55 protein-coding genes and 1 riboswitch are annotated in these 57,239 nt (G+C 42.6%); of the genes, 23 read left to right on the top strand and 32 right to left on the bottom strand.

The genetic code is table 11. The features are described from left to right. Positions 1-356 precede the first annotated feature (356 nt). On the bottom strand, positions 357-1,043 hold the full coding sequence (locus tag AB8P51_RS08945; protein ID WP_369748488.1) for a DUF4294 domain-containing protein: 687 nt from the start codon (positions 1,041-1,043) through the stop codon (positions 357-359). 107 nt (positions 1,044-1,150) lie between these two features. On the opposite strand from AB8P51_RS08945, the gene AB8P51_RS08950 reads away from it, so the two are divergent. Together AB8P51_RS08950 and AB8P51_RS08955 are read left to right on the top strand one after the other, a co-directional pair. Next, complete coding sequence (locus tag AB8P51_RS08950; RefSeq protein WP_369748489.1) at positions 1,151-2,239, top strand: M42 family metallopeptidase; 1,089 nt, start codon at positions 1,151-1,153, stop codon at positions 2,237-2,239. 56 nt (positions 2,240-2,295) lie between these two features. Beyond that, entirely contained in the window at positions 2,296-2,844 is a 549-nt protein-coding gene (locus tag AB8P51_RS08955; protein WP_369748490.1) for an NUDIX domain-containing protein, read from the top strand. On the opposite strand, the gene hisS is transcribed toward AB8P51_RS08955, so the two are convergent. The 6 genes from hisS to rpsF form a co-directional block, all read right to left on the bottom strand. Next, positions 2,839-4,215 carry a histidine--tRNA ligase gene (gene hisS / locus AB8P51_RS08960; protein WP_369748491.1) on the bottom strand — a complete coding sequence of 459 codons (1,377 nt, stop codon included), beginning with the start codon at positions 4,213-4,215 and terminating at the stop codon, positions 2,839-2,841. The two genes, AB8P51_RS08955 and hisS, sit on opposite strands and share 6 nt — an antisense overlap. Before the next feature lie 28 nt (positions 4,216-4,243). Beyond that, entirely contained in the window at positions 4,244-4,714 is a 471-nt protein-coding gene (locus tag AB8P51_RS08965) for a DUF6495 family protein (RefSeq protein WP_369748492.1), read from the bottom strand. 47 nt (positions 4,715-4,761) lie between these two features. Continuing rightward, positions 4,762-7,938, bottom strand: coding sequence for a carboxypeptidase regulatory-like domain-containing protein (locus tag AB8P51_RS08970; protein ID WP_369748493.1), 3,177 nt, complete (start codon positions 7,936-7,938; stop codon positions 4,762-4,764). Between the two features lie 92 nt (positions 7,939-8,030). Beyond that, complete coding sequence (gene rplI, locus AB8P51_RS08975) at positions 8,031-8,483, bottom strand: 50S ribosomal protein L9 (RefSeq protein ID WP_369748494.1); 453 nt, start codon at positions 8,481-8,483, stop codon at positions 8,031-8,033. A 13-nt stretch (positions 8,484-8,496) separates the two neighbouring features. Beyond that, positions 8,497-8,793 (bottom strand): 30S ribosomal protein S18, encoded by a 297-nt coding sequence (rpsR, locus tag AB8P51_RS08980; protein ID WP_129604536.1) that lies wholly within the window; start codon positions 8,791-8,793, stop codon positions 8,497-8,499. 4 nt (positions 8,794-8,797) lie between these two features. Further along, entirely contained in the window at positions 8,798-9,136 is a 339-nt protein-coding gene (gene rpsF, locus AB8P51_RS08985) for a 30S ribosomal protein S6 (protein WP_369748495.1), read from the bottom strand. Positions 9,137-9,369: 233 nt separating this feature from the next. Here rpsF and AB8P51_RS08990 point away from each other — a divergent pair, with 233 nt between their 5' ends. Then, entirely contained in the window at positions 9,370-10,062 is a 693-nt protein-coding gene (locus AB8P51_RS08990) for a LytTR family DNA-binding domain-containing protein (RefSeq protein ID WP_129604542.1), read from the top strand. On the opposite strand, the gene priA is transcribed toward AB8P51_RS08990, so the two are convergent. From priA to nadC, 3 genes are all read right to left on the bottom strand, one after another. Further along, complete coding sequence (gene priA / locus AB8P51_RS08995; RefSeq protein WP_369748496.1) at positions 10,063-12,519, bottom strand: primosomal protein N'; 2,457 nt, start codon at positions 12,517-12,519, stop codon at positions 10,063-10,065. It lies immediately after the preceding gene. A 318-nt stretch (positions 12,520-12,837) separates the two neighbouring features. Continuing rightward, complete coding sequence (locus tag AB8P51_RS09000) at positions 12,838-13,815, bottom strand: YihY/virulence factor BrkB family protein (RefSeq protein WP_369748497.1); 978 nt, start codon at positions 13,813-13,815, stop codon at positions 12,838-12,840. Beyond that, on the bottom strand, positions 13,816-14,673 hold the full coding sequence (gene nadC, locus AB8P51_RS09005) for a carboxylating nicotinate-nucleotide diphosphorylase (RefSeq protein WP_369748498.1): 858 nt from the start codon (positions 14,671-14,673) through the stop codon (positions 13,816-13,818). Positions 14,674-14,755: 82 nt separating this feature from the next. Here nadC and rlmH point away from each other — a divergent pair, with 82 nt between their 5' ends. After that, positions 14,756-15,229 (top strand): 23S rRNA (pseudouridine(1915)-N(3))-methyltransferase RlmH, encoded by a 474-nt coding sequence (gene rlmH, locus AB8P51_RS09010; protein ID WP_369748499.1) that lies wholly within the window; start codon positions 14,756-14,758, stop codon positions 15,227-15,229. On the opposite strand, the gene serA is transcribed toward rlmH, so the two are convergent. Next, a complete protein-coding gene (gene serA, locus AB8P51_RS09015) occupies positions 15,223-17,115 on the bottom strand; it encodes a phosphoglycerate dehydrogenase (protein ID WP_369748500.1) in 1,893 nt (630 codons plus the stop codon). The genes rlmH and serA overlap by 7 nt on opposite strands. Before the next feature lie 182 nt (positions 17,116-17,297). Here serA and AB8P51_RS09020 point away from each other — a divergent pair, with 182 nt between their 5' ends. Continuing rightward, positions 17,298-19,256: a glycoside hydrolase family 3 N-terminal domain-containing protein gene (locus tag AB8P51_RS09020; protein WP_369748501.1), complete on the top strand. Its 1,959-nt coding sequence runs from the start codon at positions 17,298-17,300 to the stop codon at positions 19,254-19,256. Here AB8P51_RS09020 and AB8P51_RS09025 read toward each other — a convergent pair. From AB8P51_RS09025 to AB8P51_RS09035, 3 genes are all read right to left on the bottom strand, one after another. Continuing rightward, positions 19,253-19,960, bottom strand: coding sequence for a DUF3307 domain-containing protein (locus tag AB8P51_RS09025; RefSeq protein ID WP_369748502.1), 708 nt, complete (start codon positions 19,958-19,960; stop codon positions 19,253-19,255). The genes AB8P51_RS09020 and AB8P51_RS09025 overlap by 4 nt on opposite strands. Continuing rightward, the gene (locus AB8P51_RS09030; RefSeq protein ID WP_369748503.1) at positions 19,957-20,568 is read right to left on the bottom strand and encodes a SatD family protein; all 612 of its coding nucleotides are present in this window, start codon (positions 20,566-20,568) and stop codon (positions 19,957-19,959) included. Before AB8P51_RS09030 ends, AB8P51_RS09025 begins: the two co-directional genes overlap by 4 nt. A gap of 109 nt (positions 20,569-20,677) precedes the next feature. Further along, positions 20,678-21,130: an isoprenylcysteine carboxylmethyltransferase family protein gene (locus AB8P51_RS09035; RefSeq protein WP_369748504.1), complete on the bottom strand. Its 453-nt coding sequence runs from the start codon at positions 21,128-21,130 to the stop codon at positions 20,678-20,680. Between the two features lie 75 nt (positions 21,131-21,205). Here AB8P51_RS09035 and AB8P51_RS09040 point away from each other — a divergent pair, with 75 nt between their 5' ends. The 4 genes from AB8P51_RS09040 to AB8P51_RS09055 all read left to right on the top strand — a co-directional run bounded on the left by AB8P51_RS09040 (position 21,206) and on the right by AB8P51_RS09055 (position 26,434). Then, entirely contained in the window at positions 21,206-21,784 is a 579-nt protein-coding gene (locus AB8P51_RS09040; protein ID WP_369748505.1) for a non-canonical purine NTP diphosphatase, read from the top strand. Positions 21,785-21,964: 180 nt separating this feature from the next. Continuing rightward, positions 21,965-23,731, top strand: a complete 1,767-nt coding sequence (locus AB8P51_RS09045; protein ID WP_369748506.1) for a DEAD/DEAH box helicase — start codon at positions 21,965-21,967, stop codon at positions 23,729-23,731. A 110-nt stretch (positions 23,732-23,841) separates the two neighbouring features. Continuing rightward, positions 23,842-24,582, top strand: a complete 741-nt coding sequence (locus tag AB8P51_RS09050) for a carboxypeptidase-like regulatory domain-containing protein (protein ID WP_369749144.1) — start codon at positions 23,842-23,844, stop codon at positions 24,580-24,582. A 163-nt stretch (positions 24,583-24,745) separates the two neighbouring features. Further along, positions 24,746-26,434, top strand: coding sequence for an alpha-amylase family glycosyl hydrolase (locus AB8P51_RS09055; RefSeq protein WP_369748507.1), 1,689 nt, complete (start codon positions 24,746-24,748; stop codon positions 26,432-26,434). Positions 26,435-26,536: 102 nt separating this feature from the next. On the opposite strand, the gene AB8P51_RS09060 is transcribed toward AB8P51_RS09055, so the two are convergent. The 3 genes from AB8P51_RS09060 to AB8P51_RS09070 are packed head-to-tail and all read right to left on the bottom strand — an operon-like array spanning position 26,537 to position 28,155. Beyond that, positions 26,537-26,917 carry a VOC family protein gene (locus AB8P51_RS09060; protein ID WP_369748509.1) on the bottom strand — a complete coding sequence of 127 codons (381 nt, stop codon included), beginning with the start codon at positions 26,915-26,917 and terminating at the stop codon, positions 26,537-26,539. A gap of 9 nt (positions 26,918-26,926) precedes the next feature. Next, entirely contained in the window at positions 26,927-27,454 is a 528-nt protein-coding gene (locus AB8P51_RS09065) for an SRPBCC family protein (RefSeq protein WP_369748510.1), read from the bottom strand. Positions 27,455-27,498: 44 nt separating this feature from the next. Beyond that, a complete protein-coding gene (locus tag AB8P51_RS09070; protein WP_369748511.1) occupies positions 27,499-28,155 on the bottom strand; it encodes a TrmH family RNA methyltransferase in 657 nt (218 codons plus the stop codon). Positions 28,156-28,199: 44 nt separating this feature from the next. Here AB8P51_RS09070 and AB8P51_RS09075 point away from each other — a divergent pair, with 44 nt between their 5' ends. Together AB8P51_RS09075 and purB are read left to right on the top strand one after the other, a co-directional pair. After that, positions 28,200-28,886 carry an NAD-dependent deacylase gene (locus AB8P51_RS09075; RefSeq protein WP_369748512.1) on the top strand — a complete coding sequence of 229 codons (687 nt, stop codon included), beginning with the start codon at positions 28,200-28,202 and terminating at the stop codon, positions 28,884-28,886. Between the two features lie 85 nt (positions 28,887-28,971). After that, positions 28,972-30,330: an adenylosuccinate lyase gene (gene purB / locus AB8P51_RS09080; protein ID WP_369748513.1), complete on the top strand. Its 1,359-nt coding sequence runs from the start codon at positions 28,972-28,974 to the stop codon at positions 30,328-30,330. A gap of 67 nt (positions 30,331-30,397) precedes the next feature. Here purB and AB8P51_RS09085 read toward each other — a convergent pair whose 3' ends face one another. The 4 genes from AB8P51_RS09085 to AB8P51_RS09100 form a co-directional block, all read right to left on the bottom strand. Beyond that, the gene (locus AB8P51_RS09085) at positions 30,398-30,937 is read right to left on the bottom strand and encodes a DUF4252 domain-containing protein (protein WP_369748514.1); all 540 of its coding nucleotides are present in this window, start codon (positions 30,935-30,937) and stop codon (positions 30,398-30,400) included. A gap of 73 nt (positions 30,938-31,010) precedes the next feature. Further along, positions 31,011-31,559 carry a DUF4252 domain-containing protein gene (locus AB8P51_RS09090; RefSeq protein WP_369748515.1) on the bottom strand — a complete coding sequence of 183 codons (549 nt, stop codon included), beginning with the start codon at positions 31,557-31,559 and terminating at the stop codon, positions 31,011-31,013. Between the two features lie 11 nt (positions 31,560-31,570). Beyond that, complete coding sequence (locus AB8P51_RS09095) at positions 31,571-31,990, bottom strand: hypothetical protein (protein WP_369748516.1); 420 nt, start codon at positions 31,988-31,990, stop codon at positions 31,571-31,573. Beyond that, positions 31,977-32,486, bottom strand: coding sequence for an RNA polymerase sigma factor (locus AB8P51_RS09100; RefSeq protein WP_369749145.1), 510 nt, complete (start codon positions 32,484-32,486; stop codon positions 31,977-31,979). The genes AB8P51_RS09095 and AB8P51_RS09100 overlap by 14 nt, the downstream gene beginning before the upstream one ends. A 222-nt stretch (positions 32,487-32,708) precedes the next feature. Between AB8P51_RS09100 and AB8P51_RS09105 the strand changes: the two genes are divergently transcribed. After that, complete coding sequence (locus AB8P51_RS09105) at positions 32,709-34,163, top strand: S41 family peptidase (protein WP_369748517.1); 1,455 nt, start codon at positions 32,709-32,711, stop codon at positions 34,161-34,163. Between the two features lie 24 nt (positions 34,164-34,187). On the opposite strand, the gene AB8P51_RS09110 is transcribed toward AB8P51_RS09105, so the two are convergent. Next, positions 34,188-36,053, bottom strand: coding sequence for a TonB-dependent receptor plug domain-containing protein (locus AB8P51_RS09110; RefSeq protein ID WP_369748518.1), 1,866 nt, complete (start codon positions 36,051-36,053; stop codon positions 34,188-34,190). A 68-nt stretch (positions 36,054-36,121) separates the two neighbouring features. Beyond that, positions 36,122-36,332, bottom strand: a riboswitch (cobalamin riboswitch). A gap of 69 nt (positions 36,333-36,401) precedes the next feature. On the opposite strand from AB8P51_RS09110, the gene AB8P51_RS09115 reads away from it, so the two are divergent. The 4 genes from AB8P51_RS09115 (at position 36,402) to rmuC (ending at position 40,863) form a co-directional block, all read left to right on the top strand. Continuing rightward, positions 36,402-37,553 (top strand): ABC transporter substrate-binding protein, encoded by a 1,152-nt coding sequence (locus AB8P51_RS09115; RefSeq protein ID WP_369748519.1) that lies wholly within the window; start codon positions 36,402-36,404, stop codon positions 37,551-37,553. After that, positions 37,554-38,573 carry a FecCD family ABC transporter permease gene (locus tag AB8P51_RS09120; protein ID WP_369748520.1) on the top strand — a complete coding sequence of 340 codons (1,020 nt, stop codon included), beginning with the start codon at positions 37,554-37,556 and terminating at the stop codon, positions 38,571-38,573. 93 nt (positions 38,574-38,666) lie between these two features. Beyond that, the gene (locus tag AB8P51_RS09125) at positions 38,667-39,449 is read left to right on the top strand and encodes an ABC transporter ATP-binding protein (protein WP_369748521.1); all 783 of its coding nucleotides are present in this window, start codon (positions 38,667-38,669) and stop codon (positions 39,447-39,449) included. 61 nt (positions 39,450-39,510) lie between these two features. Next, positions 39,511-40,863 carry a DNA recombination protein RmuC gene (gene rmuC, locus AB8P51_RS09130; RefSeq protein ID WP_369748522.1) on the top strand — a complete coding sequence of 451 codons (1,353 nt, stop codon included), beginning with the start codon at positions 39,511-39,513 and terminating at the stop codon, positions 40,861-40,863. Here rmuC and pgl read toward each other — a convergent pair. Next, positions 40,847-41,578, bottom strand: a complete 732-nt coding sequence (gene pgl, locus AB8P51_RS09135; protein WP_369748523.1) for a 6-phosphogluconolactonase — start codon at positions 41,576-41,578, stop codon at positions 40,847-40,849. The genes rmuC and pgl overlap by 17 nt on opposite strands. 5 nt (positions 41,579-41,583) lie before the next feature. Continuing rightward, positions 41,584-43,116 carry a glucose-6-phosphate dehydrogenase gene (zwf, locus tag AB8P51_RS09140; protein ID WP_369748524.1) on the bottom strand — a complete coding sequence of 511 codons (1,533 nt, stop codon included), beginning with the start codon at positions 43,114-43,116 and terminating at the stop codon, positions 41,584-41,586. Positions 43,117-43,293: 177 nt separating this feature from the next. Here zwf and gndA point away from each other — a divergent pair, with 177 nt between their 5' ends. Further along, the gene (gndA, locus tag AB8P51_RS09145; RefSeq protein ID WP_369748525.1) at positions 43,294-44,706 is read left to right on the top strand and encodes an NADP-dependent phosphogluconate dehydrogenase; all 1,413 of its coding nucleotides are present in this window, start codon (positions 43,294-43,296) and stop codon (positions 44,704-44,706) included. 10 nt (positions 44,707-44,716) lie between these two features. Here the strand turns inward: gndA and AB8P51_RS09150 are convergent, their stop codons facing one another. Then, positions 44,717-45,574, bottom strand: a complete 858-nt coding sequence (locus tag AB8P51_RS09150; RefSeq protein WP_369748526.1) for a DUF5777 family beta-barrel protein — start codon at positions 45,572-45,574, stop codon at positions 44,717-44,719. A 206-nt stretch (positions 45,575-45,780) separates the two neighbouring features. Here AB8P51_RS09150 and AB8P51_RS09155 point away from each other — a divergent pair, with 206 nt between their 5' ends. Together AB8P51_RS09155 and AB8P51_RS09160 are read left to right on the top strand one after the other, a co-directional pair. Beyond that, entirely contained in the window at positions 45,781-46,149 is a 369-nt protein-coding gene (locus AB8P51_RS09155; protein WP_369748527.1) for a hypothetical protein, read from the top strand. Positions 46,150-46,193: 44 nt separating this feature from the next. Beyond that, positions 46,194-46,697, top strand: a complete 504-nt coding sequence (locus AB8P51_RS09160) for a YceI family protein (protein ID WP_369749146.1) — start codon at positions 46,194-46,196, stop codon at positions 46,695-46,697. A 31-nt stretch (positions 46,698-46,728) separates the two neighbouring features. Here the strand turns inward: AB8P51_RS09160 and carB are convergent, their stop codons facing one another. Continuing rightward, complete coding sequence (gene carB, locus AB8P51_RS09165) at positions 46,729-49,581, bottom strand: carbamoyl-phosphate synthase large subunit (protein WP_369748528.1); 2,853 nt, start codon at positions 49,579-49,581, stop codon at positions 46,729-46,731. A 100-nt stretch (positions 49,582-49,681) separates the two neighbouring features. Beyond that, positions 49,682-49,840, bottom strand: a complete 159-nt coding sequence (gene rpmH / locus AB8P51_RS09170; protein ID WP_369748529.1) for a 50S ribosomal protein L34 — start codon at positions 49,838-49,840, stop codon at positions 49,682-49,684. 154 nt (positions 49,841-49,994) lie between these two features. Between rpmH and AB8P51_RS09175 the strand changes: the two genes are divergently transcribed. Both AB8P51_RS09175 and AB8P51_RS09180 read left to right on the top strand, forming a co-directional pair. Further along, a complete protein-coding gene (locus AB8P51_RS09175) occupies positions 49,995-50,882 on the top strand; it encodes a DUF6263 family protein (RefSeq protein WP_369748530.1) in 888 nt (295 codons plus the stop codon). Between the two features lie 4 nt (positions 50,883-50,886). Then, positions 50,887-51,402 carry a DUF2892 domain-containing protein gene (locus AB8P51_RS09180; RefSeq protein ID WP_369748531.1) on the top strand — a complete coding sequence of 172 codons (516 nt, stop codon included), beginning with the start codon at positions 50,887-50,889 and terminating at the stop codon, positions 51,400-51,402. A gap of 38 nt (positions 51,403-51,440) precedes the next feature. On the opposite strand, the gene AB8P51_RS09185 is transcribed toward AB8P51_RS09180, so the two are convergent. Continuing rightward, a complete protein-coding gene (locus tag AB8P51_RS09185) occupies positions 51,441-52,400 on the bottom strand; it encodes a lytic transglycosylase domain-containing protein (RefSeq protein ID WP_369748532.1) in 960 nt (319 codons plus the stop codon). 45 nt (positions 52,401-52,445) lie between these two features. Beyond that, entirely contained in the window at positions 52,446-53,108 is a 663-nt protein-coding gene (locus AB8P51_RS09190; protein ID WP_369748533.1) for an alpha/beta hydrolase, read from the bottom strand. A 176-nt stretch (positions 53,109-53,284) separates the two neighbouring features. Here AB8P51_RS09190 and AB8P51_RS09195 point away from each other — a divergent pair, with 176 nt between their 5' ends. Then, a complete protein-coding gene (locus AB8P51_RS09195) occupies positions 53,285-53,578 on the top strand; it encodes a GNAT family N-acetyltransferase (protein WP_369748534.1) in 294 nt (97 codons plus the stop codon). A 31-nt stretch (positions 53,579-53,609) separates the two neighbouring features. Here the strand turns inward: AB8P51_RS09195 and mtaB are convergent, their stop codons facing one another. From mtaB to AB8P51_RS09210, 3 genes are all read right to left on the bottom strand, one after another. Continuing rightward, positions 53,610-54,938 (bottom strand): tRNA (N(6)-L-threonylcarbamoyladenosine(37)-C(2))-methylthiotransferase MtaB, encoded by a 1,329-nt coding sequence (mtaB, locus tag AB8P51_RS09200; protein ID WP_369748535.1) that lies wholly within the window; start codon positions 54,936-54,938, stop codon positions 53,610-53,612. Between the two features lie 84 nt (positions 54,939-55,022). Further along, entirely contained in the window at positions 55,023-56,198 is a 1,176-nt protein-coding gene (locus tag AB8P51_RS09205; RefSeq protein ID WP_369748536.1) for a GlmU family protein, read from the bottom strand. Between the two features lie 110 nt (positions 56,199-56,308). After that, complete coding sequence (locus AB8P51_RS09210; RefSeq protein WP_369748537.1) at positions 56,309-56,560, bottom strand: type B 50S ribosomal protein L31; 252 nt, start codon at positions 56,558-56,560, stop codon at positions 56,309-56,311. Between the two features lie 163 nt (positions 56,561-56,723). Here AB8P51_RS09210 and AB8P51_RS09215 point away from each other — a divergent pair, with 163 nt between their 5' ends. Continuing rightward, the gene (locus AB8P51_RS09215; protein WP_369748538.1) at positions 56,724-57,230 is read left to right on the top strand and encodes a DUF4199 domain-containing protein; all 507 of its coding nucleotides are present in this window, start codon (positions 56,724-56,726) and stop codon (positions 57,228-57,230) included. The last annotated feature ends 9 nt before the right edge of the window (positions 57,231-57,239 follow it).

The following is a 57,239-nucleotide window of genomic DNA, read 5'->3' on the forward strand; positions in this document are numbered from 1 at the left end:
ACGCTACCACAAATCCGCAGAGTCATCCCGCCCCAAAACGGTTCTCATGTTTCATTTAAATCTAATGATCTTAAATCCGCTAAAACCTACAAAGTCGATCCGAAAACCAACCCTTCAGCTTTAACAAATTCGCTGTCTACCAATATATCAATGAACTTTTGTATTCCTTTTTTCACCCAACGATCCCTCGTTAAGCGGGTGCAAATATAGAGCCATTTTTTTAATTAAAAATAATTTTCTAAATATTTTTAAGAAAATAATTCCGCTCCGGAAATAATGCCCTCAGAACTAGGAATTTGCAGTATTTCCCAGCAAAAAAGGCTTATAAAGATAATAGAAGTTCATGGATTCCGCAACTATTTTTTTTGTTTTTGTTGCTGGCTCCATTTGTTTGTCAACGAAGCGTAATCATAGTCGAGAACCGACTCTTGCCTCTGTAGTGTTTTGTCTGCAAAGGCCCTTTGTAAAATGTCTTCTATAAGGTAGTCTTCATGTACTGTTTGCGGACTGAATTCTTCCTTGATACTTATCTTAAACATCTTGGCGGTGGTGTTATACCAAAAAGCTCTCCACCCATTGCGCAATTCCTTCACCAGATCAAAAGCCGTCTTCCCGGTCTGCCTGTAAATTAGTTTAACAAGAATCTGACCCTCTGTCCGCGTTAGTTTTTTTAATTCCTCAGAAAACTCCTCCTCAATATACTTCTGTACCTTCCTGGTATACTTCTTCCTTTTCCTATTCTTTGTAATACGCTCAAGGCTGTCATTTAAATTTACCAGTCTTTCTGAAGCTAATTTGGCATAAGGGTAAACCTTTAATGTCTTTCTTTTTAGAATATAATATCGGAGCTTATCCTCATAAGATTCAAACTCCAACTTTCCGAAAATAAATACTTCATCCAGGGCAATAGAAGCCTGAAAGAGAGAGTCACCTTCAATAATAATCAGCTTCTCCTGCAATGAATCCAATGGCTGGTCTTCTATCTGTGCCTGCAAGGGGCTCAGACAGCCAAGAAATAAGCCAATAAATATTCGATTCCACATAAATTGTAATCCTCAATAATTATTCACCAAAATTAATCATAAAGAAGATTCCGGGTTATTAATTAAACGTGAATATTGCTAAGTTTGTATTCAAATTAAATTCTTAGATGAGCGACTCAAAAATTCTTACAAAAAAATCCATTGATTTCTTCGAAAAATATCTCAATAATGCCTCCCCCACCGGTTATGAATGGGAAGGTCAAAAGCTCTGGATGAATTACATAAAGCCCTATGTGGACACGTTCATCACAGACACTTACGGAACTGCTGTAGGCGTCATAAATCCAGAAGCTCCTTACAAGGTTGTTATCGAAGGACATTCTGATGAGATTTCCTGGTATGTTAATTACATCACTGACGACGGACTGATCTATGTGATCAGAAACGGCGGAAGTGATCATCAGATCGCTCCTTCTAAATGGGTCAATATTCATACCAAAAAAGGAATCGTCAAAGGAGTCTTTGGCTGGCCTGCAATTCACACCCGTGACAAAAGCAAGGAGAAGCCCCCTCAATTAGACAATATCTTTATTGACATTGGTGCGAAGGACAAGAAAGAAGTGCTTAAACTAGGAGTCCATGTGGGTTGCGTGATCACCTATCCCGACCAATTCCACATCTTAAATAAAAACCGCTTTGTCTGCAGGGCCATTGACAACAGGGCCGGGGGCTTTATGATTGCAGAAGTTGCCCGATTGCTCCACCAAAATAAAATAAAGCTGCCCTTTGGACTGTATATTACAAATTCCGTGCAGGAGGAGATCGGTCTGAGGGGGGCCGAAATGATTACACAAACCATCAGGCCCAATGCTGCCATTGTTACAGATGTTTGTCATGATACAACTACCCCGATGATCGACAAAAAAACCCAGGGGCATACCGAACTGGGTGCCGGACCCGTAATCTCCTACGCCCCGGCAGTACAGAATAAATTGAGGGAACGCATTATTGAAACAGCAGAGTCTAAGAAGATTCCTTTTCAACGTATGGCGTCCTCCAGATCAACAGGCACAGACACCGATGCTTTTGCCTATAGCAACGGAGGTGTTGCCTCTGCCCTGATCTCATTGCCGCTTAGGTATATGCATACCACCGTAGAAACGGTTCACAAGGATGATGTGGAAAACGTGATCCGTCTCATTTACGAAACGCTGTTAACTATAAAACCGGGAGAGACCTTTAGTTATTTCGATTGAGAAAACACTAAGTTAACTACCGCATTTAGTTTCTGTTTTAAATAAAAGCATCAACAATGGATGAATGGGTAGACGTTCTGGATTCTGATGGCCGATACACCGGCCAGAAGATCTTGAAATCTGAAGCTCACGAAAAAGGGCTATTCCACCCAACAGTCCATATCTGGTTCTTTTCTGAAAAGGGCGATGTCTTATTGCAACAAAGGGCGGAAATCAAAAAAACATTTCCGCTTTTCTGGGATGTTTCCGTAGCAGGACACGTCTCTGCTGGCGAGACGATTGAGAAATCGGCCATCAGGGAGGTTAAGGAGGAGATCGGACTCTACATCACAGACAAGGAGCTGGTCCCGGTGGGTGTATTTAAATCGATCCAGCAACACCACTCCAATCTTCTCGATTGTGAGTTTCACCACACTTTTATTTGTCTACTGATTCCTCCTCTCGAGGCACTAGTGAAGCAAATGGAGGAAGTTGAAGCCCTGCAACTCATGCCATTGAAAGTCTGGGAAAAAGACCTTTTTTCTGCTACCCCTACTCTATCTTATGTGCCTCACGAAGAAGCGTATTACAAAGAAGTAATTAGCGCAATAAAAAAACGTTTATAGGGAGTCGGCAAATTGCTGCAGGTCTTTCCAGGAATACGTCTGCTGTGAACCTCTGGTCATATCTTTTACGACTATCGATTGTTGCTCCAGCTCATCCTTCCCCAATAAAACCACATAAGGGATATTTCTGTTGTTAGCGTATTTGAGCTGCTTCTGAAGTTTGGTATCTGTAGGATACAGGTCAGTCTTTATCCCATTCTTTCTCAGGACTCTCAAAAGGGGAAGAGCCGCCAGTGCCTCCTGAATTCCGAAATTCGCAAACAAAACCTGCACAGATTGATCTATGGTTTCGGGAAAAAGTCCGAGTTCCTCCATCACCAGATAAATCCGGTCGAGGCCAAAGGAGATACCTACTCCGCTTAGATCCTTCAGGCCAAATATTCCTGTAAGGTCATCGTATCTTCCTCCCCCTCCTATGGATCCCATTTGTACACCATCAGGAGCTGCCACTTCAAAGATCGTCCCCGTGTAATAATTTAATCCCCTGGCCAAAGACACATCAACCTCAAGACTTGTATTGACAAGATTTAATTTTTCAATCGAATCGACAATGAATTGAAGATCCGCAATTCCTGCCTTCCCCACGCTTGAGTTTTTCAGAAATTCAGTAAGGAGCTCAAAGGGATTCGCTTCATCCTTTGCCATTGAGAACAAGGGCATGGCTTTCTGTATTGCAGTATCACTGATGCCGTTTGAGGCCATTTCACGTATCACACCTTCCTCCCCGATCTTGTCGAGTTTGTCAAGGGCTACCGTAAAAGGGATCAGTTTATCTGCGGCACCGATCACCTCCGCGATACCACTCAGGATTTTACGATGATTGAGTTTTATTATGATCTTCGGCAACCCCAAGTCTCCGAAGACTGCGTCGTATAATTGTATAAATTCGATTTCCTGTAAAAGGGAACCAGGTCCCACTACATCGGCATCACATTGATAAAACTCACGGAACCTCCCTTTCTGAGGCCGGTCTGCCCTCCAGACAGGTTGTATCTGATATCGCTTAAAGGGGAAATCTATTTCATTTTGATGCATCACCACATAGCGCGCAAAGGGCACCGTAAGGTCGTACCGCAATGCCTTCTCAGAAATCTGTGGTGTCAATTCACTTGCATTTTTGGCTTCATAAACTTCAGGATCTACCTTACGCAGGTAATCCCCTGAGTTGAGGATTTTAAATATGAGTCGGTCTCCTTCATCCCCATACTTCCCCATCAGGGTATCCAGGTTTTCAAAGGAAGGAGTTTCTATAGGCTGAAAGCCAAAAACCCCGAACTGGTTTCGGATTGTTTCAAAGATGTAATTTCTTTTGGCAACTTCTGCCGGTGTAAAATCGCGGGTACCCTTTGGAATGGAAGGTTTTTGTGCCATGTTCTCGTGTAGTTGGGTAAATATCGCCTTATTCTATGATTTTATCAAACCAATTATACAGTTCCCCCTTTGTAATTACCGCACCTTGCTGTATAAGGTCGAATTTATCTGCATTGGGATCGTCAGAATAGGCTTTGGAGGCCACGAGGTAATCCACAAAATCGGATTGCCAGTTTTTTTTAAACCACCCAAACCCTTCGGAGGTAGTAAGATCTACTTTGGGATTCCTCAGCTTCACGGAGATCAGTTTCATTTCCTTGCTGGATAAATGAAACAAGTGCATCTGCTGGGCCGAAATGTTTTCGAGGTATTCCACCTTCGTCAATACGCCTTCCCATACCAGATCACTAAACACATCGATCTCTTCTTCGGCTATATGAGGCCTGTTCGTCTTTATCATCTCCCATTCAGATGCTGTAATAGACTGGGTGGCCAGAAAATTGATAAATTCCTGATGCAATTCTTCCAATTGCTGTTTTGTCAATCGCGTATACTTCATAAAAAAAGCCGCCTTTTTAGGGCGGCCCAAAAATAAGATTTTATTCCTTAGTTAAAAATATAGCGCACCCCCAATTGTGCTCTCCATCGGGAGATCTGACTGGTGATTGCGGCAAAAGTATCTGTCCTGTTGGTATCAAAGGTATAGGTAGGATTATTACTGGAATCTACCGACACTCCGAGTAATTGATCAAAACTCGGGCCTTCCACTACTCCCCAATTGGAATTCAGCAGATTCCCAAAATTCAGGATGTCCAGACTTAACTGAAACTTGTTCTTGTCGGTAATCTTGATATCCTGCAAAATTTTAACGTCCCAGCTGCTCCTCCAGGGAGCAAGTGCTGCATAACGTTCTGCGTATTGCCCTCTTCTTCCACTCAGGTAGTCGTCCTGCTGAATAAATGCCTCAAAAGCTTCGGCCTGACCAGCGCCACTAAAGGTCATAGAGGAAAGTTCTGAACTGGTAGGAATATAGATGAGATCGTTTATGCTCGATCCATCATTATTGATATCCCCTCCATATATATAATTGTATCTGCCACTCTTCGCATATTCGAAAAAGGTTGAAATAGTTGTTCCTGTATTGAATTGTTTTGAGACCACTCCTATGATACGATGATTATCCCCATACCTGGAAAACGAGAGCACATCATTATTGGCATTCCCTACAATGGTGTTCCCGGCAAAGGCATCTCCTGTGATTTCCGCATCGATGGAATTCACTTCTTTGGCATTTAAGAAGCTATATGCCAGCATGGTGTAAAATCCATTATCCCAGTTCTTCTGCCCCTTGATAGAGGCATTCCATATACGGCCTTTATCAGAATTGGTAAAGACATAGGCATTGGTTGGACCTCCGAAAATCTGTGATTTGTCGTCATTGGTATAAACTGCCCTGTTATCCGGACCGTTTAATGTAGCTGAAGGGGTATCTAGTCCCCAATTCTGTACGTGAGCAGCGTTCACATCCTTGGTATAGGACACATCTGCGGTTAAGATAAGTCCGTTATCGAACTTCTTATCTACCCCAACATTCGTCCTCCAAACCTGTGGCCATTGAAAATCCGGATCCACAATCTGATAGAAGAAAAAGTCGACTCCCTGCACCTGATTCCCGAGCCATACAAAGGGAAAACGACCTGTGAAGAGACCGGATCCACCTCTGAGCTGAAGAGAATTATCGTTTTTAACGTCCCAGTTAAATCCAACCCTTGGTGAGACCAGAAAGTTGTTATTTGGTAGGGTTTCTGAATCCAGAAATACTGCTTCCCCGGTTTCCGGGTCGAAGTATTGGATTGAGGGAATATAAGTTCCAGAAGCGCCTCCCTTTCTCTCAATATTTTCAGCAACCTTTTCAGCTGTATCAAAGTAAAGAGGTTTGTCGAACCTAATCCCATAAGTGAGTTTGAAATTTTCTGTTGCATCCCATTCGTCCTGCACATAAAAAGACAACTGGCCCACATTCGTTTCTGCAAGTGACCAACCTCCGGGGTTTCCTGTGCCATTGGCATTAAATGCGCGATCTGCGGCTATAGCATCGTCAAATGCTGATTGCAGAGCTCCTGAACTTGCAAAATTTGGAAAATCCGTAATGGTTGTCGTTGGGAAAAAGACTCCCTGAGCCCCATAAACTCCCAGGTTGAAGGAATTATCAAATTGAAATTTCTCAAAGGAGAAACCTATAGTATAGGTATGGTCTCCTTTAAAAATATTGAGGTTGTTTGTTAGTTGAAATACCTTCTGATCTAATCGGTTGTTAATCGAAAAGGGCTCATGACCGGCGATGATATAGTTTGAACTTCCTGTATCATCGAGTATGACAATACTGGGTGCCGGAGTTGAAAACGGATTCCTGAAATCATCAAAATGGGTATAACCAATCTGTAATTTGTTAGTCGCCTCGTCTGAGAGGGTCGAGTTTAATTCAAGTTGCAATGACTTTATTTTGTTATTGATCTCATAGCCTGCATTTTCAAACTGCAGAGTCTGTGTATTTGGCCCCCTGAAAGTGATTGCATCTCTGTTGGCAGGTTTTCCTTTGGAAGCATCCAGGAAGTTGTAGATGATCGCCAGTCGATTGTTGTCGTTGATGTTCCAGTCGAGTTTAATGATTCCTTTAGTCGACTCCTGATCGAAGTTAAAATCCTGGAATCTGCCCGGGTTATAAAAGAGGTCATTCCCCTGAGCATCCTGGCCGATCACTACCTGCCGAAGCAGGTTATCTACCAGTTGAAAATCGGAAAGGGATACCCGGCTTTCATTTATATCTCCTGTACCTGTATTGGGTACAAAACCATCGGTTCCCAGTTCTGTAAGTTCGTCGCGCTCAAAGTTGACAAAGAAGAACAGTTTATTTTTAACGATCGGCCCGCCTAAGCTGAAGCCGTATTGAGTCTGTTCGAGTCCGGTTTTAAAAACATCGTCTCCATTAATTTTCCCTCCTGTTAGATCGTCATTTCTGAAAAATCCGTAAGCCGTACCATAGAACTCATTTGTACCACTCTTGGTAACGGCATTGACCGAAGCTCCAGTAAATCCGGATTGGGTTACGTCATATGGTGCAGTGGTCACCTGTATCTGATCGATGGCATCGAGAGAAATCGGTTGTGCATTAGTCTGTCCGCCCGGAGTGGCGGCATCAAGACCAAAAGGGTTGTTAAAGATGGCTCCATCCAGTGAAAAGTTATTGTACTGGTCGTTTCGCCCTCCAAATGATAAACCGGATGCCCCGGAAGATGCCTGAGGATCGAGTCTGATAAAGTCACTGGCAGATCTCGAAATGGTGGGCAGCCTGGTAAGTTCCCTCCTGCCTACACTTGTTTCAGCACCTGTACGGTCACTCCCAAAAGTCCCGGTCTGGTCGTAGGTTACAACTACTTCATCCAGTGCCTGGCTTTCGGAGATAAGATTAAATTCAAGGATGGTCGTTTTACCCAGGGTAAGGAAAACATCTGTCTGAATTTGTGATTTATACCCCACATAAGACACAGTAATTTCATAAGGTCCGCCAATCCGAAGGTTGGGAAGGTTATAGCGGCCGTCCTGGTTGCTAATTGCCCCGTACTTGGTTCCGGTAGGGGTATGAACTGCAACAACATTGGCCCCGAAAAGGGGTTGATTATCGCCTTCGAATACGGTTCCCCTGATTGCTGATGTTGTAACCTGCGCCCAGGAAGTGAAAGTCATGGCGATCAAAAGGATGCCACTTAAAAGTAATTTTTTCATGATAAAGAGTTAGTTATAGAAGCGTACAAAATAAACAAAAAAAGAGCTATGAAAAACATAGCTCTTTAGAAAAAATATCTATAAGAATCGCCTTACTTCTGCTCGGCAATCACTTCAAAGTTTAAATCGACCATTACCTCGCGGTGCAGGCGTATTTGAGCCTCGTAAGGCCCGGCTCTTTTGATAGAACCTCCTTTGATCATTATATATTTCTTATCTATCTCATGTCCTTCCTTGGCCAGTGCGTCTGCCAGGTCAGCGTTGGTCACAGAGCCAAATAATTTGTCTCCTGCACCTACCTTTGCCTGAATTTTCACTTCGAGTTGCTTAATTGCCTCAGCAGTTTTGTTAGCTGCGTCCACGGCCTTTTTCTCTTTGTGTGCCTTTTGCCTCAGATTCTCTGCCAATACTTTTTTGGCGGAGGGAGTAGCCATTGTAGCCAATCCTTTTGGGATGAGATAATTTCTGCCGTAACCATTCTTAACAGTTACTACATCGTCTTTGAATCCAAGATTCTGTACGTCTTCCTTTAAAATAAGTTCCATGCTCTCTCCCTTTTTATTTTAATAAATCTCCAACGTACGGCATAAGTGCCAGGTGCCTGGCTCTTTTTACTGCCTGAGCCACCTTTCTCTGATATTTCAGAGAGGTACCGGTTAATCTCCTTGGAAGTAATTTGCCCTGTTCATTAACAAGTTTCATAAGGAAATCTGGATCCTTATAATCGATATACTTTATACCCGACTTTTTAAATCGGCAGTATTTCTTTTGTTTATTGGTTTCGATGTTCAAAGGCGTGAGATATCTGATCTCTCCGTCTTTCTTACCTTTTGCCTGTTGCTGTAATGTTGCCATATCCTTACGCTTTAGCTTTTAATCTAGTTCTTCTTTTTTCAGCCCACTCAATCGCGTGCTTGTCTAATTTTACCGTCAAAAAACGCATAATGCGCTCATCCCTGCGGAATTCCTGCTCATAGGGAGCAATTACTGCACCGGGAGCGGTAAATTCGAACAAATGGTAAAAGCCACTTTTCTTGTGTTGTATGGGATATGCCAGTTTTTTCAGGCCCCAATTTTCCTTTGACACCATTTTGGCATCATTCTTAATTAAGAAATCTTCAAATTTCTTAACTGTTTCCTCTATCTGAACATCAGATAGAACGGGATTTAAAATGAAAACAGTTTCGTAATGATTCATATTGTTATACTATTTTTAGGAGCGCAAAAGTAATAATTCTTCCCTCTAATTACAAGAAATTAAATATTTCTTCGTTATTGGTACTATAATCACTCAAATTGAACTTAACCTATAAACCTAAATTATGCGCATTATCGACATCCTTACTTAATTGAATGTTCACAACTTTTATTGCGTTTGAACTGTTTTTTTATGTACTTTGTCGATGATTTAACCCCACAAATCAACCCTTTATGAAATTAAGAAGTATAGTTGTTGACGATTCATCTATGCAGCGAATGGCAGTTGCAAAGTTGGTGAATAATCATCCGAATTTAGCCCTGGTTGCGGAGTACAGCAACGCTATTGAAGCCAAGAACGGCATCAAGAACAATGAGATCGACCTGATCTTTCTCGATGTAGAAATGCCGATTATCAGCGGTTTTGATCTGTTGGAGTCTCTTGAAAACAGTCCGCAAGTCATCCTAATCACCGGAAAACCTGATTATGCTCTTAAAGCATTTGATTACGATGTAACCGATTATTTGCACAAACCAATTACAATGGCCCGTTTTGATGCTTCTGTTAAAAGGGCAGTGGCCAAATACGAGCAAATGAACCAGGTAGCTGAAGACGAAGAACATATCTTTGTTAAGAGCAACCTGAAAAAACGAAAGGTAATCCTCAATGATATCAAATGGATTGAAGCGCTGGGTGACTACATTAAATTAGTTACCGATGAGGCCAACATCGTTATCCTTTCAACCATGAAGGCTTTCGAAAAGCAATTACCGGCCGAAAAATTCCTCAGAATTCACAAATCCTATATTGTGAACCTGGAGAAGATTGAAAAATTTAACAGTAAGAATGTCGAAGTAAGTGGCCGATCTATTCCACTTAGTCGAAATAAGAAAACAGAACTGGCCGAGGCGTTAAGTAACGTCTGATCAGAAGTAATCTACGTCGTAGATTACCCGCACACTTCTGTACCAGGAGATAGCATTAAAAGAATTTTCAATTCTTTTAATGCTATTTTTTGTTTTAGACAGGGATTGTTCCCGGGGAATCTTAAGCAATAGCTGCTTGATATACTGATTCCTAATCCTTGCTACCGGTGGGAATTCCGGGCCGAGAACCTGCTCGCCAAACACATTCCGCATCGCTTTTCCAAACCAGCTGGCGGCCTCATTTAAAGTATTGTAATCCCTGTGTTTAAAACTGATCTTGATGATCCTGTTCAGAGGAGGATAATGATATTCCCTCCTTTGTTCCATTTGCTCCCTGTACAATTCCAGATAATCTCCTGCTACCACCTGTTGCAATACGTTATGACCGGGATTGTAGGTCTGGATCAGCACCGTACCCCTTTTTTCTGTTCTTCCAGCCCTGCCGGCTACCTGAGTCAGCAACTGAAAGCTGCGTTCATGAGCTCTGAAATCAGGAAAATTTAAAAGGGAATCGGCATTCATGATTCCTACAAGGTTTACATGCCTGAAATCGAGGCCTTTGGTAACCATCTGTGTTCCTACGAGGATATCAAATTCCTGGTTAGCAAAGGCAGTGATAATCTTTTCGTAAGCGTATTTTCCCCGGGTAGTATCCAGGTCCATACGCCCTACTCTCGCTTCCGGAAACATCGCTTCCAGTTCTTTTTCTATCTGTTCGGTTCCAAATCCTTTGGTATCGAGTGTGGAACTACCACAAGCCTTGCATTGGGCTTGCATCAGTTCGTGAAATCCGCAATAATGGCAGCGCAATTGATTTCTGCCCTGGTGATAAGTAAGACTAACATCGCAATTGGGACATTGGGGTGCATGTCCGCAAGTGGTGCACTCCACTATGGGCGCGTATCCCCTGCGGTTTTGAAAAAGGATGACCTGTTCCCCCAGGTTAAGTGTATTTTCTATCTGTTTCTGCAGGGTATCAGAAAAATGCCCTGTCATCTTTTTTCTTCGCGATGCATCACGGATGTCAACTAAATGCACCTCAGGCAGAAGCACACCTCCAAAGCGCTGATCCATTTTTGAATATCCGTATTTACCCGATTTTACATTGTAAAAACTCTCCAGACTCGGGGTTGCCGAACCCAGTAACACCTTCGCCCTATGGAAGCTAGCTAAAACTACAGCGGTATCCCTGGCGTGGTACCTGGGCGCCGGATCGTATTGCTTGAAAGAATTCTCGTGCTCTTCATCCACAACTACAAGGCCAAGTTGGGAAAATGGAAGAAAGAGGGAAGACCTTGCCCCGATTACCACCTGTGCCTTTTCAGCTCCTTTGCGAACATTATTCCATACTTCTACCCTTTCATTCAGGCTGAATTTTGAATGAAAAACCGATACTTTCCCTCCAAAACATTGCTGTAGTCGCAAAATAAGCTGAGTAGTAAGTGCGATTTCCGGAAGAAGGTACAAGACCTGTTTTCCCTCAGAGAGAACAGATTCCATCAGTTTCATGTAAACTTCTGTTTTACCGGAAGAGGTTACGCCGTGCAGAAGTACAACATCTTTCTCCTTGAAAGCTCCCCTGATTTCATCCAGGCTTTTCTTCTGAAAGTCACTTAATTCAGGGGTTTCTAACAAATCGGAATCTCCGTGAAAGGAAATCCTGTCGGTTCTGAACATCTCCTCTTCCAAAATTCCTTTGTCGAGCAAAGTCCTGATTATCCCAGAAGTAGTGCCGCTTTTCTTCTGCAATTCAATAGTGCTCATAGGTTTTTTCGTCTCAGCCTGGACCTGAAACAGGGTGAGGAGGACTTCCCGCTGTTTCGGAGCTCTGCTTAATTCATCGAGTAGGCCAACAAGCGCTTCTTCAGATTTATATTTCGGATGTATCCTTACTGTACGTATCTGCTTGGGTTTATACCGACTGTGAAGCGTTTCCTGTAGGGCGATATAGCCCTTCTCCATCATTCGATTCAATAAGGGCAACACGGTTTTTTTATCCAGAATCTCGCTCACCTCCCTGATCCTGAGGGAACCTTTGTTTTCTAATGCTTCAAGGATCATAAACTCCTGGTTGTCGAGTAGCTGTTCTTCAATATCCCGACTCGTATTTTTCAGAACAAGGGTTTCGCTTTCCAATAAAAATGCCCCCGGGACAGCTGACCTGAATACCTCTCCCAGGGTACACATATAATATTTGGCAATCCACTGCCAGTGCTGCAACTGAAGTTCAGTTACCAGCGGAAGGGTGTCGATAACCTCATGGATATCTTTGGCCTCATAAGCCTGAGGAGGATTGTTGTGAAGGCGATAGACCAGAGCTGTGTATATTTTCGACTTACCAAATGGTACCGCAATTCGCATTCCCTGCTTCAAAGTGGAAGCAATCTCTGCACTGACCCTGTAGGTGAAGAGTTTCTCCAGAGGAATAGGCAACACAACATCGACGTACTGATCCATAGACAAGCTTTAAGAAGATGCTCTTTCGGAGAGCCGGGTTGGATAAGAGAAAATCATGTTGTCCCTTAACTTTAACCGATCTCCTTTTTTGGAATATATCAAGATTTTGCAACGGTATTCCCGGTCGGATGCGTGATCGAAGACAGATCCCTTTCCTAGTTCATTTTTCCCGATTTTTATTTGTCCGTATAAAACAATCATAGACCTAATAGGTTGGTTTATTCTGTTACATCGTCAATAGTTTTTCCAAATTCACGTACAGGCTGGATATTGAGCTCTGACATCAGAGTAGAAAATATAAATGACAGTGTAAGTGTTTTATTCATCATTTGCTTTTGCACTTACATTTTGTCTGAGCCTGTTCAATGTTGCATTCAACTCAAAGCCCAGGAGCAGAATATTTGAATTCAACCAGATATAAACCATTAATATTAAGAGCCCTCCCAGAGCACCGTAGAGTTCATTATAACGCGCAAACTTTTCAATATACACCCCAAATAAATATGAAGTAAGCAGGATGAGTAAGGTAGTCATTAGTGCTCCGTAAGAAAAAAAACGTGCCTGTTTTCCTTCCCTTGTCCCGAAGTAATAAAGAATGGCCGTAGTAAAATATGAAAGGACGGCAAAGAAAAGGATTTTTCCAGCCCGGGCACCAACAAGCTCATTAGGATCCATGGCCACTCCACTCGATTCTGCGGCCCAGACATTTAAGTACTCCAGGGAGTACTCGAAGTAAACGAATGCAATGGCACCTACGATAAGGAGGAGGGACAGAATAATTCCGACCATAAGGGCATAGGCATACTGTTTAAAAAAATTGCGTGTCAGGTTAATATGATAGGAGGTTTCAAAGCCTCCAAAGATTGCACTTACCCCATTGGTCATTAAGAAGATGGAAAGGACAAATGCCGAGGAAAGAAGTCCGCCTTGTTTCTGATCCTTAATCTGGGTATAGATTTCCCCGAAATACTCGCCGGTTGCTGTAGGAAGGAAAGATTCGAGAAATCTGAGGAACTGAGTGTCAAAATCCTGACTTCCAACGCTGACAAGGGGAATCACAAATGGAATAAGGGTAACGAGAAATATGAGAAGTGGAAACAGGGCCATAAATAAGCTGAAAGCAATGGAACTGGCTCTTGTAGAGAGTGCTCCCTCCACAATTCCCCTGATGTACATCTCCATGAGATCGTAAAGGGAAAGACCCTCCAGGCCAATCAGTCTGATCTTTTTAAGCAGTGCAACCAGCCAATTGATCACAGGTATATTTTCCAGTTTTTCCTCAATTTCCTTCGACATCTATACGGCTTTAAGGCTGAGGTCTTTATTACTAACTGAATGTGTTAAGGCTCCCGAAGAAATGTAGTCCACCCCGCATTCCGCGTATTTTCGGATGGTCTGTTCATTGATTCCTCCTGAGGATTCTGTCAGGCATCTGTTACCAATTATTTCTACCGCCTTTCTGGTATCCTCAAAACTGAAATTATCAAGTAAAATGCGGTAAATGCCATCCGATCTAAGTATTTCTTCTACTTCCTTAAGGTTTCTGGCCTCTACAATGATCTTAAGGTCTTTCTGGTGATCCCGTAAATAGGCCTGAGTGAGTTCAATCGCCTTGGTAATTCCCCCTGCAAAATCGATATGATTATCTTTCAGCATGATCATATCGTAGAGTGCAAAGCGATGATTTTCGCCCCCGCCAATCCTTACGGCCCATTTTTCGATGGCCCTGATTCCCGGGGTTGTTTTTCTTGTATCGAGAATTTTAGTCTTTGTCCCTTCAAGCAAAGCCACAAATTTTGCCGTTTTTGTCGCAATGGCACTCATCCGCTGCATGGCGTTTAAAACCAATCGTTCTGCTTTCAGTATGCTTTGAGATGATCCGCTAACATAAAAAACCACATCCCCGTACATAACAGCTTGCCCATCGGGTACTTTTAGTTCTATTTTCAGATCCTTATCAACATAGTTAAATACCTGGCGGGCAAATTCTACGCCAGCGATCACACACTCCTCCTTTACCAGCAACTTTGCCTTTCCCTTTGCATCTGAAGGAATACAGGCCAGCGAACTATGATCACCATCCCCTAAATCTTCCCTGATTCCGTTCTTAATGATCTGTTCTATTTCCTCGGCCAAAGCTTCTTCCGAAATCATATGTTTATTTTAAAGAGCTAAAATTACTAAAAACAAATGCCATCCAAGAATCTGAATCTGTTGAAAATTTTACCTTTGGGTTATGAAAATTAAACTGTTGGTTGTAGGCAAAACAGACGATCGGGATTTGCAATCTCTGATAGAGGATTATCAAAAAAGATTAGCTCACTATATCAGGTTTCAGCTGGAAGTGATCCCCTCACTAAAAGGAACCAAAAATAGATCGATTACAGAACAAAAACAGCTGGAAGGACAGGCTATCCTCGCACGTATTGAACCTTCTGACACCTTATTATTACTTGATGAGAATGGTAGCACCTTCAGTTCTGTTGGCTTTGCGAAGGAATTGCAGAAGTATATGAATGCAGGAATAAGGCAAGTAGTTTTTGTTATTGGCGGACCTTATGGTTTCAGTGAGGAGGTGTACGGAAGGGCAAAAAAGAGAATCAGTCTTTCACGTATGACTTTTTCTCATCAGATGATCCGACTATTTTTCACCGAACAACTATACCGCGCTTTTACAATCTTACGAAACGAGTCTTATCATCATCAATAAAGCACTCTGAACTTGATGGTATGTTCAACCTTTTTCAGGGCTTTGATTACATCTCTGTTGTAATCCTTGTCGAGATCCGTAATTACATATCCCAGGTCATCATTTGTAGAAAGATACTGCCCTGAAATGTTCATTTCATAAGATGCAAGAACCTCATTTATCCTTGCCATTACACCAGGCAGGTTTCTGTGGATATGCAGGAAACGGTGGGCATTATTCTGTTTAGGTAACCGGATGTTGGGGAAATTCAACGCATCTTTCGTATTTCCTGTATTGATATAATCCATGATCTTGTTCGGCACAAAATCCGCAATATTCATCTGGGCCTCCTGGGTACTCCCGCCTATATGAGGGGTAAGGATTACGTTAGGTAATCCTTGTAAAGGAGTTTTAAAAGCGCCATTTTTTCTGGGCTCCTCAGGAAAAACATCAATGGCAGCTCCGGCTAGTTTCTTTTCCTTTAACGCTTTAACAAGGGCAGGAATATCCACGACAAAACCCCTTGAGAGGTTAATGAGATAGGCTCCGTCACGCATCTGGTGTAATTCCCGGTCACCGATGAAATTCTTATTCGCCTTATTATCATCAATATGCAGGGATACCACATCTGATACATTGAGCAGGTCTTCAAGGGTATTACATCTTTTCGCATTCCCCAGGGCCAAACGATCCTCCAAGTCATAATAATATACCCTCATCCCCATGGCTTCCGCCAGGACGGAGAGCTGTTTGCCAATATTTCCATATCCTACGATCCCCAGATTCTTTCCTCTGACTTCAGTGGAATTTGATGCAGTCTTATTCCATTGCCCATTATGGATTTCCACACTTCGGGGGAATATGTTCCGCATCAGCATAATGATCTGCCCTATAGCCATTTCAACTACAGACCGGGTATTGCTGTAAGGTGCATTAAAGACCACTACTCCCTTTTTCAGACAGTAATTGAGGTCGATTTGTGTTGTTCCAATACAAAAGGCCCCGATAACCAGGAGTTTATTGGCAGCATCGAGTACCCTTGGGGTGATTTGGGTCTTAGATCGTATCCCAAGTACATGCACTCCTTTGATCTTCTCGATCAATTCTTCTTCCGTAAGGCCACGATCTATTAACTCCACAGAAAAACCATCTTCCGAAAGATTGTCAAAGGCAACTGGATGTACGTTTTCAAGCAAAAGTATTTTGATCCGGTTTTTGGGATAAGAGAGGTTACGTGGGAGGTCATTTACAAAAAGGAATTCATCCAGATTAGGCGCCACATGATCAGCGTTCGACGCTGCTTTTTCCCTATGTACGTTCTCTGTATAGGCAAAAAATTTGTGAGCGATTCCTGCCTCCCTCATTACATAATCACTATACCCGTCACCAATAACCTGGACTTCCCCTTCGAGGTTCAGTTCTTTTAAACAGGCGATCTTCCCGTTATGGCTGGCCAGCACATTCTCCTCGTCAAATCCGGTTATATTTCCATCCTCGTCAAAAGTGAATGTATTGGCGTAAACCCGGTCTGATGGAATATTGTACTCCTCAACGATAGGGTCTATAAACTCTTTAAAACCACAGGAAATCACATAGATATCCTCAGAATACTTTTCAAAAAATTCCTTGTTGGAAGCAATCGATTTGGAAATCTTTTTTCTAAGCTCTTCCACAAGAGGATCAAGATGTTTTTTATTTGCCTGTAACAGCCTGATTCTCCTTTCCAGGGACTCTGTAAAGGAAATATCCCCGTCGATCCCCAAATTGGTAATGTGTTGAATCTCTTTGATGACCTCATCCCTGTCTTCGCGGTTGCTCAGGGTCATTTCAGCTAAAACATCAAGTGCTTCCACCCGGGTTAACGTACTATCAAAATCAAAAACATACTTCCTCGCCACTGTGATCATATAAAGGTGTTCAAAGATGCAAAAGTAGAAATAATTGAAGATGGAAACATGAAATCGTGTTAAAAGTACGAGATCACTGTTTTAAGGCCTGTAATGATAAAATATTCTCTTATTTTTATGGACTTTGTTGTGAAATATTAATTCTTTCCGGGCGTGACCGATTTGAACAACAGTATGGATTTATGAAAAAAATATTAAAGGCCTTAAAACTGATTTTCCTCTCTCTTGTTGTAATACTCTTACTTGCGTATGGGGTGATCTATTTGAAAATGAAAATGGATTCCAGAGCCAACTTGGCGCTCTTAGGTCCTGAAGCTACCGTACTTAATATAGGAGGTCAGCCGATAAGGGACCTGAATAAAAATGGGCAGGTCGATATCTATGAAAATCCTGAACATACAGTTGAGGAGCGTGTAGAGGATTTGGTAAATCAAATGACCCTGGAAGAGAAGGCGGGCTTGCTTTTTGTGACAATGATTGGCACCACTCCTGACGGTGAGCCCCTGGAAACCCCTGTGTTGTCTTTAGACCCCCTGATTACTATGATGTCTATGTACCTCCCGTCCAATTCGGAATTGATCGTAAAAAAGAAAATAAATAGTGTTAATATCCTGACATCGCCCGATGCCGATGCCCTGGCCAAATACAATAACGAGATTCAAAAGATGGCAGAGAAGACCCGCCTGGGAATACCCATTACCATTGCAACCGATCCGAGACATGGTACGGAAAATAATCCTGGTGCAGCCCTTTACACGCCGGCTTTTTCACAATGGCCTACCTCTCTGGGGCTTGCCGCCACCCGCGATACGGTCCTGGCAAAGAAGTTTGGCGACATTGCCAGACAGGAATACCTGGCAGTAGGTATACGCCTTGCGCTCCATCCGATGGCCGACCTGGCCACTGAACCGCGATGGGCAAGGACCAATGGCACTTTTGGAGAAGACGCCCAGCTGTCAGCGATGATGACCAAAGCTTATATACTCGGATTTCAGGGCGATACGCTTCACCATAGCAGCGTTGCATGTATGACAAAGCATTTTTCGGGCGGAGGCCCACAAAAAGACGGGGAGGATGCTCATTTTCCTTATGGGAAAGAACAGGTGTATCCGGGAGATAATTTTGACTACCATCTTATTCCCTTTACCGAAGGTGCTTTCCCTGCAAATACTGCTCAGATAATGCCGTATTATGGTATTCCGATGGACCAGACCAGTGAAAATGTGGCTTTCGGTTTTAACAAAGATATTATTACAGGTTTGCTGCGTGATTCCCTGAATTTTCAGGGGGTGGTCTGCACCGACTGGAATATTATTACAGATTCCCGGATATCTGAAGGAAGGGCCTGGGGTGTTGAGCACCTGAGTGTAAAAGAACGAGTTAAAAAGGTCATTGATGCAGGCTGTGACCAATTTGGAGGTGAAAGCATCCCTGAAGTAATCGTTGATCTGGTAAAGGAAGGAGGAATAAGTATAGAACGACTCGACACCTCGGTAAAAAGAGTTTTGAGGGATAAATTTACTTTGGGTCTATTTGACGATCCCTATGTGGATGAAAACAAGGCTGTGAAAATTGCAGGCAAGGCAGAGTTCAGGGAACAAGGAAAACTGGCCCAGGCGAAATCGACCATCTTGCTTAAGAATAAAGATCTGTTACCCCTTACCGAAGGCACCAAAATCTACGCCGAAGGGATAAAAGAGACCCATTTTCTGGAAAACTATGGATACCTGGTAAATTCTCCGGAAGATGCTGATGTGATAGTGAAGCGCCTGGCAACTCCGTTTGAACCCAGGTCAGATTCCTTTATTGAGAGCTTTTTTCATCAGGGCAGGTTGTATTTTACTGAGGAAGAATCCGAGGAAATCCTAAACCTCATCACCCAAAAACCTTCCATCACTATTGTCAATCTGGAAAGACCGGCAATCATTACTGAAATTGATGCTTTGAGCAGCGCGGTGATGGCTGAATTTGGAACGAGTGATGAAATCCTCGCACAACTGCTCTTTGGTAAAATGAAACCGCAGGGGAAACTACCTTTCGAATTGCCATCGAGTTGGGAAGCCGTCCTCAAACAGAAAGAAGACGTACCCCGGGACTCTGAAAATCCCTTATATCCCTACGGGTATGGTTTGGAGTACTAAGAAAATCCAAAAGAAAGGTAAATCAGGCCGGTAATGATAGCAAGGCCAAAACTGAGCAGCGTACCGATCAGGATGTATTCTGTCAGCTTCCGGCTATTACTTTCCTTCAGGTCGTTAAATCGAAATACTGATTTAGCAGTAATTAAAAGTCCTATGCCTTCCCACCTTCCGGTAATTATAAATACCAGAACGAAAAGGCGTTCTATCATACCTATATATTTTCCGGCATTAGGCAGCGACTTGTGATCAAGGGAGATCTGCTTGGACATTTTCTCCAGCAAAACATTCATCAGGATAGCCGATGGAAACGTAAGAAAGAAAATTGCAGTCACCAATCCCCAGTCGATGAGTCCTATTAGATAGTCGATTTGCCCAATAATATTACCGTAATAGGCACATCCGAAGAGTATCATGATATGTAAAAACTGGTCGATAAAAAAGGGAACACTTCTATTCTTAAATCGCGGTTCTGAATACAACTTTCCGAGATCGATCACAAAATGTGAAAGGGCGATCACAAGGGCGATGCGCCAATGGGTGTAATTACCAAGTAGCAGCAGTACCAGAACGAAGTGGATCAAAACATGAAAGTACAAATAGTGGGAGCCAATTTTGTGAGCCGACTTATGGATGACCCACTTGGTGGGTTGAAAGAGGAAGTCACCCAGGAGGTGAGCCAGAAGGAGTTTAATAAATAGAATCATCTGATCAATTCTTTAAATGTTTCTTTATAAAATACCAGCAAATCAATAACCAGATCTGTCCGGGCTCTTTTTTGTCGCTGGCTTACGGCAGATTGCTGAATGTTGAAGAATTCAGCCATTTGCTGTTGTGAAGCCCCGGGATTTCTCAGGGTCCATGCAATAGTTTCAGCCGAAACCGTCGTCCATTCATCCATAAAGCTCAGGGCCATGCGGAGCAGCAGGTTACAAACTTCATCCTTTTCTTTCAGGCCGCTGCGGATAGCCAAGGTTTGCTTCCCGGATTTTAACTCCTCCAGTAGCCTGCCAGAATGCAGGTAGGCTGTTCCGTTGGCCTCCGTGATCCTGCCTCCGGAATACGACTCTTCCCCTATTCCAATGGCCACCCTTACATCGAGGTTTTTATGAGATTTTATAACGGATTTTATAAGAATAGCCTCCTCCAGTGCTTCATTGACTGCAGTTTTAAATTGAAATTCATCGCCCCTATAAATATCCCACGCTTCCGGTTGTTGTCCTTTCTCTGACAGGACTTCTTTCAGAGCTGGCAACCAGGCTGCCGAGGAATATTGTCCTGAATTTACAATATCGCCCGTTACAATTGCTATCATATTATTAGTTTAAAAGCTAATATATTAAATTATAAGTATATGTGCTAATATATTAAACTATAAGTAGAATACTTTATTGTAAACCCCTATACAAAAGAAGCGAAGTTTTTTAAAACCAGCGTCTTACTTTTATACAGTACTGAGCGTAATCCTTTCCGAATTTCTCCAGAAGCGCGACCTCTTCACGCTTTATCTGGAATCTGTTCATCACAGAAACAAAACCTGCAGCCAAAAGCGTGTTAAAAGCATTTCCCAGGGCTAAACCCCAGGCCAAAAGAATAAGCAACATGGCCAGGTACATAGGGTTCCTTGAAAAGGAATACAACCCGCCGGTCACAAGTTTATTTGCCTTTGAAGGGTTTATAGGGTCGGCCGTTGTACGAGCTTTGAGGAACTGAAATATGGCTATAAAAGCTATGACCACCCCCAAAGAAGCAAGGACCTTCATCAAAAGGCGCCGGCCAAAGAAATCAAAATAGCCCACAGGAAGGAAAGTAGCCAGGAGGTACATCAGTAAGCCGGTAAGTAAAAAAATGATTGCGGGCGGCAGCTTTATTTTCATAGCGTGAATTCCTTGAGGAATTCAAAATTACTATTTTTGGCCGCATTCTGATCAATCAATAGATATAACTATTCAATGGAATTGGTATTTGCCACCCATAACCTGAACAAAGCAAAGGAAATTCTCCCGGAATTACCCCCCCATATAGAACTCAGGACCTTGAGTGATATAGGCTGTGTTGAAGAAATTTCAGAAACAGCATCCACTCTGGAGGGCAATGCAATTATCAAAGCCTCCTTTGTTCAGAATAAATTTGGACTTTCCTGCTTTGCCGATGACACGGGTCTGGAAGTGGTCGCTCTTAACGGGGCGCCAGGGGTGTATTCTGCACGCTATGCCGGAGAGCCGAAAAATGAAGAAGCCAATATTGCCAAACTTCTGGAGGAGATGAAAGATCAACAAGACAGAAGAGCTCAGTTTACCACGGTAATCGCCCTTTGTCAGGAAAATGAAACCCGGGTATTCCGGGGTGTAGTTAAAGGCCTGATCACCAGATCCCCCAGGGGAACAAATGGATTTGGATATGATCCGATTTTCCAGCCGGAAGGATTCGAGCGGACCTTTGCAGAACTTTCGCTTCAGGAAAAGAATAAGATCAGTCACAGAGCCAGGGCATTAGCCAAATTACTGGAGTCACTCAAAACCCAAAGCTAACTGGCTCATTCCCATTTACTATAATTAAACACATATCGCACTGCGAATCAATAAATAGCAGTACCTTTGCCGCTTAATTATAGCCGCTGGTATAGCATGTGTTGCGCTGAGGATCAAAAAGTTATTTCGATTATCGCTCTATGCAACATCCATATTTGCGATTACGTAAAATAACATACAATGAATTCATTTAAAGCGCTGGGGCTCAACAATGCCCTGCTGCAAGCTATTGAGGATCTCGGATTCGAAACTCCTTCCGAAGTCCAGGAAAAAACGATTCCCATTTTATTAGAAGATGAAGCCGATCTGGTTGCCTTGGCACAGACGGGCACAGGGAAGACTGCTGCCTTTGGTTTTCCTTTAATTCAGAAAATTGAAAGTGAAAGCAGGACCACTCAGGGTGTAATCCTATCCCCGACACGTGAACTCTGTCTTCAGATCACCAATGAAATGCAACTCTATTCCAAATATGTAAAAGGCCTGAATATTGTGGCCATTTACGGGGGTGCGAGTATAACGGACCAGGCCAGGCAAATCAAGAGAGGTGCTCAGATCATAGTAGCAACTCCCGGAAGGATGAAAGATATGATAGGTCGGGGTATGATCGATATCAGTAAGATAGACTATTGTATTCTCGATGAAGCTGATGAGATGCTCAATATGGGCTTTTATGAAGACATTAAGGACATTTTGTCGACCACTCCTAAAGAGAAATCGACCTGGTTGTTTTCAGCAACTATGCCCAAGGAGGTTGCCACCATCGCCAAAAAGTTCATGCATCAGCCCAAGGAAGTTACGGTGGGAGCAAAAAATTCGGGTGTAGACACCGTTCAGCACGAATACTATGTAGTAGGCGGCAGGGATCGATACGAGGCGCTTAAACGCCTTGCGGATGCTAATCCTGGGATTTTCTCGGTAGTATTTTGTAGGACAAAGCGGGATACACAGCGAGTTGCGGAAAAACTCATCGAGGACGGCTACAATGCGGGGGCCCTTCACGGCGATCTGAGTCAGAACCAGCGCGATCTGGTCATGAACTCTTTCAGGAAAAAGCAGATTCAAATGCTGGTAGCGACAGACGTAGCTGCAAGGGGCATTGATGTAGATGATATTTCTCATGTTATCAATTATCAACTTCCCGACGAGATAGAAACGTATACTCATAGAAGCGGAAGAACCGGTAGAGCAGGGAAATCCGGAATTTCTATGGTGATTATCACCAGAAGTGAACTGAGAAAGATCCGAACCATTGAAAATATCATCAAACAGAAATTTGATGCTAAACAGATCCCATCGGGTATGGAGATTTGTGAAATACAATTGTATCATCTTGCCAGCAAAATAAGAGATACCAAAATCAATAATGCCGTTGACAATTATCTTCCCGCAATACACGACGTTCTGGAGGGAATCGATCGAGAAGAGCTGATCAAAAAAATTGTTTCCGTAGAATTTACCCGATTCTATGCTTACTACAGTAAGGTGAAAGACCTCAATAGTAGCGATAGTTCCGGGCAGGGTAAATCCTCTTCCGACTCAAGGGGAGGTGACTTTAGTGACAATGGATCCGTACGTTATTTTATTAATGTAGGGGAAAGGGACGGTTACGACTGGATGTCTTTAAAAGATTTCCTCAGAGATACGCTCAGTATTGGGAAGGATGATGTGTATCGGGTGGATGTGAAGGACAGCTTTTCTTTTTTTAATACGGATGCTGCCTTAACAGATCAGATTCTCAATATCTTCAAGGACTTTAAAGTGGATGGCAGATTCGTAAATGTGGAAGTGTCCAAAAGTCCTGAAGGTGGAGGCCGTAAAGGGAAGGACAAAGGAAGGCGCAGGTTCAAAGACAAAAGAAAAGGTGATTATAAAGATCGCTCCCACAAGAAAAACGGAGGACAGAGAAGCGGGAAAAGAAGAAGTAAAAAACGGGATGGCTTTTATTAGTTAATTCTATATTAAAAGGACTTTATAAAACATGTTTTTTTGGTTTATTCGCGATAGTAAGAATGGTTCTGAATATTAAACACTTTTCATTTTTATTCCTTTTGGGCAGTATGCTGATCTTCGCTCAGGAACCGCCCTCTGAGGTAGTTTTACAGGAGTTTAAAGCTCGCGTGGTGAATGCACAGACCAATGAGGCCCTGGAAAGTGTCCATGTGGTCAATCTCAATCAGGTGAAAGGAACGATTACCAATACGGAGGGCGAGTTCACGATTCAGGCTGCCGTCAATGACACCCTTTATTTTTCCTATCTTGGTTTTAAATCTCAAAAAATAAGGGTCACCAATGACATGTTCAAATTTATGGATACCGAGATTGCCCTTACCGAGCTGGCATATGCACTTGAGGAAGTGATCGTAAGACCTTATCAACTCACAGGCTATCTTGAAATCGACGTAAAAAACCTGCCGATCAATACTGCCTATCAATACAGTATTTCAGGGCTTTCCAAAAGCTATGAGGCCGGAAACAAAAACCCAAGTGCCGTGACAAAGGTTTTGGGTGCCATACTGAATCCGGCCGACCTGCTCAGGAATCTGTTTGGGAAAAGGCCCAACCAGATGAGGAAACTCCGTCTGATTAAGGAGGATGACGAGATCAGAGACCTTTTGGCTTCCAAATTCGACCGGGAAACACTTACCGAACTCCTCCAACTTGAAAAAGTGGATATTGAGGATATTCTATCCAATTGTAATTTTTCCAAATCCTTTATAACTACCGCCAACGATCTTCAAATTCTCGATGCCATCAGTAGTTGTTATGAGGAATACAAGGTTCTGAACAGGAAAAATTAGGAATATTCTTTCAATGGAGTACCATAAATAAATTTTCCTAATCCAAGATCATTTTATAGTTTTAGGCAAAATAAAAAAGCCTTTATAAACTATCAGAACCGCCGGGGATTAGCCTTACTTATGGTTCGGATGTGTGCGAAGGGCCTTCCTCAAATACTGCTTCATGAAAAAATTACTGGCCTTAGTCTGTTTCGTCAGCCTTATTGTTTCCTGTAAACCTAAATCTGACACTTCAGACAGGACCGCCCTCCGGGAAGAGGTTGCGGCTGACACAAAAGAAGAGGTCGTTCCATTTCGCTGGGAAGCTGCCAATGTATATTTTCTCCTCACAGATCGTTTTAACAACGGAAACCCAGAAAACGACATCAACTACGAGAGAACCAATGAAACAGGACCCCTAAGAGGATTTATGGGTGGTGACATCCAGGGGATAACTCAGAAAATTGAAGAAGGATATTTTACGGATCTGGGTATCAACGCGATTTGGTTTACCCCCGTTGTGGAACAGGTACATGGAGATACTGACGAAGGTACAGGAAATACTTATGCTTACCACGGGTATTGGACGAAGGACTGGACGGCACTCGACCCCAATTTCGGAACCCGGAAGGACCTTGAAATCATGGTCAGGAAAGCCCATGAAAAAGGTATAAGGATTCTGATGGATGTAGTGTTAAATCACACAGGACCTGTAACGGAAAAAGATCCGGCATGGCCTGCTGAATGGGTGATTACCGAACCAAAATGTACCTTTGAAAACTACGAAACCACCACGGCCTGCACCCTGGTTGAAAACCTCCCGGATATCAAGACAGCTGAAGATACTCCTGTGGATCTGCCGGATACCCTTCTTGCCAAATGGAAGGAAGAAGGCCGACTGAGTATGGAACTCGATGAGTTACAGCTTTTCTTTGACAGAACGGGCTATCCCAGAGCGCCTCGATTCTATATTATTAAATGGCTGACCGACTATGTAAATGACCTTGGGATTGACGGTTTCAGGGTAGATACAGTGAAACACGCTGATGAAAAAGCCTGGGCAGAATTGTACAAAGAAGCCTCTTATGCTTTTGAAAACTGGAAAAAGAAACACCAGGACCGGGTTTTGGATGATACTCCCTTTTATATGGTTGGCGAAGTGTATAACTACGGTATATCAGGGGGCAGGGAGTTTGATTTTGGGGATAAAAAGGTAGATTATTTTGCTCACGGATTTAATAGCCTGATCAACTTTGAACTCAAGACAGATGCCCAAAAGAGTTATGAGCAAATTTTTAGAAAGTACAATTCCCTGCTTCACTCCAAATTAAAAGGAGCAAGTGTCATGAATTACCTTACCTCACATGATGATGGAAGTCCCTTTGATAAGGAAAGGGAAAAACCATTTTATTCGGCGAATGTCTTACTGCTTACCCCAGGGACTTCTCAAGTATATTACGGTGATGAAACAGCTAGGGACCTTACTATTGAAGGTACTGTAGGCGATGCCACCCTGAGATCTTTTATGAATTGGAATGAACTGGATAGTTTGAAGACCAGGGAAGTACTTACACATTGGCAAAAATTAGGCAAGTTCAGAAACCGGCATCCCGCTGTTGGTGCTGGCAGACACAAAAGGCTGGCAAAGAAACCCTATGTCTTTAGCAGAACCTATACGGATGGTGACTACAAGGATAAAGTGGTTGTTGGCCTTGACCTGCCCAAAGGGAAAAAATCACTTTGGGTAAAAGGGTTTTTCGGGGATGGAACCCAACTGTATGACACTTATTCTGAGACCACCGTAGAAGTGAAGAAAGGCAAAGTCACCCTGGATAATCCATTTTCTGTGGCGCTTCTGGAACTGGCCAAATAAATACTCTACGGATGCAAATAAATTAATTCCTGATAAGAGAATCCAAAATAAAATATGGCCATAGACAGAGACAGGCGAATCTAATTCTTACCATTGAGATAATTACTGCCTGGAATGCAAGGCGAGTCGGTTGCCTTCAGTATCCACAAACAAGGCCATATACCCCACATCTTCACTGATCATCTTTTTGGGTTGAAGTACCTTCCCTCCTGCTGCTTCGATTTTGTCGACCTGCTCCTTCACATCCCTACTTGAAAAATATAGCAACGGACCTTCGGATTCACTGGGCCTGTAAAAATCGGGGTGACTCACCAAAGCTCCGGAGGCACCCTGCTTCCCTTCGGCAAAGGGAAATAGTCCCATCTTGAGTCCGTGGAAATTTTCAACTTCTATTTTAATATCAAATACTGTTTCGTAGAATTTCCTTGCCCGATCCATATCCATAACCGGAATCTCAAACCATCCAATCATATTTGATTCCATTTGATTTCTTTATTTTTCCAGTTGTGTCTTTAGGGTGGATAATCCTTCTTCAAAATCTTTCCCTACCATCTTGTCCATGCTCATAAAAAGCATCATGATACTCATGGGAAATTTGTTCTTTCCTTTAAAGCCCCATGTGACTTTCGTGTTGTTGCCATCTGTATCTTCAAGCTCAAGGTAACAGTCTGATTGGGACTTCCAGGGTTTCATAAATCGAAGTTCTCCATCGATACGTTCCCCCGGAACGATATTCGTGATCTCCTGTTCTCCTTCTCCTACTTCCTTATTTCCATTCCAATAACTTATTGCACCAACTTCCCCATCGGTTCCCGTGAATTTCTTTTCCATATTGGGATCTTTCTTCGCCCAGGGAGACCAGTGGTCCATATTTTTAAGGTATTTGAGGTATTCAAATACTTCGTTTCTGGGTTTTGAAATCACTACAGAGCGATTCACATCATAAGATTTGGGAGCGATAAGGGCAAGTATCAGAATAACGGCCACCAATACCAGTACAATATATAGTGCAGTATACATATGTTTATCAATTAGTTAGTTACAAGGAAAGGTACAAAATCTTTCTATATCCCTTCCTGGTAACGCGCTAGTATTTTGTCGATATTCTTGATAGATTTCTTAATCCATTCGAGCCTGATTTTAGCTTTTTCATCCTCCTGAAGTTTCCAGTTATACTCTGAGGAACGCAATTTTTTGGTCATCTGATACAGCACTATAGCAGCAGCAACAGAAACATTAAGACTTTCGGTAAAACCCACCATAGGTATGTGAACGTGTTCATCAGCAGCTGCAAAGGTACTTTCTGACACCCCCTCTTTTTCTGCTCCGAAAACAAAAGCCATCTTCTGGTTTACTGAGATCTGATCCAGGGTACAGGCATCACTCCTGGGTGTCGTCACAAAAATCTTATATCCTTTTGCTCTTAAGTTATCGATACATTCTTTTGTTCCGCCATAGCGATGAATATCGGTCCATTTTTGTGCCCCAAGCGCGATTTTTTTATCCAGCCTGTCAGAAAATCTTTGTTCGATGATGTGCACATCCTGAATTCCAAAAATATCTGCAGATCTTATAACTGCACTGGCATTGTGGAGGTGGTATATATCTTCCATAACCACGGTAATATATCTGGTACGCAAATTCAACACCTCCTCAAATCGCTGAAGGCGCTTACCGGAAACGAAGGTCTCCAGATAATCGATCAGGTTGGGATCCTCCATAGATCGAATATAAGAAAAACGTATCTTTAGATAAAAGAGCAGAGATGAAGAAAAAGGTGGCTGTGCTTACAGGGGCAGGGATGAGTGCAGATAGTGGCCTAAAGACATTTAGGGATGCAGACGGACTCTGGGAAGGCCACGATGTAATGGAAGTTGCCTCCCCACAGGGGTTCAGGGAACACCCCGAACTGGTTTTAGAATTTTATAATGAAAGAAGGCGGCAATTACTTGAGGTTCAGCCAAATGACGGGCATAAAGCACTTGTAGAACTGGAGGAAAAATTTGAAGTACAGATTATTACTCAAAATGTAGACGATCTGCACGAAAGGGCTGGTAGTCAAAATGTACTCCATCTGCATGGAGAATTGTTTAAAGCGAGGAGCACAGCCCCTCCTTACACTGTATACAATTGGAGAGAAGACCTTAATCTCGGAGATTGCTGTGAATTGGGAAATCAGCTTAGGCCCCATATTGTCTGGTTCGGGGAAGAGGTACCTCTCCTTCCCCATGCAGCAGAACTCACTTCTCAGGCCGAGATCCTCATCATCGTTGGGACTTCCCTCCAGGTGTATCCTGCAGCCTCATTGATGTATTATGCCAGAGCGGGTATACCCATCTACTTTGTAGATCCCAGACCATCCCTGACAGATTCAGGTGAACTCAATCTTAATTTGATTGCCCAAAAAGCCTCAGAAGGAGTCCCTGAACTAGTCTCTGCACTCTTGCAATAAATTTCAGGCAATTCCTTGGTCTGATACCCAATCAACCCCACTAAAAACTAAAAACTTATGGCTATCTTTGCCCTTTCCTTTACCTATGAGCTCAAACACTGATATCTCTACAGAAATACAAGCGATTTCCCCGGTTGACGGACGTTATAAAAATAAAGTACTCCCCCTGATTTCATATTTTTCAGAGGAAGCCCTGATGAAATACCGAGTGCGCGTTGAAATAGAATATTTTATCGCCCTTTGCCGAATTCCCCTGCCACAATTGCAATCTTTAGCTTTCTCAAAATACGAAGAACTCAGAGAAATTTACAGCTCCTTTAAAACAGCGGATGCTCTTGAGATCAAAGAGATAGAACGCACCACAAATCACGATGTGAAGGCGGTCGAATATTTTATTAAATCAAAATTCGATTCCCTGGGTTTATCTGAATACAAGGAATTTATCCATTTTGGGCTGACCTCACAGGACATCAACAATACGGCAATTCCCTTATCGCTGAAGGAAGCAGTGAAAGAAGTGTATATGCCCCAATGCAGCAAACTTCTCGAGGCAATTGAGCACAAAGCACAGGAATGGGCAAGAGTTCCTATGCTGGCCCGAACCCATGGACAGGCAGCTTCTCCTACCCGACTTGGAAAAGAATTTGAAGTATTCGCGACACGTCTAAGGGAGCAATTAAAGTTTCTGGAGATGATTCCACACGCCAGTAAATTCGGTGGTGCTACCGGCAATTTCAACGCACATAAGGTAGCTTATCCGGGTACAGACTGGAGAGCCTTTGGAAAATCTTTTGTTGAAGGAGAATTAGGCCTCCACCATTCTTTTCCCACCACTCAGATAGAACATTATGATCATATGGCTTCTTTGTTCGATTGTCTGAAACGGATCAACACGATTCTGATCGACCTCAACAGGGACCTCTGGACATATATTTCCATGGATTACTTTAAGCAGAAGATCAAAGAAGGGGAAGTAGGCTCATCGGCTATGCCGCATAAGGTAAATCCGATCGACTTTGAAAATGCGGAGGGGAATTTAGGCCTGGCAAATGCAATTTTTGAACATCTCTCTTCCAAATTACCGGTTTCAAGGCTACAACGTGATTTAACAGATAGTACAGTTTTGAGGAATATCGGCGTTCCTCTTGCGCATACGCTGATCGCAATGCAATCCACCTTAAAAGGGTTTGGAAAACTGTTGCTCAATGCAGAGAAGATTGAATCAGACCTGGAAAACAACTGGGCAGTGGTGGCAGAGGCCATTCAGACGATCCTGAGACGCGAAGGCTATCCCAACCCCTATGAAGCACTGAAAGGGCTTACAAGGACCAACGAGGCCATAACGGCCGAATCTATCGCCAGATTTATTGATACCCTCGATGTATCTAAAGAGATAAAAACGGAACTCCGGGAAATCAACCCGGGGAATTATACTGGAATTTAGGCCCTCCCTTAAAAGAAAAACCTGGCTGCGTTTGCAGCCAGGTTTGCAAAATTTTTACAAGAGTATCTTAGCCTTTTAGAAATTCACCTATTTCTCCAAGTCCTTCTCCCTTGTAATCAGATTTCTGGATAGCCTGCATTAATTGAACCAGATGGGCCGGATTCATATCATTCCCCAAAACACGAACCAGGGCAAACCCCTTCTCGTTACTGTTTCCATATATGATTACTTCATCAATGGCATCATCTTCCCCCAGATATTTCACAAATCCTTTCCCATAGGAAGAGTTCAGCTTCATCAATTCTTTAAACTCTGAATTTTTCATGATGGCATTTACCTTCCCCTTTTCCACTTCATATTCCGCTGCATTCGAAGCTGTCTTTCTAAAAGCCAGGATATTCAGTTTCCTCAAGGATTCCACTGCGTTGCGTTGTTCTTCTGAAAGTTCCACTTCATCGAGGTTTAAAATACTCGCAGGCAGGTCAAGAGAAATAAAATTAGGATTCTCTGCACTGTCTACGTAATACTCCTGCAGGCTCTGAGTTGAAGAACAACCCAATAACAGGAACAGTCCAATAATCGGAAGGATTGCATATAATTTTTTCATCGTGCTTTTGCTTCTTTAAGGAACAAAGATGCAGACCCGCTCTATCAGCAGGCCCGCAGCTTTACTCACTCGGTTATTTTTTTTGTTTCTCAATCTGATTCAACTCCTTAGGGAGATTCATTTTCTTGGTTAACGCCCCGATTTTCGTAAGATCAATATCTCCAGTGAGGGTGAGTAATACCGTTTCGATCTTGCGGTCGTTAATTTCAACATCGGCATTTTTTATACCGGTGACGAACATCAGGAGTTCACTTACGTGATCCTCGTCCTTCCCCTTGCGGATATAGAACTTTACATTGGCGTCTTTGTCCTTTACCCTCATGAGTTCTTCAAGAGAGGCATTTTTTAGATAGCGGTCTACCGTAGACTTCATATCAGCAGATATCCCCTTGTTTTCGGTAACAAAGACCTTTAAGCCATTCAGACTTTTTGCAATCTCCATGGCCTCCCTGGCTTCGGGTTCATCCACGTTGACATCCATTTTTACCAGGAGATCAAACATGTTTTTGTTGACGATTACCGAACTCACCTCGTCCATATCCTCAAATTTATCAAAGATCGACTGTGAGAAGCCTGTAAAGGGTAATAAGGCTAAAGCGATTATTAAGACATACTTTTTCATTCTGTTGTTTTTTAATTGTTTTTGTAAATTTTTTCTTTTGTTTCTTCAAATTCATGCAAATAGGCTACTTTTTGTGTGCCACGGTCCAGATTTGAAGCCAGTAACCCAAGGGCCTTTTTAGTCTGGAGATAGGCGTATTCAGCTTCTTTTTGCTCCTGATACTGCCTTCCAAAAAATATGCCAGCTACTAAAACGACTACCGCTGCAACGGAAATCCACTTATATACGTTTCTTCTAGGTTTTAATGGAACCTGCTGCGTATATCGCTCCTGTTTGGCATTTGAGAAGTAAGTGAACATCGGTCGATATTGTTCCAGATGTGGCTCTACGCCATCTCCGGTAAAAAACTCCCTTAATTCAAGCTCCTCGGCCTCCGTGGTTCGGGCCTCGAAATACTTCTCTATTAACTTTTCTATTCTAACTAATTCCATAGCTGTGTTTTTCTACTAATTTTTCTCTTACGGCCTTACGTGCTCTGGATAAGGCTACTCTCACTGCTGTCGGTTTCATATCCAGCATTTCAGATATTTCTTGATAACTATAGGCTTCTATGTCCCTCAGCTGCAGCACCATTTTCTGCTGATCGGGCAATGTCTCCATGATCTTACCCACCCATTCCACACTGTCGTGTGTTTCCACCTCATTCTGCAATGAGCTACTATTGTCGGCATAATTACTGTGTACCAGTTTCAGATTCGCCGATTGTTTCGATTTCAGCCGGTCAAGACAAAAATTCTTGGTCATCGTCATAGCAAAAGCCTCTACATTGCGATAGGTTCCAATCCTCTTTTTCTTTGACCACAATTTCAACAGTATCTCCTGAGTTGCATCTTCAGCCTCCTCCGAGGACACTAGTAACCTCTTAGCAAGCCTGTATAGCTTGTCTTTAAAGGGCATTACCACATTTAAAAACTCACTTTGTGTCATTATGGGTTGATCGGTTGTTGTATTGAGCATTTTCCTGCCGTGTTACAATAGCTAGACGACCTATATCGAATTTTGTTACAATTCTTTTTTTCTTCGCCAATATCTCTTTATTTTAGCTGCGAGTAACCTTCCCTACACATGATAAGGCCGGAAATCCCCTAAGGTAAGAAAATGCCTTAGGTACAAACCGTGTTGGAATAAGTATTGCTTAAAAAAAAGAAAATGAAAAAGAATTTAATCTTACTCCTGTGGACAGTTTTATTGTTCATTGGATGCAGCAAGGACGATGATAACACCTTTTCTCCACCTGAGGATCTAGCAGCCCAGGATTTTATGTGGAAAGCATCTAATTATTGGTATTTCTGGCAGGATGACGTACCCAACCTGGCAGATGACCGCTTTGCCAGCGATGAGGAGTATACAGCCTTTTTGGAGTCTGATGCGGATGCCGGTGATTTTTTTGACAATCAACTGCGTTTTACAGAAGATCGATTTACCTTCTATAGTCCTGACTATGAAGAGTTCACTAGAATACTTTCTGGAATCACAAAAAACAACGGGCTTAATTTCGGGCTGATATTGCTGGAAGGTGATTTGCTCGTGGGATATGTAAGATATGTAATTCCGGATTCAGATGCGGCATCCAAGCAGATTTTCAGAGGTAATTATTTTACCGAAGTCGATGGACAACGTCTGGATACAAACAATTATATAGACTTGCTTTTCGGGGAGAATGATACTTATACGCTTTCCATGGCCGATTATGTCAATGATGAATTTACCCCAAACGGCCTGGAGGTAATGCTTACAAAAGAAGAAAATTTTCAGGAAAACCCAGTCTACATTACCAATACGTTAGACGTTAATGGTACTAAAATCGGTTATATATTTTACAGGAGGTTTACAGATGGTTTTGAAGACGAACTCAATGCCGCTTTTGGCCAATTACAGGCTCAGGGAATCACCGAACTGGTTCTTGACCTCAGATATAATCCAGGAGGCAGGGTTTCATCTGCTGTAGCCCTGGCAAGTATGATCTATGGCACAAATACCAATGAGCTTTTTGTAAAACAACGTTGGAATCCAAAACGACAAGCCGGTTTCAGTACGTCTTCCCTGGAGGAAAATTTTATTAATCAGATAGAAGGAGGGGAAGCCATTAATTCATTGGGCTTGAGCAGGATTTACGTGCTTACAACCGAGAGATCTGCATCCGCCAGTGAATTATTGATCAATGGTCTCGATCCTTATATGGATGTTATTCAGGTAGGTACCACCACCACCGGGAAAAATGAATTCTCGCTTACCATGGTCGATGATCCCGGCAATAATTTTCCCTATACCTATGATCCGGCCAGGGAATCTTTTATCAACCCCAATAATTCCTGGGCCATTCAGCTACTTTGCGGCCGGTATGAGAACTCAGTTGGATTTTCTGATTTTACGTCAGGACTCGTTCCGGAAATAGAACTTGAAGAAGACATACTCAATCTCGGTGCCCTCGGAGACATCAATGAACCGTTGCTTGCACGTGCCATAGAAGATATTACCGGAGTATCAGGAAAACGAGATTTTACAGTCAGAATGCCTGCTAGGGCCTTTGCTGATTCGTATACATTTGACCCCCTCAGTGATGTGATGATCGGAGGTGTACCTTCCGGGATAGAACAAAAATAAATCCCGTTGTATTCTTCAGTGCCTTTATAAATCCAGGGAAAAGCCCAGGTGGATATTTCTTCCCCTTGTATTAAATCCGATAACCTCGGTATATGATTCATTCAACAAGTTATCCCCTCTGACAAAGACTGTCAGCTTTTCGGGTAGTAGTGAATAGCTCGAATACAATCCGATAAGACTAAAAGGCTCAAGTGCTACTTCTTCAAATGTATTGAAATCGGTATCAGACCTTGTTCCGGTATAGGCGTAATTCAGAGAAAAATACAGGGCCTCGGAGAATCGTAGCCCGAGGCCGGCAAAAAATTTGTGTTTTGGAATTCTTATCGCGGCATCTCCTTTGCGTTCAGTAAACGTATAATTCGCTTCGAAAGACAGATTTTCAACCGGCTTCCAGTTTACTTCCATCTCAAGGCCCGTGGCATTGATGGTGTTAGTCGCATTGCCATACAGGAAAGCCGAATTATCAAAAAATACAAAGTCCTCTTCCCGTCGGGTAAAAAATACAGAACTCAACCTCAGATTTTGGGAGGAGGCGTATTCCAGTCCCAATTCCAGCGTCTGGTTAGATTCAGGTCTTAGATCGGGATTTGCTCCAAATTGACCGAAAAGCTGCGTCAGTGAAGGGGTGATATAGGCTGTAGCGTAGCTACCCATCAATTTTATGTACCCTTGCTCTTTTTTGAAGGTAAAACTTGGGTTGATATTGTAAACGAATTGTGAGCCGTATTCCGAATGGAGATTTAATCTGCCACCGGTGGCAAGTTGAAACCCATGTTTACTTAGGTATACCAGAGAAAGATAAGGATCGGTGAAATTAAAATCTTTCTTCTCTTCAAACTCTGTCCGCTCCAGATTGTAATTGATCCCGGCGATCGTCCTGAAATTTCCGAATTGATATTTATTAAATAAGTCCCCTATAACATTTTGCCCTTTAAATATTCCCGGAAAGGCACTGATATTTTCGGATTCGTAGGTAGCATAGGCCAGATTTATGTGGGTTGAACCCGACTTATACGCATAGACGGTATTGGCACCTAAGCGATGTTGCGTGCTTTGAAATTCATAGGGGGCGTCCATAAGTCCAAATGATTCATCATAAGAAGTTTTCACTTTGGCCTCACTGGCATAGAACCTTGTTTTTAATTTGTCACTGATTCTAAAACCTAGTTTTACATCCAGATTAATGGCAGAAAACGGGTCGGGTTCGTTAGACTCAGTAATAATGGAGGAAAGCCCGTCCATATATCTTTGTCCAAATCCAAGGGAATAGTCCCATCTCCCTGAAGTACCGGCAATCCTGGCAGAATTTTCAAATGCATTTAACTGATATTTCTGATCAGTAACAGACTGATTGCTACCCACAGATGATTGAAAATTAGCTGAGATTCCCCTCACCGGAGCCTCTTTTGTTCTGATATTGATTACAGCGGTTGCGGCGTTTGCTCCATATAGAGTACTGGAAGCGCCTTTGATGATTTCCACCGAGGCTATGTTCGAGAGAGGAAGAAGTCGGAGATCAAATTCTTGCGAAAATGAAGATGGATCCGAGACTCTTATCCCGTCTATCAAGACAATTACTTGCCGGCCCCTGCCCCCACGGACAAAAGTTCCAAGGATCTCACCAGCCCTGCCCCTGCTTCCCGAAATCTCAATCCCGCTTTTAGTATTGATTAGTTCAGGCAATGATCTTCCCTGATTTCGGCCAAGTTCTTCAGGACCAATTCTGATTACAGTCTTACCTGAATTTTCCCTCCTAATGGGGAATCGGGTGTCGCTGACGACTACCTCCTCCAGTTCCCTTATTTTTAAGGTGTCCGAAGTTGTTTCCTGGGCCCAACCGGCCAGTCCGATACTCATTAGAATAACGGTACTCCAAAAATATTTTTTCAATTTGTTCTCTTCCTATAGTCGGAATCGCGTATGAGGTAACATACGAAAACTTTTATCCCGAAAGTTATACATCGTTTTTCGAATCTGGCAGGTCTCCTGACTTGCGTTTTAACCTCAACCTTCCCATCCTGAGGACAGTGGTAATTGAAGAGAGGTTAAACATAGTTCCCTTTTGTGGAGCTACTAAGCTTACAGTTGCGGGTACAGTTCCGGATTCACACCGGATTCCCTTTTAATACCAGCCTTTGATGGCTGATCACCTAAATTCGCGGTGAAGATAATCAAATTCTCCAATCCTTTTGGCAAAGGACTTTAAAGCTTACTTTTGAGGCAGATGATATACTATCTATGAGAATCTATCTATGTCTGTTACTATTATGCCTGCTAGGTTGCAGGGGGAAATCCCCCGATGCTGGTCAGAGTGATAATACGCCTTCTGAAAACACCTTTTCTCCGGTTCATTTTGCCAGAGGGTTTCAATTGCAAAGAACAGATGACGGGATTACTGTGCTAAAGGTACTTCAGCCCTGGCCCAATGCCTCCAAACCCTTTACCTATGCCCTGGTAAACAGGGACAGCCTTTCTTCCATCTCCATCGATTACGAGAAATACGATGCCGTTGTGCCGGTTCCTGTAGATCGAATCGTCGTGACCTCAACGACGCATATCCCCGCCCTTGAAGCACTGGGGGTGGCTAACAAACTAATAGGCTTTCCCGGAACAGACTACATTTCTTCAGAATTTACAAGAAACAGAATTTCAGAAGGGGCAGTGGTCAACCTGGGGAATAATGAGACGATTAATACTGAAATGACACTTCAACTTCAGCCCGATCTCGTAGTTGGTTTTAGTATTTCCTCGGAAAACAGAGCCTATGAAACCCTGGAAAGGGCTGGGATCCCTGTTGCTTACAATGGAGATTGGACAGAACAAACCCCTTTGGGAAAGGCAGAATGGATTAAGTTTTTTGCACCTTTTTTCCAGTTGGAAGGAAAGGCGAATGCTCTTTTTGATTCTATTTCAGAAGCTTACCTACAGGCCAGAGACCTTGCGCTTAAAGCAGGTAATACACCAACTGTAATGAGTGGGGCCCTGTACAAGGATGTCTGGTATGTCCCTGGAGGGAAAAGCTGGGCAGCACAGTTTATCCGTGATGCAAATGGCAGCTACCTCTGGGAAGACACTGAAGAAGTAGGAAGTCTGTCCTTAAGCCTTGAAAGTGTTTTATCAAAGGCTTCGGAAGCCGATTTATGGATCTCTCCTTCCCAATTCACAACCTACGAGGAAATGGAGCAGGCCAATCGTCATTATCGGCAGTTTAATCCCTTCAGAAAACAAAAAATCTTTACATATGCCCTGAGTAAAGGGGAAACAGGCGGACTCACCTTTTTTGAGCTGGGCCCCAACCGTCCCGATTTGATCTTAAAAGACCTTATTCATATCTTTCACCCGGAAGTGTTACCCAACCATGACCTGTACTTTTTCAAGCCCTTACAATAATTGAATAAGAAGATTCCATATCAGTTTTCCCTACTGACCGTTTTGTTAGTCCTGTGTTTTGGCATTAACATCAGCTTTGGTTCTGTCGACATCCCCCTTTCTGCAACCATCAAAGAACTATTTGGTGTTGAAAACACCAATGATTCATATGGATATATTATCTGGGATTACAGAATCCCCAAAGCTTTTACCGCAATTCTTGTGGGAAGTGGCCTTTCCCTAAGTGGCCTTCTGATGCAAACGCTTTTCCGAAATCCCCTGGCCGGACCTTTTGTGCTGGGTATCAGCTCCGGAGCCAGTTTGGGTGCGGCCTTACTTATAATGGGTGGCGGACTATTCACTATGGGCTATTCCCTGGTAAACGATTTATCACTCTCCATTGCATCCAGCCTGGGAAGTATTCTGGTCCTTCTTATTGTGGTAGCTATCGCGAGGAAAGTAAAAGATACTATGGCCTTATTGATCATCGGACTGATGTTTGCAAGCATAACAGCAGCAGTAGTTACTGTCTTGTCCTATTTTGCGAGGGCAGACGAACTTCAGCAATATATCTTCTGGACCTTTGGAACTGTAGGAAACCTAAGCAACAGTCAGGTCCTGATCCTGGCTTCCATCATAAGCATTGGGTTGCTTCTCAGTTTTGGAGCAGTGAAATCGCTCAACGCCCTTCTCCTGGGAGAAAATTACGCCCGTAGCCTTGGAGTAAAGATTGGCAGGTCGCGTAACCTTATCATTGTCGCTACCGGACTCCTTGCCGGATCGGTTACTGCATTCGCAGGTCCAATTGCTTTTATTGGCCTTGCCGTTCCCCATCTCACCCGGCAACTATTGAATACAACAGACCATAAGGTTCTCATTCCCGGGGTAATGCTCTATGGAGGAATTCTACTGCTGATCTGTGACACCATTGCCCAGCTTCCTTCCTCTTCTTATGTTCTTCCTATCAACGCAATCACCTCCATTATCGGTGCTCCTGTAGTGATATGGTTGTTGTTGAGAAAACGCAATATGATCTTTTAGCTATCAGCTACCCCGGCGGTATTCCACATTTTATAATAACAGAATAGTTAACTTTGAAATCCCATCAATTAAATTGAAATCCTATTCCTAGAAATGACTAAAACCCTCGAGATTCAAAATTTGAGTATCGGTTACCCCGGTAAAAAAGGGAAGCCATTACAGGTAGCGCTAAATTTGAATTTTTCTTTAAAGAAAGGGGAATTTGTCGCTATTGTGGGAGCTAACGGGATTGGTAAATCAACCCTGTTGAGAACCCTGGCCGGAGTTCAGGAAAAATTATCAGGTGAAGTATTAATTGATGGCCAGCGGATGGAGTCGATTCCAACTCAGCAGCTGGCTGCCAGTCTTAGTATTGTTCTAACCGAACCCCTGGCAACTAAAAATCTGACAGTTTCTGAGCTTATCGCCCTGGGCCGGCAACCATACACCAATTGGTTGGGGAGTCTCACCGAAAACGATAAGAAAGCAATTCACAATGCTATCCGGACTATAGGTCTTGAATCTCTTGAACAAAGAAAGTGTTATGAGCTGAGTGATGGCCAGTTGCAGAAAGTACTTATCGCCAGGGCCCTGGCTCAGGACACACCTATTATGATGCTCGATGAACCCACTACGCATCTCGACCTATACCACAAAATACAGGTTCTGAAGACCATGAAACAAATTGCCCGTGAATTCGATAAAACCGTCATTTATACCACTCATGAGATCGACCTTGCCATTCAGCTTTGCGACAAGATGTTGATCCTTGATTCTTCCGCTTATTTTTTCGGCCCTCCGTGTGAACATATAGAAAATAAGAATTTTCAGAATCTCTTTCCTTCTGATCTTATTCATTTTGATCCGGGAACCGGGACTTTTAAGATCAAAAACTGAGGGTGTTTCCCTGCAGAATTTTAAGTCAGAACCCCTATCTTTACTTTAAATTGATGATGAGATGAGTACGGAGATTACCATTGTGGCTGTTGCACTTCTGGTGGGAGTTCTGGGGTTTTTCCTCGGGAATTATATCGAACGATTAAAAAGAAAGTCGATCCAGAGCACTTTGGAAGAAAGGGAAAGGCAACTCAGAGGAAGTCGGGAAGAATTGGAAACTCGACTTAACAATGAGAGATCTGCCACAGAAGAACTGAGAACAGAGAATACCAGACTTTCACAGCAAATTACGAGAAACGAAGCCGACCTGGAAAATCTGAGACAAAAACTGGGAGAGCAGAAAGAAGAGGTAGAACAACTACAGGAAAAATTTACCAAGGAGTTTGAGAATCTGGCCAATAAGATCCTGGATGAAAAAAGTCTGAAATTTACCGAACAGAATCAGAAAAACATAAAGCATATTCTGAATCCGCTGCAGGAAAAAATTCAGTTGTTTGAAAAGAAGGTTGAGGAGAGTCAGAAAGAAAACATCAGTATCCATTCTGCCCTGAGGGAACAGTTGCTCAACCTGCAGAATCAGAACCTCAAAATCACAAAAGAAGCCGAAAACCTTACCAAAGCATTAAAAGGTGATAGTAAGATGCAGGGGAATTGGGGAGAGCTTGTTCTGGAACGTGTGCTGGAAAAATCCGGCCTGGAAAAAGACAGGGAATACACAGTACAACAAAGTTTTACCAGGAAAGACGGCAGTCGGGTACTCCCCGATGTGGTCATCAATCTGCCGGATAGTAAAAAAATGGTCATTGATTCCAAAGTTTCATTAACCGATTATGAACGATTTGTAAATGCGGAGGAAGAAGACCAGGAGAAATATCTCAAAGACCATATAAATTCACTTAAGAAACACGTAGAACAATTATCAGCTAAGAAATACGAGGACCTGTACGACATGGAAAGTCCCGACTTTGTACTGATGTTCGTGCCAATTGAAACGGCGTTTTCTTCAGCTATCAACAAAGACTCAAGTCTCTACAACAATGCATTTGACAAGAATATAGTGATCGTAACCCCTTCCACTTTACTGGCTACCCTGCGCACCATAGACACTATGTGGAACAACGAGAAACAACAGCGGAATGCCATAGAAATAGCGAGGCAGGCAGGAGCACTCTATGACAAATTTGAAGGATTTGTGACCGATCTTACCAAAGTGGGGAAGAAAATGGATGAGGCTAAAAACGAATACCGGGGGGCTATGAACAAATTGGTTGAAGGAAGAGGCAATATTATTACCAGTATACAAAAACTAAAAAAAATGGGCGCCAAAGCGAAAAAATCGCTGCCTGATTCTATATTAAAGAGGGCTGAAGAAGACGACTTTAATGAAGAGCCCTCCCCTATGAACCTGAATTAATTTCCCTGATGCCCGAGGCGGCTTGCTCATCGAGAAACCAGTACAGATTTCCCTCATGCGGACTAACCAGTGCTGCCGGATATTGTTTGTAGTGGCCTTTCTTGCCCAGAATTTCCACAACCTTTTCCTTCTTTCCGGCTCCGGTAACCAAAAAAACGACATTTTTACTGTGATTTATGATTCTTCCTGTTATCGTGATGCGTTTCTGGCCAGAGTCGGGATGAACAGCCAGCTCACAATTCTGATCTGAATCCCACAAGTGGATCTCATGGGGAAATACAGAGGCCGTATGGCCGTCTTCCCCCATTCCGAGAAGGACCATATCGAATTTTGGAATACCATCCTGAACAGGAAGTTTACGCTGTAATTCTTCCCCGTATCTCAGAGCTTCTTCCCTTGGATCGTTTTCGCCGAGAATCCGATGGATGTTAACCCCGGGGATATCAATATTATCCAACAGGAAATCTTTGGTCATCTTATAGTTACTCTGATCATCGTCAGGAGGAACACATCGCTCATCGCCCCAGTAAAGATGTACTTCGTTCCAGTTAATGGTGTATTTACCGGGAATAGAAAGTTCTTCAAAAATGATTTTGGGAGTACTTCCCCCTGACAGGGCAATATGTACGCTTTTTTTATCCTTTAGCCATTTAGTAAGGAAGGCACAAAATTCTAGTGCTACCTCATTTTTAGTAGGGTAAATATTAAGTTTCATATGCCTTATTTTATTACGCAGAATCCGGGGTCATCTGCCAGATTTGAACCAGGATTTCTCCATGTGTTGTCACCCTCCAACAGATCATCGGCGTTTTGTGGGCCCCATACACCGGCAGAATAACCGTAAATCATAGCCTCTTTATCCGTTTTCCAATAATTTAAGATGGGATCTACAAACTCCCATGCAGCTTCCACCTCATCGGCACGTGCATAGAGGGTAGCGTCTCCCTGCATGGCATCGAGAAGCAATCTCTCGTAGGCCGCCATTAGATTGGTCTCAGCAAGGCTGTCGTAATAGAAATCCAGATTTGCCCGCTCTACTTTAAAGCCCTGCCCGGGTACTTTTACCCCAAATTTGATCAGGATGCCTTCGTCGGGTTGTATTCTGATAATGAGCTTATTGTCTTTGTTGAACACCCCCGAATCGGTAAAGATCTTATGGTGAGGGGGTTTAAAATGAATGACAATTTCGGTCACCTTTGTAGGCATCCGCTTGGCAGTCCTGACATAAAAAGGGACGTCTTTCCATCGCCAGTTATCCACAAAAAATTTAATGGCTACATAGGTCTCAGTGGTCGAATCGGGGTTTACCCCATCTTCCTCCCTATAGCCTTTTACTTTCTCTCCGTTGATATCCGCCGACAAATACTGGCCCCTGATAGTATTTTCATTCAGACTTTTGTGGTCTGATAATATCCTCATCGATTTTAGCGCCTTCACTTTTTCATTTCTGATCTCCTCTGCCTTTGCCCCGATAGGAGGCTCCATCACAACCAAAGAAACGATCTGCAACAAATGATTCTGGAACATATCGCGTAAAGCGCCCGAACTGTCATAATATCCCCCTCTTTTCTCTACCCCTACACTTTCGGCGTTAGTGATCTCCACATGCTGAATGTAATTCCTGTTCCACAGAGGTTCAAAAATACTATTAGCAAACCGGGTCACCAGGAGATTCTGTACCGTTTCTTTCCCCAGGTAATGGTCGATCCTGAAGATCTGCTCTTCATTAAAATACTGATGAAGGCTATTATTCAATTCCCTGGCAGAAGCAAGATCATACCCAAATGGCTTTTCCACGATCATACGTTTCCAACCTTTGTTTTGCTGTGTTAGGCCCTGTTCGGAAAGATTTTTGGCAATGATCTCATAAATACTCGGAGGCGTAGATAAATAGAAGATGAAATTATGTGATGTATTGAATTCTGAATTGAGGGAGTTTATCCGTTCAGCGAGAGACTCATAAGAATCTTCATAGGAATTCCCTATGTCTTGGTAAAATAATTTATCGGCAAAATGTGATAGTTGCTCCGGATCAATTTCATTATCCCCCCCGTTGAGATAGCTACTTTTATAAGCCACCCTGTCTCTGAAATCATCGTCAGATAAAGGAGACCTGCTTACCCCCAAAACGAGAAATTTCTTTGGGAGGTGCCCTCCACAATGCAGATGGTACAAGGCGGGGATCAATTTCCGGGCGGTAAGATCACCGGAGGCCCCGAAAATGATTAACATTTGACTTTCAGTTCTGTCCATTTTCTATCAAAATTAAGAAGGAACGGCCTACTTCTTTAAATGCCCAAAGTACGCACTAAAAGTTAATATTTTCAATTACTTTTGATTGTAGCACCCGATATAGCTGCATTTTTCCGCCACCAATGCATAATTTGTGGGTATAAATGACTGTGGTTTTGCAATTTATAAACTAGAATAATGAATCAACACATATATGATTTTGGCTTGATTGGCCTCGGAGTGATGGGGAGAAACTTTATCCTGAATGTCGCAGACAATGGATTTAAAGCGTTTGGATATGACCTTGATGCTGAGAAAGTTGATGCCCTGAAAAAGGAAGGAGGAGATCTGGAAAAAGTAAATGCCAGTACAGATCAGGAAACTTTCCTCAAGGCTTTGCAACTTCCCAGAAAAATCATGCTCCTGGTCCCGGCTGGGAAAATCGTAGATCAGGTAATTGAAAAACTGCTTCCTCATTTAGATAAGGGAGATCTTATAATTGATGGGGGAAATTCCCTCTTTACCGATACAGATCGAAGAGAGGCGTATCTCAGGGAAAAAGGAATCCATTTTTTTGGAGCAGGGGTGTCAGGGGGAGCAAAGGGAGCCCGCAAAGGTCCCAGCATCATGCCGGGAGGCTCACGTGATGCCTACAAGGAGGTGAAACCTATTTTTGAAGCGGTTTCGGCGAAATACCAGGGAGAACCCTGCGTAGCATACCTCGGACCTAAATCGGCCGGAAACTACGTGAAAATGGTGCACAATGGTATCGAATACGGCTTGATGCAACTTACCTCAGAAATTTACGACCTGCTTGGCAAAGCCGGGGAAATGTCGAATAAAGAAATGCATCAGGCTTTCGATCAGTGGAACAAGGGCCGACTTCAATCTTTTCTGGTAGAAATTACAGCAGATATCCTGGTGCAGGATGATGAGCACGGCGACGGTAAACTAATCGATAAGATCCTCGACAAAGCCAAACAAAAAGGAACAGGGAAATGGACTTCACAAAATGCCATGGATCTGGGAATTCCGGTCCCAAGTATCGATATCGCGGTAAGTATGAGGGAAATTTCCGCGCTTAAAAACGACCGGGTAAAAGCAGACGAAGTCTATGACCGACCGCAACCTATTCTGATAGAAAAAAAGAAGTTGACCAAAATGGCAGAAGAAGCCTTGTACTTTTCTTTTATAATTACCTATGCCCAGGGCCTGCACCAATTATCTGAAGCCTCTAAAGAATACGAATACAATCTGGATCTGGGTACCATCGCTAAGATCTGGAGGGCAGGTTGTATCATCCGGGCAGGTTTACTGGCGGATATTACCAAAGCTTACCAATCGCAACCCGACTTGCCAAATCTGCTACTCGATTCTTCTTTTTCAAAAGAGATCAAACAAACTATTGACTCTGTACGAACTTTGGTGGCTTATGGAGCCGAGAATGGGATCCCACTTCCCGGGCTTTCCAATTCACTGACATATTTTGATGCTTATACTTCCGGACGCCTGCCGCTCAACCTTATACAGGCACAACGCGATTACTTTGGCTCACATACCTATGAACGGACTGATAAATCAGGTACGTTTCATACAGAATGGGAAGGATAAAAAATGAATCTCAGAAATTAAACACCCTGCTGAGATTAAAGCCGAAATAGATATCTCCATCACCCCAGTCGCCTACGGCATTGCCCAGGAAACCGCTTTCAAAAGTGGGCTGGGCATTGGTAAAATGCAATTGGAAAACGTGTCCCCCGGTTTCAATATCTACCCCTATAGACAAGGGATTTACAAAGGGGGAACCATCTGCCCGGTTTAAATGCCATCCATAATCCATATTAAGACTAAATCGCTGAGAAAGTTTTACACGCCCACCGAATCCCAGTGCAAACTGGGAATTATCCTGAGGAGCATAATCCACATATCCTTCATAAAAATAGGTAGGCATCAGCTGTACTGAAACCTTGTCGCTTAATTTTCTACTGATGAGAATCTGCTGAGTAAATGAAGTACGGTCACCCATATCAACTTCTCTTTGCAATACAGGTTCGTCTAAAAGCGTATTAAATGCTATCTGGCTATAGCCTACAACGGTAACCGGATTGTCATCACTTTGCTGCATAAAGCGATATTTCCCTGAAATATCATAGGTTTTATTAAACGAACTCCGGGCTATGGAAAGATTGAAACCATCTGAAAAACCATAGATAAAATGAAGGCGGGTATTGGCAAAGTCAAGACCGAAAAATCCGTCCAGGCCCGTTTTTATGCTACCAAAACGATGAAAAACTATAAAGTAGAACTCCTTTTCATTGACCATCTTGGTCGACTCAAAGTTGACGATTTTTAAACCTTTAAAAGCAGATTCGGTAATACCAGTAGTATCGGATTTATCAATGGATGAAAGCAGGTCGCTTTGTGAGTACAGCAAGAACGGAAACAGGAATATCCAGGCAACTAAATTTTTTCTTTTCATGGCTAATCGTTTTGATGACCTCGTTCGCTAAAAAGTAACGGGGCCTTTTTCCTTAAACTTACGAATTATTTCCCATTTCCTACCTCATTATAATATCCCATTTTGTCGGATAAACTCTAAAAAAATACAAGGACGCAACCTAAGTCAATATTTGACGTCTTATCAATAAGTTGTTGATAATCAGTTAGTAATTTAATATTAAACCTATGAAAACTTCTGGAATTGGATTACTGTTTGCATTCGTTTTTCTTGTGTTCGCATGTTCGAAGAGTGATAATTCCGAAGGGGTTATGAACGATCCCGATAATGAAGATCCTGAAGCGACTACACTTAGTTATCAAAATGATGTTCGCCCAATAATTCAGGGAAACTGTTTATCTTGCCATGGAAACCCACCTACTAACAACGCGCCTATGTCTTTGACCTCCCTAAGCCTCGTGCAAAGTGCAATAGAAAACAGGAACCTGTTATCCAGGATTAACAATACTACCAATCCTATGCCACCGGACGGGCTTATGCCTCAAAATGCACGACAGTTAATTGCAGACTGGGCCAATCAAGGATTTCCTGAATGAAAAATTACCTCTTTATATTTCTTATAGCCTGGGGATGCCAGAGCATGGCACAAACTACTTTTCGAACCGAAACGGGCGAGATACAGTTTGATGCTTCAACGCCCATGGAAGATATTTATGCAGTAAACAGGAAGGTAAATTTCGCCCTAACTGCTGAAGGAGAGATAGCGGTTTTGCTTTTAGTCAAGGAATTTGATTTTAAAAGAAAACTGATGCAGGAGCACTTTAATGAAAACTATATTGAATCTGACAAATACCCAAAAGCATACCTGACCGGAAACCTAGTCAATTTTAATCCTGAAGACATTTCTGAAGAACCCATAACTTATGCTCTAAATGGTGATCTTACGCTTCATGGCGTTACACGGCCCATTGATACAGAACTAATCATTAACAGGGAAGGAAGTTTTTTAGTCCTTCAAACTGAGTTTACCATAAAGACAGAGGACCACAAAATAAAGGTTCCAAGGATTCTTTTTAAAAAGGTCGCAAAAGAAGTACGGGTTCGTGTTCTTTCCCGGTTAATGGAGACAAAAGAAACTGAATAACATTCCAGTTCATCCTGATACTGCTCCCTCATTATTTGCTCAGGTACATCTTTCTCCGCGTGTACAGCTCATAAAATTCATCGTCCTTTAAACTGTCGATAAAGAGAATGCTCTCGCCTGTACTTTTCATTTCCGGTCCTAAATTCTTATTTACATTCGGGAACTTATTAAAAGAAAATACAGGTTGCTTTATGGCGAAACCTTCAAGTTTAGGGTTGAATTTAAAATCCTTCAGCTTCTTTTCTCCCAGCATGACTTTGGTAGCGTAATTTACATAGGGCTCCCCATAAGCCTTGGAAATAAAAGGAACTGTTCTTGAGGCTCTTGGATTGGCCTCAATGATATACACCATGTCATCCTTGATCGCAAATTGGATATTGATCAGGCCCACGGTATTGAGCGCTAGTGCGATCTTTCGGGTATGATCCTTTATCTGTTGCATCACGAATTCCCCCAGATTAAAAGGAGGCAAAGTAGCATTGGAGTCCCCCGAGTGGATCCCGCAAGGCTCTATATGCTCCATAATCCCAATGATATAAACATCTTTCCCGTCGCAGATCGCATCTGCCTCGGCTTCTATAGCCCCGTCGAGATAATGATCTAAGAGCAATTTGTTGTTGGGAATCTTATGAAGCAGGTCTACCACATGGGCCTCGAGCTCTTCTTTGTTGATTACAATCTTCATTCCCTGCCCTCCCAATACGTAAGATGGCCTAACTAGTAGGGGAAAATTCAGTTCTTTGGCCAGCTCAAGGGCTTCATCGGCACTCTCGGCTACTCCAAATTGTGGATAGGGTATATTGTTCTTTTTCAGAAGTCGGGAAAAGCTTCCGCGATCCTCCGCAAGATCGAGGGATTTAAAACTGGTCCCCATAATTTTTATCCCGTATTTGTCGAGTTTTTCGGCAAGCTTCAAGGCAGTCTGTCCTCCAAGCTGTACTATCACTCCTTCCGGTTTTTCGTGAAGGATAATATCGTAGATATGCTCCCAGAAAACAGGTTCAAAATAAAGTTTATCAGCCGTATCAAAGTCGGTCGACACCGTTTCAGGGTTACAATTGATCATAATAGTTTCATATCCACACTCTGCTGCAGCCAGTACGCCGTGCACACAACAATAATCGAATTCTATCCCCTGCCCGATCCGGTTTGGTCCTGATCCCAGCACAACAATTTTCTTCCTATCTGTTACTTCACTATCGTTAGTTACATACCGCTTACCTTCGGGTGTTTCAATCTCTTCCTCAAAGGTGGAATAATAATAAGGCGTCATTGCCTTAAACTCGGCAGCACAGGTATCAACTAATTTATATACCCGGTTTATCCCGAGCTTACTTCGTTTCTTATGGACTTCACTTTCATAGCAATCGAGCATATGGGCGATCTGCCTGTCGGCGAAGCCCTTTTGTTTTGCTTCCAGAAGCAATTCTTTGGGAAGACTTTCCACAGTGTATTTAGAGATTTCCATTTCAAGGAAATGCAGCTCTTCGTACTGCCTAAGGAACCACATATCAATTTTAGTAATCTCGTGTATCCTGCTGAGGGGGATGCCCAGTTGAATCGCATCGTAGATGACAAATACCCGGTCCCAGCTTGGGATGGTGAGTTTACTAATAATCTGATCGTAATTGGTATAGCCTTTGCCGTCAGCACCCAGACCGTTACGCTTGATCTCCAGTGACTGGGTGGCCTTGTGCAGCGCTTCCTGGAAGGAACGGCCTATTCCCATGACCTCCCCTACCGATTTCATCTGGAGTCCGAGTGTCCTGTCTGATCCTTCAAACTTGTCAAAATTCCACCTGGGGATCTTGACGATCACGTAATCCAGGGTGGGTTCGAACAGGGCTGAAGTTGATTCTGTGATCTGGTTTTCTAATTCGTCAAGGGTATATCCAATGGCCAGTTTAGCGGCGATCTTTGCTATGGGATACCCGGTGGCTTTTGAAGCAAGTGCAGAAGACCTCGATACCCGCGGATTGATCTCAATGGCAATTATATCCTCTTTTTCGTCCGGACTTACCGCAAATTGTACGTTACATCCTCCGGCAAAATCCCCGATACTACGCATCATTTTTATGGCCATATCTCTCATACGCTGAAAGGTGCGGTCTGAAAGGGTCATCGCTGGGGCTACTGTAATGGAATCTCCGGTGTGGATCCCCATCGGATCCATATTCTCAATGGTACAGATAATTACCACATTGTCATTCTGATCCCGTAGTAATTCAAGTTCGTATTCCTTCCACCCCATTAGAGCCTTATCAATCATCACTTCATGGATAGGAGAAATTTCCAGGCCTCTGCTCAACAATTCATCAAAATCTTCCGGCTTGTATACAATGGATGCTCCTGCACCTCCAAGGGTATAGGAAGCCCTGATCACCAGTGGGAATCCAAACTCCTGAGCTATCTCCTTCCCTTTCAGGAAAGAGGTGGCAGTAGACTGTGGTGCCATTCCGACCCCTATCTCAAGCATGAGTTTTCGGAATTTCTCCCGATCTTCTGTGATATTGATGGCGTCAATATCCACCCCGATAATCTCAACATTAAAGTCTTCCCAAATCCCTTTATCACCAGCTTCAATACAAAGGTTGAGTGCGGTTTGGCCACCCATGGTAGGAAGCACGGCATCTATATTAGGATGTTTTTTCAGGATCTCAATGATCGATTTAGTGGTCAGGGGGAGAAGATAGATATGGTCAGCCATGGTGGGATCGGTCATAATGGTGGCCGGGTTGCTGTTGATCAGGACGGTTTCAATCCCATCTTCCCGCAGGGAACGCAAAGCCTGTGATCCGGAATAATCAAACTCGCAGGCCTGTCCAATAATAATAGGGCCCGAACCTATGATCAATATCGATTTTAGATCTTCTCTTTTTGGCATAATTCTGTTATTCTTTGAATTTTAAATTGGTGATAATAGCATAAAAAAAAAGGTGCTACTTTAAAAAAGTAACACCTTTATATTGTTGATTTTCAGTCATTTATTTTTTGTGACGCGGCTCAGAAGATACAGACAGTTTTCTTCTTCCCTTGGCTCTCCTCCTGGCAAGAACTTTTCTTCCGTTGGCTGAAGCCATACGCTCTCTAAATCCGTGTTTGTTTCTGCGCTTGCGTTTTGACGGCTGATATGTTCTTTTCATGCTTTTTAAATTTGTGTCGGAAACAATTTATAAACCCGACTTCTTTTCAAATTCTGGGCGCAAATATACGAAGAGTTTTTGCTTTGCCAAATCGATTTGAAAAATATTTAGGATAGTTTTTAGTACTTTTGCCGCAAGAAACAGATGTCGACAAATGCGGTTGAAAGATTTATTTTTCTTGTTGTTTTTTTTCGGGATTTCAGCCCTTGGATATGGGCAGGAAAAACTCGAATACAATCTCAGCAAAGGTGATGTTTACAAGGTTAAACAGATAGCCAGGCAGGATATAACTCAGGAGTTAGAAGGTGCAACACATGAACTGACCAACGATATCAGAGGCATCTTGGAGTTTAAGGTAACCGACAAAACAGATGAAACCTATGCTATTGACATTGTCATCAGGGATCTGTTCATGACCATTACCTCAAGCCTGCAAGGTGTAATTATGGACGTAAACGCCGCCGAAATTGATACCGCCAACGTGCAATCCCGAATATTTAACAGTCTGCTCAACAAACCAGTTCATATGGTGATGAGGAAAAACGGCGATATCCTTGAGGTAAAAGGAGGAGACAGCTTAGTTGCCGGAATGGTTAAAGCATCGGGTCTAAAAGAAGCCTTTGCAGTTAATATGCTTACTTCTTCCCTCAAGAATGAATTTGGAACAGAAGCCTTGTCAGACAGCTATAAACAAATGACCTTTATTTATCCTGAGATAAAGGTAGGTATTGGAGATACATGGAAAAACAATTATTCAGGCAAATTAACTGCCAAAAATTCCTGGCAGCTCGATTCCATGGCAGAAGGGAAGGCAAATATCAGAGGTAATGCTACGGTTATGATGAAAATTGAAGAACCTGCTACAACCATGGTACTCGATGGGACACAAAACACCCGGATCACCACTGACCTAAGCACAGGTTTTATTCTGACCATGAAAGTAGAGGGATTTTCAGAAGGCTATTCAACACTGGCACAATTGAATGGGCAAAAGATACCCACCACCATTACTTCTTTAATTACATATGAATTAATACAATAGAAATATGTTTAACAAAAATATCAAACTAGTCATCACTGCCCTGATTGTAGCCTATGCTATCTATCAATTTATTGAGGGCTATATCGGAAATGGGATTTTCCTTATCCTACTCTCCCTGATCTTCGTATTCCTTTATTTCAGAAACGAGATTATCTTATTGGCCTTCTTGAGGATGCGGAAGCAGGATATGGACGGGACAGAAAAATGGCTGGAAAGAATCAAAAATCCGAAGGCAGCTTTAACGACTAAACAACAGGGGTATTACAATTATTTGTACGGGATCATTTTCTCTCAAAAGAACCTCACCCAGGCCGAGAAGTATTTTAAGAAGGCCCTAAAGCTGGGATTAAATATGGATTATGATGTAGCCATGGCGAAACTCAGCCTTGCCGGAATAGCTATGCAAAAAAGAAGAAAAAGAGAAGCGACAACCCTGCTTCAGGAAGCAAAGAAACTCGATAAGAACAATATGCTTACCGAGCAGATCAAAATGATGCAGACACAGATGAAGAAGATCTAGGTCTTCCTGTTTCGCGGTTAAAGTATAGGTTCTTTTTATTACTTCGCGGAAGTGTAATACCCTTTATGAGGTATTTCAATAGTATACTTCTTCCCGGATGCATTGTTAAGATGCGGCTCCCTCAGCCATGGATTATGCCTTTTGAGGATCTTATAATTGATCTCATATTCTTTGGCGAAGGTCGCAAAATCTTCAACGGGCTTATCAATTTCCACGGTAAATGTGGGAACAGTGGCATAAAGATCCTCCTTTGATAATTCAAAGCCATATTTTTCAGGATGGGAAAGGATTTCTTTGATAGCCATAATTCTGAACACGTAACGTCCGGTTTCCTGTCCTAAAAGGAGGTCGAAATAATCTGTGGCTTGCTGGATACCCATATATTTATTTATAGCTCCGGCTCCGGCATTGTAAGATGCGGCTGCCAGGGTCCAGCTTCCGAATTTTTCTTTATTCTTTTTCAGGTACTCACAGGCGAGTTGAGTGGCAAGGCTTAGGTTATAACGCTCATCGACATTTGAATTTACTTCAAGCCCGTACTCTCTTCCTGTTGCCTTCATAATCTGCCAGAATCCTGCAGCACCGGCAGGAGAAACTACATTTTGAAGTCCGCTCTCGGCTACAGCCAGATATTTAAAATCGTCGGGTATCCCATTTTTAGCCAGAATGGGTTCGATGATGGGAAAGTACTTATTGGCCCTTTTCATCAGCAGAACAGCATTCGACTGCCAATAGGTATTCACAAGGAATTCCCTGTCTATTCGCTCCATAATTTCAGGGTCATTCTGCGGTACTTTTTCCCCGGCAAAGTTCAGATCTTCGGGAATTTCAATAGAGGTTATTCTGTATTCATCTGCTACACTTTTGTCAGCTTGTTCAACTGCAATAGTCTTTTGGTCAGCATCAGAAGAAAGATGTCCTTGTTGTACGGCGAATATCAGGGTAGACCCGATAAAAATTACACCGAATATCATCAATATTGTTTTTAAGATTTTCATCACTTTGTTTTTGAAAAGTATCCAAAGGTATAAATAAGAACTCCCTTAATCCAAAATAATTGCCGGTAAACGTTCATTGAACCATTTATATCTATGAATGATCATGGTATGCGTACCATTTTTCACCGGAATGCAGCCTTTAATGTACTGAAAAGGAAATACCACATCCTTATCCCCATGAATATGAACAATATCGGGCTTATATTCCTTTTGTTGCCATTTTACAATCTGATCAATAGACCAATCCAGGTAGTATTTGTCCTTAACGGAAAGGTATTCCTTATATAATTCAAGGCGCTGGGTAACCGTTTCCCCGAAGGCATATTTAGCCAGGAGATCCAGATTATTGACCATACCTGTAGGGAGTAACTTGTGGATTTTGGTATAATTTGCAAAGATCAGTCGTTTGGGCATTTCCGACCGTTGCTTTACACTGGAAATAATTACCAGTTTTCTCACCGGCATATGCCTGGCCATTTCCTGAATAAGCATTCCTCCAAATGACACTCCGATCAGAACCGGGTCATTGTGCTCGACCAATGTATTCATTTTTCGGGCGTATGCTTCCAGTGACATACCCTTATCGGGAACGAACCATTCAAGGCGATGGATCTCAAATTGGTCCCCGGGGAGTTTGATATTCTTGAAGATAGAGCTGTTAGCAGCCATACCCGGCATTAAATAAACATGTATCTTCTTTTGCATCATCTTGTCTGAAGCAGGGTTTTATTTAGGAATTTAGCATTTTTTTCACTACTTTTGTATCCCGCTCAACATAATAACAGCGTTAAACTGATATTATATAAAAAGTCAGAATTGCAAAAAGTAAAGATTACGATTTCATCGTAATTTTTTTGTCTGAAACCACAATTAAAACTAACTATATGAATCAATTAGTAATTAATGATAATAGTTTCTTACGGCAGTTCGAGACTAAGGTTGATGGTCATTTGGCTAAGATCGAGTATTCTTCTCAGGAACGAAAGGTGTTCCTTACAAAACTGGTCATTCCGGAGGAAATTACCGCCGATGGGTTTAAAGAAGAATTCATTAAATCCGTCCTTCACCATATACAGGAACAAAACCTCAGGGTTGTTCCTACGAGTCCGCAAATAGCAGGCTTCCTAAGGAAAAACAGGCAGTACAAGGAAATGCTGCCGGTCGGAATCCGAATCTAAATTTATATAACCTCTCAACCGAGAGGTTTTTTTATACCCTGATTTTTTCAGGCACAAAATCAAATCGCACTAATCCTTCTTCATCAATCTCTTTAAGCTCCACTTCATGGAGGGTATTACAAAGTCCGGGATCCCATGGCATTCTTACTTTAACGTAATTCTCGGTAAAGCCGTGGATATAACCTTCTTTATTTTCCCCTTCGAATAGTACCGTTCTGATACTCCCCAACTGACTCTCATAAAAGGCTCTGCGTTTTTTTACCGATAAGCCTCTGAGCATCTTGCTTCTTTTTTGTCTTATCTTGAATGGAACGGGATCTGCCATTTGAGCAGCTTCAGTATTTGCCCGTTCTGAATAGGTAAATACATGTAGGTAAGAAACCTCCAGCTCATTCAGATAGTTATAGGTTTCTAAAAACTGTTCCTCAGTCTCACCGGGAAATCCTACGATCACATCAACGCCTATACAGGCATGGGGCATAAATTTCTTTATGGATGCAACACGATTAGAATACAATTCCCGCATATACCTGCGGCGCATTCTTTTTAAAATTTCATTGCATCCACTCTGTAATGGGATATGAAAATGAGGTACGAAGGAACTGGATTTTGACACAAACCTAATGGTCTCGTCTTTTAAAAGATTCGGTTCTATAGACGAAATACGCAGCCGTTCTACCCCTTCAACTTTATCCAAAGCCTGAACAAGTTGTAAGAAGGTATGTTCATGTCTTTTATTCCCGAACTCTCCTTTACCATAATCCCCGATATTAACACCGGTAAGAACAATTTCTTTTATCCCCTGAGCGGAAATCTCTCTGGCATTATCAAGTACGTTACTTAGGGTATCGCTTCGCGATATCCCCCTGGCCAAAGGGATGGTACAGTAGGTACATTTGTAATCGCATCCGTCCTGTACCTTGAGAAAAGCCCTCGTTCTGTCTCCCAGGGAATAACTTCCCACATAAAAATCTGCCTCCTGTATCTCACAGGAATGCACTTCCCCGTGGTCATTTTTACTCAGGTCATTGAGGTAGTCTGTAATCTTAAATTTCTCTGTAGCACCCAGGACCAGATCAACACCATCTACGGCCGCCAGTTCTTCAGGCTTGAGTTGTGCATAACAGCCAATGGCTATCAGGAAGGCTTCCGGATTCGATTTCTGTGCTTTTTTTACAATGGTCTTAAATCGCTTATCCGCGTTTTCTGTAACAGAACAAGTATTGATCACGTAGATATCGGCCCGTTGTTCAAAGTCGACATTTTCGTAGCCCGAATTAGTGAAACTCCTCGCAATAGTAGAAGTTTCCGAATAATTCAGTTTACATCCAAGGGTGTAAAAAGCAACTTTCTTTTTCATGAATTCGTTCCTGATCAACGGGGCGCAAAGATACTATTTTGTAACGGCTCTTAAAAATACCGCTGTTTCTCTTTAGAAGAATGCCTAGTATTTCCGCCATTTTTTAGTGAGTTCAAAAACGTGCTCCAGGATGGCGGCCTCTTTTTCATCGAAGGTCTTTCCCCTTCTCGCCATCATGACTTCGGCAGCCTCAAAGGCTTTTCTGGTATGGTAGGTTGAAAAACCACTGGCCCCACCCCAGCTGAAACTGGGAATAAAATTACGTGGGAATCCGGGCACATATATATTGCAGTTTACTCCAATCACCGTACCCGTATTAAACATGGTATTGATCGCAGTCTTACTGTGATCTCCCATCATCAGTCCGCAGAATTGCAGTCCAGTCTGATCGAAGCGTTCGGTGGCGTAATTCCAGAGGCGAACCTTGGCATAGTTATTCTTAAGGTTCGAATTATTTGAATCTGCCCCAATATTACACCATTCTCCCAGGACTGAATTTCCCAGGTAGCCATCATGTCCCTTGCTTGAATATCCAAAGATTACTGAGTTGTTGATCTCTCCGCAAACCTTCCCATGGGGTCCTATGGTAGTTGGACCATAGATCTTGGCTCCCATTTTTACCACCCCTCGTTCACATAGGGCAAATCCCCCTCGGATCATGTTTCCTTCCATAACTTCTGAGTCCTTCCCAAGGTAAATGGGGCCTTCAGTAGCATTCAGAATACTGTATTCCACTTTGGCTCCCTCTTCCAGAAAAATGTTTTCCGGGCAGATCACTCTGTTGGAGGCCGGAATGGGTGCACTTTTTCGCCCTTCTGTAATCCGTTCATAATCCAGCTGTAAGGCAACTCCGTTTTTTGAGAAAATATCCCAGGTATTTTGTATCCTGAAAAGATCGAGACCTGTTTCTTTTCTCTGCAGTTCACTTATAGTTTCTTCTGATTTTGGCTGAGCCGAGCGATAAGCCACCAGAGTTGAATCGCTGAAAAGAGCCGTTTCCGGTCCTATCGCCTGAATTTCAGCTAAGAGCTCAGGGGAGGGTAAAAATGAAGGGTCGATAAATAAGTTGTCCTCCCTGAGAACGAGCGGGTATTTAATCTCCAGATAGGATTCTGTTTTATAGGATAAATCAGCTTTTAGATAGTCTTCCCACTTTTCCCTTAAGGTAAGGATGCCCACTCTGATCTCCCCAACGGGGCGGGTAAATGTAAAGGGAAGCAATGAAGTCCTGACCTCACTGTCGAACAGTATGTAGTTCATGAAGTATGAATTTTACCCAAAAGTAAAAAAATAACGCCCCCGATGCATATCGGAGGCGTTGGTTTGCGTTGTTCTCCCCAAATTTTAGATATCCGGGGGAATATATCTTCTTACTTCTTGAATTTCTGATATTTGTTCTTGAACTTATCGATCCTACCGGCGGTATCAACCAATTTGGCCTTCCCGGTATAAAATGGATGTGATGTCCTGGAGATTTCAAGTTTGATAAGTGGGTACTCCACTCCTTCTACTTCAAGGGTCTCTTTTGTCTCGGCGGTTGATTTTGTGATAAAAACATCGTCATTCGACATGTCTTTAAAAGCAACTAATCTGTAATTTTCCGGATGTATACCTTTTCTCATCGTCTTAGGGGTATTCTTTTTTCAGGCTGCAAATGTAATTATTTTTTTTAGCATTCCCCAAGAAGAATTTCAAAATTCCATCTTAAAAATTGTATCTTGGATTTGTAACAATTTCTACGTTATCATCACTAACTAGACAATTAACGTAAAACTGAACAACAAAATGGAACAAAATCAACCAACAATCGGGAAGTTCTCCCTTAATTATGGATTAATACTTGGAGGCATCAGCGTGGTTTTTGGCCTTATGCTTTATTTCATAGATGCGCATGCAAATCAGGATAGCACCAGTCAGATAGTAGGTGTAGTTTTAGCTGTAGCCATTACCTTTTGGGCCATATTCAATTTCAGAAAGGCAAATGGAGGTTTATTATCCCTTGGACAAGCTATAAAATTAGGCGTTTTAATCGCATTGATTTCAGGAGTAATATATATCTTTTATCTGATCTTTCTATCAAATGTTCTGGATACGGAATTTACCACTAAAATTGCTGAAAATAGCAGAGCAGCCGCACAGGAGGCCGGGGTAATGACAGATGCTCAAATAGAACAACAATATCAGGGAACTATTAATTACTTTTGGATTTCTTACCCGATTATTCTTGTTATTAATGTTGTCATTGGCTTTGTTATAGGATTAATCGGCGGTTTAATATTTAAGAAATCATAAATCAAATTA

This window comes from Muriicola sp. SD30 (assembly GCF_041205185.1).
In the GTDB taxonomy this organism is placed as follows: Bacteria; Bacteroidota; Bacteroidia; order Flavobacteriales; family Flavobacteriaceae; genus Muriicola.

Bases quoted from the DNA above. Each gene is read 5' to 3' on its own strand.
- AB8P51_RS08945 (WP_369748488.1), bottom strand. From the start codon at position 1,043: ATGTGGAATCGAATATTTATTGGCTTATTTCTTGGCTGTCTGAGCCCC.
- AB8P51_RS08950 (WP_369748489.1), top strand. From the start codon at position 1,151: ATGAGCGACTCAAAAATTCTTACAAAAAAATCCATTGATTTCTTCGAA.
- AB8P51_RS08955 (WP_369748490.1), top strand. From the start codon at position 2,296: ATGGATGAATGGGTAGACGTTCTGGATTCTGATGGCCGATACACCGGC.
- hisS (WP_369748491.1), bottom strand. From the start codon at position 4,215: ATGGCACAAAAACCTTCCATTCCAAAGGGTACCCGCGATTTTACACCG.
- AB8P51_RS08965 (WP_369748492.1), bottom strand. From the start codon at position 4,714: ATGAAGTATACGCGATTGACAAAACAGCAATTGGAAGAATTGCATCAG.
- AB8P51_RS08970 (WP_369748493.1), bottom strand. From the start codon at position 7,938: ATGAAAAAATTACTTTTAAGTGGCATCCTTTTGATCGCCATGACTTTC.
- rplI (WP_369748494.1), bottom strand. From the start codon at position 8,483: ATGGAACTTATTTTAAAGGAAGACGTACAGAATCTTGGATTCAAAGAC.
- rpsR (WP_129604536.1), bottom strand. From the start codon at position 8,793: ATGGCAACATTACAGCAACAGGCAAAAGGTAAGAAAGACGGAGAGATC.
- rpsF (WP_369748495.1), bottom strand. From the start codon at position 9,136: ATGAATCATTACGAAACTGTTTTCATTTTAAATCCCGTTCTATCTGAT.
- AB8P51_RS08990 (WP_129604542.1), top strand. From the start codon at position 9,370: ATGAAATTAAGAAGTATAGTTGTTGACGATTCATCTATGCAGCGAATG.
- priA (WP_369748496.1), bottom strand. From the start codon at position 12,519: ATGGATCAGTACGTCGATGTTGTGTTGCCTATTCCTCTGGAGAAACTC.
- AB8P51_RS09000 (WP_369748497.1), bottom strand. From the start codon at position 13,815: ATGTCGAAGGAAATTGAGGAAAAACTGGAAAATATACCTGTGATCAAT.
- nadC (WP_369748498.1), bottom strand. From the start codon at position 14,673: ATGATTTCGGAAGAAGCTTTGGCCGAGGAAATAGAACAGATCATTAAG.
- rlmH (WP_369748499.1), top strand. From the start codon at position 14,756: ATGAAAATTAAACTGTTGGTTGTAGGCAAAACAGACGATCGGGATTTG.
- serA (WP_369748500.1), bottom strand. From the start codon at position 17,115: ATGATCACAGTGGCGAGGAAGTATGTTTTTGATTTTGATAGTACGTTA.
- AB8P51_RS09020 (WP_369748501.1), top strand. From the start codon at position 17,298: ATGAAAAAAATATTAAAGGCCTTAAAACTGATTTTCCTCTCTCTTGTT.
- AB8P51_RS09025 (WP_369748502.1), bottom strand. From the start codon at position 19,960: ATGATTCTATTTATTAAACTCCTTCTGGCTCACCTCCTGGGTGACTTC.
- AB8P51_RS09030 (WP_369748503.1), bottom strand. From the start codon at position 20,568: ATGATAGCAATTGTAACGGGCGATATTGTAAATTCAGGACAATATTCC.
- AB8P51_RS09035 (WP_369748504.1), bottom strand. From the start codon at position 21,130: ATGAAAATAAAGCTGCCGCCCGCAATCATTTTTTTACTTACCGGCTTA.
- AB8P51_RS09040 (WP_369748505.1), top strand. From the start codon at position 21,206: ATGGAATTGGTATTTGCCACCCATAACCTGAACAAAGCAAAGGAAATT.
- AB8P51_RS09045 (WP_369748506.1), top strand. From the start codon at position 21,965: ATGAATTCATTTAAAGCGCTGGGGCTCAACAATGCCCTGCTGCAAGCT.
- AB8P51_RS09050 (WP_369749144.1), top strand. From the start codon at position 23,842: ATGCTGATCTTCGCTCAGGAACCGCCCTCTGAGGTAGTTTTACAGGAG.
- AB8P51_RS09055 (WP_369748507.1), top strand. From the start codon at position 24,746: ATGAAAAAATTACTGGCCTTAGTCTGTTTCGTCAGCCTTATTGTTTCC.
- AB8P51_RS09060 (WP_369748509.1), bottom strand. From the start codon at position 26,917: ATGGAATCAAATATGATTGGATGGTTTGAGATTCCGGTTATGGATATG.
- AB8P51_RS09065 (WP_369748510.1), bottom strand. From the start codon at position 27,454: ATGTATACTGCACTATATATTGTACTGGTATTGGTGGCCGTTATTCTG.
- AB8P51_RS09070 (WP_369748511.1), bottom strand. From the start codon at position 28,155: ATGGAGGATCCCAACCTGATCGATTATCTGGAGACCTTCGTTTCCGGT.
- AB8P51_RS09075 (WP_369748512.1), top strand. From the start codon at position 28,200: ATGAAGAAAAAGGTGGCTGTGCTTACAGGGGCAGGGATGAGTGCAGAT.
- purB (WP_369748513.1), top strand. From the start codon at position 28,972: ATGAGCTCAAACACTGATATCTCTACAGAAATACAAGCGATTTCCCCG.
- AB8P51_RS09085 (WP_369748514.1), bottom strand. From the start codon at position 30,937: ATGAAAAAATTATATGCAATCCTTCCGATTATTGGACTGTTCCTGTTA.
- AB8P51_RS09090 (WP_369748515.1), bottom strand. From the start codon at position 31,559: ATGAAAAAGTATGTCTTAATAATCGCTTTAGCCTTATTACCCTTTACA.
- AB8P51_RS09095 (WP_369748516.1), bottom strand. From the start codon at position 31,990: ATGGAATTAGTTAGAATAGAAAAGTTAATAGAGAAGTATTTCGAGGCC.
- AB8P51_RS09100 (WP_369749145.1), bottom strand. From the start codon at position 32,486: ATGACACAAAGTGAGTTTTTAAATGTGGTAATGCCCTTTAAAGACAAG.
- AB8P51_RS09105 (WP_369748517.1), top strand. From the start codon at position 32,709: ATGAAAAAGAATTTAATCTTACTCCTGTGGACAGTTTTATTGTTCATT.
- AB8P51_RS09115 (WP_369748519.1), top strand. From the start codon at position 36,402: ATGAGAATCTATCTATGTCTGTTACTATTATGCCTGCTAGGTTGCAGG.
- AB8P51_RS09125 (WP_369748521.1), top strand. From the start codon at position 38,667: ATGACTAAAACCCTCGAGATTCAAAATTTGAGTATCGGTTACCCCGGT.
- rmuC (WP_369748522.1), top strand. From the start codon at position 39,511: ATGAGTACGGAGATTACCATTGTGGCTGTTGCACTTCTGGTGGGAGTT.
- pgl (WP_369748523.1), bottom strand. From the start codon at position 41,578: ATGAAACTTAATATTTACCCTACTAAAAATGAGGTAGCACTAGAATTT.
- zwf (WP_369748524.1), bottom strand. From the start codon at position 43,116: ATGGACAGAACTGAAAGTCAAATGTTAATCATTTTCGGGGCCTCCGGT.
- gndA (WP_369748525.1), top strand. From the start codon at position 43,294: ATGAATCAACACATATATGATTTTGGCTTGATTGGCCTCGGAGTGATG.
- AB8P51_RS09150 (WP_369748526.1), bottom strand. From the start codon at position 45,574: ATGAAAAGAAAAAATTTAGTTGCCTGGATATTCCTGTTTCCGTTCTTG.
- AB8P51_RS09155 (WP_369748527.1), top strand. From the start codon at position 45,781: ATGAAAACTTCTGGAATTGGATTACTGTTTGCATTCGTTTTTCTTGTG.
- AB8P51_RS09160 (WP_369749146.1), top strand. From the start codon at position 46,194: ATGGCACAAACTACTTTTCGAACCGAAACGGGCGAGATACAGTTTGAT.
- carB (WP_369748528.1), bottom strand. From the start codon at position 49,581: ATGCCAAAAAGAGAAGATCTAAAATCGATATTGATCATAGGTTCGGGC.
- rpmH (WP_369748529.1), bottom strand. From the start codon at position 49,840: ATGAAAAGAACATATCAGCCGTCAAAACGCAAGCGCAGAAACAAACAC.
- AB8P51_RS09175 (WP_369748530.1), top strand. From the start codon at position 49,995: ATGCGGTTGAAAGATTTATTTTTCTTGTTGTTTTTTTTCGGGATTTCA.
- AB8P51_RS09180 (WP_369748531.1), top strand. From the start codon at position 50,887: ATGTTTAACAAAAATATCAAACTAGTCATCACTGCCCTGATTGTAGCC.
- AB8P51_RS09185 (WP_369748532.1), bottom strand. From the start codon at position 52,400: ATGAAAATCTTAAAAACAATATTGATGATATTCGGTGTAATTTTTATC.
- AB8P51_RS09190 (WP_369748533.1), bottom strand. From the start codon at position 53,108: ATGATGCAAAAGAAGATACATGTTTATTTAATGCCGGGTATGGCTGCT.
- AB8P51_RS09195 (WP_369748534.1), top strand. From the start codon at position 53,285: ATGAATCAATTAGTAATTAATGATAATAGTTTCTTACGGCAGTTCGAG.
- mtaB (WP_369748535.1), bottom strand. From the start codon at position 54,938: ATGAAAAAGAAAGTTGCTTTTTACACCCTTGGATGTAAACTGAATTAT.
- AB8P51_RS09205 (WP_369748536.1), bottom strand. From the start codon at position 56,198: ATGAACTACATACTGTTCGACAGTGAGGTCAGGACTTCATTGCTTCCC.
- AB8P51_RS09210 (WP_369748537.1), bottom strand. From the start codon at position 56,560: ATGAGAAAAGGTATACATCCGGAAAATTACAGATTAGTTGCTTTTAAA.
- AB8P51_RS09215 (WP_369748538.1), top strand. From the start codon at position 56,724: ATGGAACAAAATCAACCAACAATCGGGAAGTTCTCCCTTAATTATGGA.